Source organism: Marinobacter sediminicola (assembly GCF_031157525.1).
In the GTDB taxonomy this organism is placed as follows: domain Bacteria; phylum Pseudomonadota; class Gammaproteobacteria; order Pseudomonadales; family Oleiphilaceae; genus Marinobacter; species Marinobacter sediminicola.
Map to the genome: position 1 here is coordinate 1 of NZ_JAVIXR010000005.1, position 57671 is coordinate 57671.

General features: G+C 55.5%; 45 protein-coding genes (1 of these 45 running past the window's edge). 29 read left to right on the forward strand and 16 right to left on the reverse strand.

The annotated features are described in order from the left end of the window. Positions 1-181: 181 nt before the first annotated feature. The 9 genes from RG807_RS08830 (at position 182) to RG807_RS08870 (ending at position 11362) form a co-directional block, all read left to right on the forward strand. Complete coding sequence (locus RG807_RS08830; protein ID WP_309044766.1) at positions 182-1753, forward strand: sigma-54-dependent Fis family transcriptional regulator; 1572 nt, start codon at positions 182-184, stop codon at positions 1751-1753. Then, positions 1750-2463, forward strand: coding sequence for a type VI secretion system-associated protein VasI (gene vasI, locus RG807_RS08835; RefSeq protein ID WP_309044583.1), 714 nt, complete (start codon positions 1750-1752; stop codon positions 2461-2463). The genes RG807_RS08830 and vasI overlap by 4 nt, the downstream gene beginning before the upstream one ends. Before the next feature lie 45 nt (positions 2464-2508). Further along, positions 2509-3963 (forward strand): type VI secretion system protein TssA, encoded by a 1455-nt coding sequence (tssA, locus tag RG807_RS08840; RefSeq protein ID WP_309044584.1) that lies wholly within the window; start codon positions 2509-2511, stop codon positions 3961-3963. Positions 3964-4010: 47 nt separating this feature from the next. After that, on the forward strand, positions 4011-7601 hold the full coding sequence (gene tssM / locus RG807_RS08845; RefSeq protein WP_309044585.1) for a type VI secretion system membrane subunit TssM: 3591 nt from the start codon (positions 4011-4013) through the stop codon (positions 7599-7601). Positions 7602-7640: 39 nt separating this feature from the next. Then, positions 7641-8558 (forward strand): DNA ligase, encoded by a 918-nt coding sequence (locus RG807_RS08850; protein WP_309044586.1) that lies wholly within the window; start codon positions 7641-7643, stop codon positions 8556-8558. Positions 8559-8707: 149 nt separating this feature from the next. Then, positions 8708-9031, forward strand: a complete 324-nt coding sequence (locus tag RG807_RS08855; protein ID WP_309044587.1) for an ElaB/YgaM/YqjD family protein — start codon at positions 8708-8710, stop codon at positions 9029-9031. Then, positions 9031-9543 carry a hypothetical protein gene (locus tag RG807_RS08860; RefSeq protein WP_309044588.1) on the forward strand — a complete coding sequence of 171 codons (513 nt, stop codon included), beginning with the start codon at positions 9031-9033 and terminating at the stop codon, positions 9541-9543. The genes RG807_RS08855 and RG807_RS08860 overlap by 1 nt, the downstream gene beginning before the upstream one ends. A gap of 290 nt (positions 9544-9833) precedes the next feature. Continuing rightward, positions 9834-10412, forward strand: a complete 579-nt coding sequence (locus RG807_RS08865; protein ID WP_298452100.1) for a porin family protein — start codon at positions 9834-9836, stop codon at positions 10410-10412. A gap of 167 nt (positions 10413-10579) precedes the next feature. Then, positions 10580-11362, forward strand: coding sequence for an ATP-binding protein (locus tag RG807_RS08870; protein ID WP_309044590.1), 783 nt, complete (start codon positions 10580-10582; stop codon positions 11360-11362). A 6-nt stretch (positions 11363-11368) separates the two neighbouring features. Here the strand turns inward: RG807_RS08870 and RG807_RS08875 are convergent, their stop codons facing one another. The 3 genes from RG807_RS08875 to pdsR are packed head-to-tail and all read right to left on the reverse strand — an operon-like array spanning position 11369 to position 15465. Further along, complete coding sequence (locus RG807_RS08875; RefSeq protein ID WP_309044591.1) at positions 11369-12676, reverse strand: DUF3422 family protein; 1308 nt, start codon at positions 12674-12676, stop codon at positions 11369-11371. After that, positions 12673-14760, reverse strand: coding sequence for an ATP-binding protein (locus tag RG807_RS08880; RefSeq protein WP_309044592.1), 2088 nt, complete (start codon positions 14758-14760; stop codon positions 12673-12675). The genes RG807_RS08875 and RG807_RS08880 overlap by 4 nt, the downstream gene beginning before the upstream one ends. A 3-nt stretch (positions 14761-14763) precedes the next feature. Next, on the reverse strand, positions 14764-15465 hold the full coding sequence (gene pdsR / locus RG807_RS08885) for a proteobacterial dedicated sortase system response regulator (RefSeq protein ID WP_309044593.1): 702 nt from the start codon (positions 15463-15465) through the stop codon (positions 14764-14766). 193 nt (positions 15466-15658) lie between these two features. Between pdsR and RG807_RS08890 the strand changes: the two genes are divergently transcribed. The 5 genes from RG807_RS08890 to RG807_RS08910 are packed head-to-tail and all read left to right on the forward strand — an operon-like array spanning position 15659 to position 20024. Next, positions 15659-17929: a marine proteobacterial sortase target protein gene (locus RG807_RS08890; RefSeq protein WP_309044594.1), complete on the forward strand. Its 2271-nt coding sequence runs from the start codon at positions 15659-15661 to the stop codon at positions 17927-17929. Next, positions 17926-18570, forward strand: coding sequence for a class GN sortase (locus RG807_RS08895; RefSeq protein WP_309044595.1), 645 nt, complete (start codon positions 17926-17928; stop codon positions 18568-18570). The genes RG807_RS08890 and RG807_RS08895 overlap by 4 nt, the downstream gene beginning before the upstream one ends. A 47-nt stretch (positions 18571-18617) precedes the next feature. Next, complete coding sequence (locus tag RG807_RS08900; RefSeq protein WP_309044596.1) at positions 18618-19325, forward strand: lysophospholipid acyltransferase family protein; 708 nt, start codon at positions 18618-18620, stop codon at positions 19323-19325. 52 nt (positions 19326-19377) lie between these two features. Then, positions 19378-19620 (forward strand): GlsB/YeaQ/YmgE family stress response membrane protein, encoded by a 243-nt coding sequence (locus RG807_RS08905; protein WP_309044597.1) that lies wholly within the window; start codon positions 19378-19380, stop codon positions 19618-19620. A gap of 2 nt (positions 19621-19622) precedes the next feature. Beyond that, entirely contained in the window at positions 19623-20024 is a 402-nt protein-coding gene (locus RG807_RS08910) for an MAPEG family protein (protein ID WP_309044598.1), read from the forward strand. Positions 20025-20082: 58 nt separating this feature from the next. Here the strand turns inward: RG807_RS08910 and RG807_RS08915 are convergent, their stop codons facing one another. After that, entirely contained in the window at positions 20083-20523 is a 441-nt protein-coding gene (locus RG807_RS08915; protein ID WP_309044599.1) for an OmpA family protein, read from the reverse strand. Between the two features lie 193 nt (positions 20524-20716). Here RG807_RS08915 and RG807_RS08920 point away from each other — a divergent pair, with 193 nt between their 5' ends. After that, positions 20717-22165, forward strand: a complete 1449-nt coding sequence (locus RG807_RS08920) for a rhomboid family intramembrane serine protease (protein ID WP_309044600.1) — start codon at positions 20717-20719, stop codon at positions 22163-22165. 124 nt (positions 22166-22289) lie between these two features. Here RG807_RS08920 and RG807_RS08925 read toward each other — a convergent pair whose 3' ends face one another. The 3 genes from RG807_RS08925 to RG807_RS08935 are packed head-to-tail and all read right to left on the reverse strand — an operon-like array spanning position 22290 to position 27620. Continuing rightward, positions 22290-23744: a tetratricopeptide repeat protein gene (locus RG807_RS08925; protein WP_309044601.1), complete on the reverse strand. Its 1455-nt coding sequence runs from the start codon at positions 23742-23744 to the stop codon at positions 22290-22292. 1 nt (position 23745) lies between these two features. Beyond that, on the reverse strand, positions 23746-24732 hold the full coding sequence (locus RG807_RS08930) for a response regulator (protein WP_309044602.1): 987 nt from the start codon (positions 24730-24732) through the stop codon (positions 23746-23748). Continuing rightward, positions 24732-27620 (reverse strand): MHYT domain-containing protein, encoded by a 2889-nt coding sequence (locus RG807_RS08935; RefSeq protein ID WP_309044603.1) that lies wholly within the window; start codon positions 27618-27620, stop codon positions 24732-24734. Before RG807_RS08935 ends, RG807_RS08930 begins: the two co-directional genes overlap by 1 nt. A gap of 271 nt (positions 27621-27891) precedes the next feature. On the opposite strand from RG807_RS08935, the gene acnA reads away from it, so the two are divergent. Then, positions 27892-30660 (forward strand): aconitate hydratase AcnA, encoded by a 2769-nt coding sequence (gene acnA / locus RG807_RS08940; protein WP_309044604.1) that lies wholly within the window; start codon positions 27892-27894, stop codon positions 30658-30660. 58 nt (positions 30661-30718) lie between these two features. Here the strand turns inward: acnA and RG807_RS08945 are convergent, their stop codons facing one another. Both RG807_RS08945 and RG807_RS08950 read right to left on the reverse strand, forming a co-directional pair. Further along, positions 30719-32716 (reverse strand): ATP-binding protein, encoded by a 1998-nt coding sequence (locus RG807_RS08945; protein WP_309044605.1) that lies wholly within the window; start codon positions 32714-32716, stop codon positions 30719-30721. Next, a complete protein-coding gene (locus RG807_RS08950; protein WP_309044606.1) occupies positions 32713-34500 on the reverse strand; it encodes an ATP-binding protein in 1788 nt (595 codons plus the stop codon). Before RG807_RS08950 ends, RG807_RS08945 begins: the two co-directional genes overlap by 4 nt. A 102-nt stretch (positions 34501-34602) precedes the next feature. Between RG807_RS08950 and RG807_RS08955 the strand changes: the two genes are divergently transcribed. The 5 genes from RG807_RS08955 to RG807_RS08975 are packed head-to-tail and all read left to right on the forward strand — an operon-like array spanning position 34603 to position 39110. Then, positions 34603-36261 carry a diguanylate cyclase gene (locus RG807_RS08955; protein WP_309044607.1) on the forward strand — a complete coding sequence of 553 codons (1659 nt, stop codon included), beginning with the start codon at positions 34603-34605 and terminating at the stop codon, positions 36259-36261. Further along, positions 36258-37439, forward strand: coding sequence for a response regulator (locus RG807_RS08960; RefSeq protein WP_309044608.1), 1182 nt, complete (start codon positions 36258-36260; stop codon positions 37437-37439). The genes RG807_RS08955 and RG807_RS08960 overlap by 4 nt, the downstream gene beginning before the upstream one ends. Beyond that, complete coding sequence (locus tag RG807_RS08965; protein WP_309044609.1) at positions 37429-37827, forward strand: response regulator; 399 nt, start codon at positions 37429-37431, stop codon at positions 37825-37827. Before RG807_RS08960 ends, RG807_RS08965 begins: the two co-directional genes overlap by 11 nt. 42 nt (positions 37828-37869) lie before the next feature. Next, positions 37870-38199, forward strand: coding sequence for a DUF2288 domain-containing protein (locus RG807_RS08970; protein ID WP_309044610.1), 330 nt, complete (start codon positions 37870-37872; stop codon positions 38197-38199). Then, positions 38199-39110: a LysO family transporter gene (locus RG807_RS08975; RefSeq protein ID WP_309044611.1), complete on the forward strand. Its 912-nt coding sequence runs from the start codon at positions 38199-38201 to the stop codon at positions 39108-39110. The genes RG807_RS08970 and RG807_RS08975 overlap by 1 nt, the downstream gene beginning before the upstream one ends. A gap of 21 nt (positions 39111-39131) precedes the next feature. On the opposite strand, the gene RG807_RS08980 is transcribed toward RG807_RS08975, so the two are convergent. Beyond that, entirely contained in the window at positions 39132-40340 is a 1209-nt protein-coding gene (locus RG807_RS08980; RefSeq protein ID WP_309044612.1) for a cyclic di-GMP phosphodiesterase, read from the reverse strand. Then, positions 40337-41146 (reverse strand): TatD family hydrolase, encoded by an 810-nt coding sequence (locus tag RG807_RS08985; protein WP_309044613.1) that lies wholly within the window; start codon positions 41144-41146, stop codon positions 40337-40339. Before RG807_RS08985 ends, RG807_RS08980 begins: the two co-directional genes overlap by 4 nt. 139 nt (positions 41147-41285) lie before the next feature. Between RG807_RS08985 and RG807_RS08990 the strand changes: the two genes are divergently transcribed. Together RG807_RS08990 and RG807_RS08995 are read left to right on the forward strand one after the other, a co-directional pair. Next, a complete protein-coding gene (locus RG807_RS08990) occupies positions 41286-42578 on the forward strand; it encodes a D-amino acid dehydrogenase (RefSeq protein WP_309044614.1) in 1293 nt (430 codons plus the stop codon). Next, a complete protein-coding gene (locus RG807_RS08995; RefSeq protein WP_309044615.1) occupies positions 42575-43807 on the forward strand; it encodes a methyltransferase in 1233 nt (410 codons plus the stop codon). The genes RG807_RS08990 and RG807_RS08995 overlap by 4 nt, the downstream gene beginning before the upstream one ends. 46 nt (positions 43808-43853) lie before the next feature. On the opposite strand, the gene RG807_RS09000 is transcribed toward RG807_RS08995, so the two are convergent. Both RG807_RS09000 and RG807_RS09005 read right to left on the reverse strand, forming a co-directional pair. After that, positions 43854-45068, reverse strand: coding sequence for an OmpA family protein (locus RG807_RS09000; protein WP_309044616.1), 1215 nt, complete (start codon positions 45066-45068; stop codon positions 43854-43856). A 164-nt stretch (positions 45069-45232) separates the two neighbouring features. Further along, on the reverse strand, positions 45233-47512 hold the full coding sequence (locus RG807_RS09005; RefSeq protein ID WP_309044617.1) for an ATP-dependent helicase: 2280 nt from the start codon (positions 47510-47512) through the stop codon (positions 45233-45235). 225 nt (positions 47513-47737) lie between these two features. Here RG807_RS09005 and RG807_RS09010 point away from each other — a divergent pair, with 225 nt between their 5' ends. The 3 genes from RG807_RS09010 to RG807_RS09020 all read left to right on the forward strand — a co-directional run bounded on the left by RG807_RS09010 (position 47738) and on the right by RG807_RS09020 (position 51049). Then, on the forward strand, positions 47738-48115 hold the full coding sequence (locus RG807_RS09010; RefSeq protein ID WP_309044618.1) for a DUF2237 family protein: 378 nt from the start codon (positions 47738-47740) through the stop codon (positions 48113-48115). Further along, complete coding sequence (locus RG807_RS09015) at positions 48115-50271, forward strand: tRNA(Met) cytidine acetyltransferase TmcA (protein WP_309044619.1); 2157 nt, start codon at positions 48115-48117, stop codon at positions 50269-50271. The genes RG807_RS09010 and RG807_RS09015 overlap by 1 nt, the downstream gene beginning before the upstream one ends. Positions 50272-50341: 70 nt before the next feature. Beyond that, positions 50342-51049 carry an ankyrin repeat domain-containing protein gene (locus RG807_RS09020; protein ID WP_309044620.1) on the forward strand — a complete coding sequence of 236 codons (708 nt, stop codon included), beginning with the start codon at positions 50342-50344 and terminating at the stop codon, positions 51047-51049. A gap of 21 nt (positions 51050-51070) precedes the next feature. On the opposite strand, the gene RG807_RS09025 is transcribed toward RG807_RS09020, so the two are convergent. After that, positions 51071-52174: an enoyl-CoA hydratase/isomerase family protein gene (locus tag RG807_RS09025; protein ID WP_309044621.1), complete on the reverse strand. Its 1104-nt coding sequence runs from the start codon at positions 52172-52174 to the stop codon at positions 51071-51073. Positions 52175-52394: 220 nt separating this feature from the next. Here RG807_RS09025 and RG807_RS09030 point away from each other — a divergent pair, with 220 nt between their 5' ends. Further along, positions 52395-52730: a c-type cytochrome gene (locus tag RG807_RS09030; RefSeq protein ID WP_298452171.1), complete on the forward strand. Its 336-nt coding sequence runs from the start codon at positions 52395-52397 to the stop codon at positions 52728-52730. A 24-nt stretch (positions 52731-52754) separates the two neighbouring features. On the opposite strand, the gene ppnN is transcribed toward RG807_RS09030, so the two are convergent. Further along, positions 52755-54137 (reverse strand): nucleotide 5'-monophosphate nucleosidase PpnN, encoded by a 1383-nt coding sequence (gene ppnN / locus RG807_RS09035; protein ID WP_309044622.1) that lies wholly within the window; start codon positions 54135-54137, stop codon positions 52755-52757. A gap of 110 nt (positions 54138-54247) precedes the next feature. Between ppnN and thiI the strand changes: the two genes are divergently transcribed. Continuing rightward, positions 54248-55702, forward strand: coding sequence for a tRNA uracil 4-sulfurtransferase ThiI (gene thiI, locus RG807_RS09040; RefSeq protein WP_309044623.1), 1455 nt, complete (start codon positions 54248-54250; stop codon positions 55700-55702). A gap of 4 nt (positions 55703-55706) precedes the next feature. On the opposite strand, the gene RG807_RS09045 is transcribed toward thiI, so the two are convergent. Next, positions 55707-56720 (reverse strand): histone deacetylase family protein, encoded by a 1014-nt coding sequence (locus RG807_RS09045; protein ID WP_309044624.1) that lies wholly within the window; start codon positions 56718-56720, stop codon positions 55707-55709. Between the two features lie 224 nt (positions 56721-56944). On the opposite strand from RG807_RS09045, the gene RG807_RS09050 reads away from it, so the two are divergent. After that, positions 56945-57671, forward strand: the beginning of a protein-coding gene (locus RG807_RS09050; protein ID WP_309044625.1) for an NAD-dependent succinate-semialdehyde dehydrogenase. The gene runs 728 nt beyond the window's last position; only the first 727 of its 1455 coding nucleotides appear in the window; its start codon is at positions 56945-56947; the stop codon falls past the right edge of the window.

Sequence of the window (57671 nt, forward strand, 5' to 3'; positions counted from 1 at the left end):
TCCAAAACCCTGCGGAGCCATGGATGGCGGAGCGGAGCCTACAAGGACGTATTCACGGCGTGTTTTGGAAAGCTCAACCCCGCGGTGTGCGGGCGGTAAACCAGAGCCAAGCCTCACGCTGTGCGACCGGGCCAGAACAAAGCCGGATAACAGGAACATAAGGGAAAAGAAAATGGGACGGATGCAGATGGAACTGCACACCGGCATTGAACTGGCAGTCGCACTGACGCGACAAACCACATTGCCGGATTTGCTGAAAACCGCTACGAAACAGCTGGAAAACGCATTCGGCCTCACTCGCTGCTGGGCACTCGAACTCGACCTCAGCGGCCGCACACTCCACTGCAGCGACCTAGCTGAAACCGGCGAATTCGACTGTGGCGACTTCAGCCACCCCTTCGCCCACCTGCTGCAAACCGGCAAAGCTCGCGAACTTACAAGGGCCGCCAGTTACCGCCTCGATCACCCAGGCTTCCAAAGCCTCATCGAAGCCAGCGACCGCCCGAAATCCCTCTGGCTCGAACCCCTAAAAGGCGACGACGGCAGAACCCTGGGTATACTTGTGCTCTGTCGCGACGAAACTGACTGGAGCGGAATAAACGACCAGCCACTATACCGCGGCCTGCTGCAGCTGCTCGCTCACCAATGGATCGCCCAGCTGCAAAGCCGTGATCAGGTATGGCAACGCCGGCTGCTCAAACGCTCGCTGGACAACCTGCACGATGCAGAAACCGTGCGCAAACGCTGCGAAGCCCTGTCCCGCACCCTTGTTGGTCCCTCGGAATCCATGACAGGTCTGCGCGCGCAAATTGTTCGCGCCGCCAGTAGTCAGCTATCCGTTCTGGTGCAGGGTGAAACCGGTTGCGGCAAAGACGTCGTGGCCAGAGGCATTCATGAGCTATCAGATCGTGCCGACGGTCCCATGGTCGTGGTCAATTGCGCCGCTATTCCGGACAGTCTGCTGGAGAGCGAACTCTTCGGCCACACCAAAGGCGCCTTCTCCGGCGCTGACCAGGCTAAAGAAGGGCTTTTGGCTCAAGCCAATGGCGGCACCCTGTTTCTGGACGAAATCGGCGACATGCCCATGGCGCTGCAATCCAAACTCTTGCGAGTGCTGGAAAGTCGCCAATTTCGCCCCCTTGGTGCGCAAACGGAACAGCACTCCGACTTCCGACTGGTCGCGGCTACCCATCAGCCTCTGCGCCAGAGTATCGAAGACGGTTACTTCCGCCGGGATCTGTTCTACCGCCTGAGCCAGTTCCCGCTGCAGATCATGCCACTGCGTGAACGCCTGGACGACCTTGAAGCCCTCAGCCGCCACTTTATTCGCCTGTATACCGAGCGCGAGGGTGTTGGGCCACTGGGCATCAGTAGCCACGCACTGCGCACTCTTGCAGCCTACGACTTTCCCGGTAATGCCCGGGAGCTACGCAATATTATCGAGCTAGCCTGCCTGCAGACTCCCGCAGGAGACGACATTCAACCGGAAATACTCCGGCTCACCGATATGTTCCCAGATCTGGCAGGCCCGAAAATGCCTGACCTACTACCAAGCAGTTCCGATGAACACGTTGCCTCTGGCACGGAAGATATCCGGGACCTCAAAGCCGCCGCCCAGGCATTTGAAGCTGCGGTTATCCGTGATCGCTTGCGCCAGTACGGCGGTAACCGCGCTCAAGCAGCGGAAAGCTTGGGCCTGCCCAAGCGCACGCTCGCTCACAAATGCCTGAAATATCAGGTTGCCGAATCATGATGCACCCGACTGTTTCGGTGTACTCAAATTTGCGCCCACTCACTGTCGGTGTTGTCGCACTTGGCCTTCTCTGTTTCTGTGCACCGGGTTTTGCGGATCAGAATACGCAAGCACAGGCTGACCTTTTGGAGGAGGCCCGCGGGTGCACCGGCGAAACCCAGCGGCTGAAACGGTTGGCGTGCTTTGACGAAGTTTTTCGCACCCCACTGACGGAAGCCGAACTGGTAACCGGGCCCGATGCCAGAGTGCGCCGTTTGGTCGGCTCCCTTCGCTGGCGAGAGGCTTATGCGCAGGACAGTGCCGAACCTTCTTCTGGCAACCTTAGCTACCGCAATACCGGGCAGGCCGCCGGCCTATTGGTGACCGTGCCCGCGCTGGGAGCAAAGCCGCCTCGCCCTTTGCTTGCCCTCCAGTGCCACAACAACATTACCGAGCTGACCCTGATGTTGCCGGAGCCGCTGGATGCAGAGCGTGTAAACCTTGGGTTTGGCACCACAGAAGCCGCCGGCCAGGGTGCCTGGCGAGTGCGCGATAACGGATACATGCTCAGCATTGGGCGCGGCCTGCCAGCTATCCGGGCGGTCAAGGCGATAGAGCAAAAAACCGATATTCGTGTTTATTCGGAAAACAGCCGTATAGACGGCCTGCTATTCGATCTGACCGGTTTTGAAAACGCCATTCGCCCGCTCCGTGAAAGCTGTGGTTGGTAGCCGAGTTGTGAGTGTAAAAATGCAAGGACGCGAGGAACGAAGGTTATGCAGGTAATAGAACAGCATCCCTACATTGAGCAGGTCGCCACCCTCCTGGAAGGCGAGCTGCCTGCCGGGCAAGGGCTGGGAGAGGATGCGGCGCTCGGGTTCCTTGAAGACGAAATCATGAAAATCGGCTCCCTTGCCCATACCGATATTGATTGGGGCAAGGTTGAGAGCGAATCCCTGAAAATACTTTCTGCTCGTAGTAAAGATCTTAAAGTTCTTGGTTATCTCCTGATTGCCTTGCAGCAAGGCGCTGATGGAGAGCGCTTTGCACTTTCGCTGTATCTGCTCCAGCGCGTACTGGACAGCTGGTGGGATGAAGGCTGGCCGTATCCGGGGGATAAGGGTAAGCGGGCGCGGAAAATGATGTTCACGCAGATGCTCCAGCGGGCAGGCAAAGCTGTGGCAGGAAGCGCCTTTGATGCCAGTGTGGGCGATGGGCGACTTTTTTGCCTTGAGGTGCTGGCAAAAATTGAGGCGCAAGCGCAACAAAAAGAGCTGCCTGACGATGCGCTGCTGGATCTAAAACGAGCTGTCGAAAAGTTACCCCAAGCCCAGGAAGTTGGTGGTCCATCCGGGGCGAGCGCAGAGGCGACCTCTGAGCGCTCTAATGCGGCAAGTGATAATGCCAAATCGGGGCCAGCGCCTTCCGCTGTGACAGCCAGCCCGGCACTTGGTGCCCTGACGCTGGACCCGAGTAATGAGCGGGCCACCCGCCAGAGTTTACTGAAAGTGGCAGATTTACTGACCGGTACCGAACCCGAACGGCCCCTGGGCTACCAGATTCGCCGGTACGCTATCTGGCAGAGCATTACTGCGGTACCGCCAACCCGGGATGGCAAACGCTCTGACCTGGCTGCCGTGAGCGGGGATCGTGTTGCGGAATACCGTGAAGCCCTTGAAAAAGCCCCCGATCAGGCGCTTTGGCAGCGCATAGAACAAAGCCTGTCGGTCAGCCCCTTTTGGCTCGAGGGCCACCGGCTCAGTGCCGGTGTGGCGACGGCCTTGGGATGCGATGCCTGCGCTGAGGCCATTCGTACAGCCGTTAACGAATTCGTGGAAAGACTGCCGCAGCTGGCGGAACTGACGTTTAACGATGGCACGCCGTTTCTATCCCCCGAAGCCCAGGAGTGGCTTTGGTCTGCGCCTACCCATACTCAAGGGCAGTCTGGTGGCAGTGCCAGCCCGTGGGAGCAAGCTTATGACACAGCGCGAGAGCTGATTGCCCAGAAAGGACTGGCGCCGGCGATGCAGCTGCTTGAAGACGGGCTTGCGGGCGCCCGCGAGCCACGGGAGCAGTTCTACTGGCGCTTGGCATCGGCACGGCTGATGAAGGAAAGCGGCCTGGTGAGCCTGGCGTCACGGCAAATTCAGGACTTGCGACAACAGATAAGTGGTTTGGTTATCGAAGATTGGGAGCCTGCGCTCCTGAAGCAACTTGAACGGCTGGCCTGAGGGCGTAGTCGGAATACTGTCTAATTAATTACGAATACACAGCAGGAATGGACACCATGTGGAGAAAAGCTTTACTCATCGGGCGCTGGCTTCTGCCATACATTCGAAACGCGGCACCGGTCACCCTGGCCCTTGGCGTGATAGCACTATTGATCGCCACCTGGTGGCTGGGGCCGAAGTGGGAGGTGCGTGGTGAGTTCCCGCTGGCAGCCTGGCAAATGCGGTCGCTGGTTACCCTAGGTGTTGTGCTATTGGTTGTGCTGATCTGGGGCACGGTGCTAGCCCGTCGTCTTGGCAAGGTTAATGCCGCTAAAGCCGAGGAGGAGCAAGAGCAGGAAGATCCGATTCTGCCTATGGAACGCAGACAGCAGCGTTTGTTGGATCGCCAGCTTGCCGCCCTGAAGAACAATCTGCCGGGTCGTCGGGGTGTTTATCGCTTGCCCTGGTATTTGGTTATGGGTCTGGAAGGGGCGGGGAAAACCAGCCTCATTCAGCGTTCCGGGCAGACATACACTCTCACCAACGTTACCCGCAACAATCGGGCAGATCGCAATCCGTTCGGATTCGACTGGTGGATTGGCGATAACGGCGTACTGATCGATCCCGATGGCGAGCTGTTGAGTCAGAACCAAAACCAGAGCGCAGCTGGGGAAATACAGCAGCGGCTTTGGACACATTTTATCCAGTGGCTAGAGCGAAATCGCCCGCAACGTCCACTCAACGGCGTGATCCTTGCGGTTGATCTGGCGCAGTTGAGCACGGCCAGCGAGGGGCAGCGTGAAGCTCATGCTATTTTGCTACGCACCCGCCTGAGAGAGCTGATGGAGCAGATAGGTTCGCGCCTGCCGGTGTATGTTTCGTTTACCAAAATGGATTTGCTCTATGGTTTTGGGCCCTTTGTTCGCACGCTCGGCAAGCAGGAGAAAGAGCAGGCGCTGGGGTTCACTTTCCGGCTGGAAGGTCAGTTGGATAACGATGAGTGGCTGAATGAGTTTGCCGAGCGTTACAGCGAGATGGTCGCGGGATTGAACATGCGTTTGCCCGACGTACTAGCCAGCACCCGTGACTCTGAAGATCGCACAGCGGCATATTCGTTTACCCGTCAGCTGGCTGGCATGAAGCCCGCGCTTGAAAGCTTCCTCACCAGCCTTTTATCGGCAGATGCATTCTCCACACCCGCATTGGTGCGCGGTACCTACTTCACCTCGGTCGTGCAGGAAGGTGTTCCGGAAGATGCGTTTGTCTCAGCCGCCGCCAACCATTACCAGGTATCTGGCCCGATTCAACCAGCCCAGCGCACGGGCCAGTCTGCAAGCTTGTTCACCCAGACGCTCTTCCCGGGGATTATCTATCCTGAAGCGGGGCTTGCCGGAGATAACCGGCGGATTGTGCGTAGTCGCCAGCGCAGGGTGGCGGTTGCTGCTGTTGTTGCTGTGTGTGCCGGAGCGGGTATAACCGCAGGTTGGCAGCATTTCTTCATTAAGAATGCGGAAGCGGCTGCGTCGGTTGAAGCGCGGGTTAACGGATTCATCGATAACTGGCAACCCGTAGGCTTTGAGCCGGATACCACTGGCCGTAATCTGCTTGAACCCCTGGATCAGCTGCGCCAGGCAACACTGGCGTTTGGGGACCATCGTAAACAGTGGCCGCTCGTCAGCGAAATGGGCCTGTACCAAGGCCACAAGGTTGGCCCGGAAGTGGAAGCCTCTTACCTTGACATGCTGGCATACCAGTATTTGCCAGCGCTCATGTTCGGTGTCATGGGTGAGATGAGCCGCGCGCCAGACAACAGCCCGGAACGGCTTGAGCACCTGCGAGTGCTGCGAATGCTCTACGATGCCAGTGGCCGCCGGAGCGATATAGTCACCACCTACATGACCCAGTACTGGCAGAAAACCTTTCCGGGCCGTCGGGATGTTCAGCAGAGACTGATGGCACACCTCGACTATGCCATGACATACACCGATCTTGCTCAGCAGGCCGAGCACGGAGATGTAACGGCTGATATGGCTTTGGCGCCATTCAAAAGCAGCGTGCAGTGGTCGCAACACGAACTGGGGCGCATGCCGACGCCTGATCGTGTGTACCGGGATTTGGAAGTTGAGGCTGGCCGCGAGTTCAGCCAGCCAAACGATTTGGCCCGCACATCGGGGCCCGCGTTCAGTAATGTTTTTATGCGTGTGGACCAGTTTGGCGAGCCAGGACAACCGTCGGAAGTGACACAGGACCCCTTGAGCATTCCTGCCTTGCTGACCCGGGACGGTCTCGAAAAATGGTTCCTTAGAAAGTCTGCCACGGTAACTGACCTGGCTTTGGTTGACGCTTGGGTACTGGGCCGCAGGGACAATGTGGACTTCAGCAAAGCTGATGAGGCAGAACTATTAGCCAGCTTGCAAAACCTTTATGCGGAACACTATGCCAACGCATGGCGCACGGCCCTGAGCCGGGTCGACATTCAACAATTTGACGACCTCAACCACGGGGTGCGGATACTGGAAAGCCTTACCAGCGGCCACCAGCCCATGGCGCAGTTCCTTGGTCAGGTACGTCGGAACACGCAGCTGATCCCTCCGGCAGAGGGAGATGCCGCCGTGGCACGAGAACTGCTGGAGCAGTCGGCGCACTTCCGCATGTTGCAGAATATCGAACGCCAGTTCACTGATCTGAACCAGGTCACCCGTAAGAATGGAGATCAGCCGAGTGGGCTGGAGCAAATCATGCTTGTGGTTAACGATCTGCACGAATACATGCGCAATATCCAGGAGGCGCCAGATAAGGGCAGGGCGGCACTCAATGCGGCTCGGGCCAGAATGGGACTGCAGGGGGCAGACCCGATTTTCACGCTGCAACGAATGGCGGGGCATCAGCCAGAACCACTGAACAGGCTATTGAACCGGTTAGCCACGGAAAGCTGGCGTGTACTGCTCGACCAAGCAGTGGCGCAGCTGGAGCGGGAGTGGTATCGGGAAGTATATCAGCCCTTCCAGCAGAATCTCGCCAGGCACTACCCATTTAATGCCAGTGCCGGTCGCGATGTGGCCTTGCAGGATTTTGAGCGGTTTTTTGCGCCAGGTGGCGTGCTGGATACCTTCTACAAGGACAACCTCAAACTGTTCCTGGAGGATCATCCGGAGCAGGTAGGGGATGCGCGCCGAGCCGGGCTGGTGCGCCGGGATGTACTGGCGTCTTTAGGCAATGCGGATAAAATCCGCAGCGCCTACTTCACACGCAGCGGCACGCTGGATGTGGAGTTTGCCCTCGAGCCCTTGAATCTGTCCTCCAACAAGCGCCGCAGTGTTGTGAACCTTGATGGCCAGCTGGTGGAGTTCAGTCACGGCCCGCGCCAGAGCATTCCACTGGTTTGGCCCAACACCCTGAGAGAAGCAGTTGAAAGCAGGATTACGCTGGTGCCAGTGCAGGTTAACCGTTCACCCCGCAGCATTTCGGAGAACGGCCCTTGGGCACTGTTCCGCTTGCTGGACAAGGCCGATATCACCGGCGTCAGCAGCAGTGCTGTGGATGTGCGTTTTCAGGTAGATGACGGCGAAATGCGTTACCGCCTGCATGCGGCAAGCAATATAAATCCGTTCACACAGCAGCTTTTATCGGGGTATCGGATACCGCGCAGCTTGTACTGATTCCCGGGCGTGTTTTAACGGGCAATGGAGGTGCCTATAATGAATTTGCGGGAGAAAGCGGGCTGGCAAGGGATGCAGGCCCGCCCAAAAGGGAGTATTTGCAGGCTTTTCCTGTGTGCTTCAGTGCTGGCTCTGGTGGTGTTTGTAAGGGTCAGTGAGGCCAGTCCGCCTCCAGTGCCGCTTGCCACTACCTATCAGCAAGGGATTGTACTGGAGAATTACTGGATCAGCGAAAAGCTTGATGGTGTAAGAGCTTACTGGAATGGCCGGGAGTTCTTGTCTCGCAATGGTAACGTCTACAATGCGCCGGACTGGTTTATTGCAGGCTTCCCCAGTGTACCTCTGGACGGGGAGCTATGGATGGGGCGACAGCGCTTTGCAGAACTTTCCGGAGCCGTGCGCAAAGGTGTTCCGGTACCAGGTGAGTGGCGGGGCATCCAGTTTCATGTTTTTGACTTACCGGCCCCCGGGCCGTTTTATGAGCGATATGAACAGCTGGTAGCGCTAATCGGAAAAGCGGATACCCGTTACCTGGCGTTGGTAACGCAAACACCGGCCTCCACACATGCTGCGCTGATGGCGGACCTGGATAAGATCGTTGCGGAAGGCGGCGAGGGCTTGATGCTGAAGCGTCGCGATAGTCTTTATGAAGCAGGCCGCTCGGATGACCTCATGAAGGTAAAAACCTTCGCGGACGCCGAGGCGGTGGTGGTCGGGCATATACCCGGCAAAGGCCGTCTGCAGAACATGATGGGGGCCTTACAGGTGGAGCTACCGAGCGGTCGTCGCTTCCGCATTGGAACCGGGTTCAGCGATGAGCTGCGCACCCGGCCGCCCGCACCGGGAACGCGCATAACCTTCAAATACTACGGTTTCACTGCTACCGGCTTGCCACGTTTTGCGAGTTTTCTGCGTGTGCGTGACGATGAGCCAAAGGTCACAGGGCTTGAACCCTGACAAGTTGTCTTCTGCGAAGTCTGTGTACAGTTACGAATTCCCGACCCTGTGCTAGAGTAATTTGTGAGCAGTCTTGCGGGCTGAAGGGCAAATAGGCCTGATCCAGCCCGTTGTCGAATGAAATCATGAATCGAATCAGGAGACAGCCCATGGAAAAGCAAACAACCAAAGATGATTACGCTCGCGTGAAAGACGATCTTCAGGTACTGCGTGATGACATTGCATCCTTGACCAAAGCGTTTGCAGACAGTCAGAAGGCCAGTGCCAATAACCTGAAGGATGAAATCAGCCGTGAGGCCCAATCGGTGTTTGAAAACCTGCGGAAGCGGGGCGATGCAGCTCTTACTCGTGCAACAGAAGCGGGCTCACACACTGTAGAGAGTGTGGAGCATAAAATAGAGGAAAGGCCATTTCTCAGTATTATCCTCATGTTTCTGGCGGGTGTCATTGTGGGCAAAATGCTTGATCGCTGATGCTGCCTGATTCCGCAAGTATCCAGGGTATCCTTCGCAAAGCCGTCGCAGCTATTATCGGCATAGTGTTGACTCTGGTGTTACTCACTGCGCTGCTGGTGACCGGCTTTTACCTGCTGGTCAATGCAGCGACCCTGGCCCTGGCACCCCTGGTGGGTAAGCCGGGGGCCATGGCGATCACTGGGTTTGCATGCCTGTGCTTGCTTGCGCTGTTTTTCTATCGCATGACACGCACGCCCAAAACCCGCAGCGGGTCGGAAAGCAACCAGTCTGGCCTTAACTCAACTTCACCCATAGAGATACTGCGCTCGTTGATTGCTCGTAACCCTCTGGAGGCGGCAGCACTGGCTTTTGCCGTTGGCGTAGCCGAGCAGGGTGACCCGAGGCTGAAGAAACTGTTGCTCCAGGGCGGTATGGTTCTGATGCGTCAGTCTTCCGGTTCCGGCACCTCGGGAGCCAGTAACTCCGGAGATAGTGCCGCGCCTTCCGAAGATAACACTCCCACCGATTAATCCTCTGCGCCACGCAGAGCGTCTCGAAATTTACGTTCCTGAAAACCTTTCACCTGTGCTTTTCGGCGATGAGCATGCGTGGTTTTATATGAGGTAACGTATTGTTTTATTGAGGTTTGTGGTGAAAGTATTAAGAGAGTATGAAGAGATTTTAGTCTGGATGTAACCCAAATTGGCGATCAGGGGCGCTAGGGTAGTGTCACGTGTTTCGGGGGCGATGCATCAATCGACGCAGTCACCCGAGGAACGCTTTGACGAATGGATTTCTTAACTAGCGAGGAAAAAGCATTATGAACTCTAAAGCTCGTATTGCCTGTGCCACGATTTTGTCTGCCAGTGTATTTGCTGCTCCGGTAGCTTTCGCCCAAGGCACCTCTGATCGTGACGCCTCCGGCCCATACATCAAAGGTAGTTATGGTGGATATAAATCCCACGGTGGTGACTTTGACGACTCCAACGATCTTTACGGCGCTGGTCTCGGTTATCAGTTTAACCAGTTTTTTGCTCTGGAAGCGGCTTACATAGACTTCGGCAACTTCGGCAAAGACGATGTTGAGGGCAAACTCAAAGGTGGCTCACTGGTAGCGATTGGTCGTCTGCCTGTGACAAACAGTTTTGGTGTGTACGCCAAGGCGGGTGCTTTCGCAGCAGCACTTGATGTGGACGCGTTCGATGAAAACGAGACCTATGATGAGGTAAGCCCCGTTGTAGGTGCAGGTGTCGACTTCCGCATCACGGAGCACCTGACCACATTCCTGGAGTACAACCGTTATAACGTGGATGTGGATGAAAACGACTTCAATGGTCAGTTGAACAACGACGGCCCCGACTTTGATACCGCTCAGGTCGGCCTTAAGTTCCAGTTCTGATTATCTGTGGTATGCCCCCCAAAAAAGGTGCAGAGGCTTGGCTTCTGCACCTTTTTTCTTGTTTCCCCTTAATAGCCTGTTTGCAGTTCATACCGATATACTGATACTGCGCTTCCCGGCGTGATCCGGAATGTAAAATGGTAAATAGCGGAACAGGAAAAGTGCTTATGTCTGATAACCAACCCTTCGACTGGTCATCAATACCGGCAGCGGTGTGGCGTCGCCATCGTGCAGGCTTGCGAGCGGTGCGGCGGCTGGACCCGATTCAGTGGGGTTCTCTGACGGGCATTGATCGTCAGCAACATGCGCTTGCTCGCAATACAGAACGCTTCCTTGCCGGCGAGCCGTCCAACAATGTGCTGCTTTGGGGAGCGCGAGGTACGGGAAAGTCATCGCTGATCAAGGCGTTGCTGAACCGATACCACGAGCAAGGCTTGAGAATCATTGAAGTGGACAAAGACGATTTGGTGAACCTGCCTGAGATCGTTGATGACATCTGCGATCTTCCATACCGCTTCATCATCTTCTGTGATGACCTGTCCTTTGACGTTGGCGAAACCGGTTACAAGGCTCTGAAAAGCGTGCTCGAAGGGTCACTGGAGCTGCCGCCTGAAAACGTTCGCGTATATGCCACGTCGAATCGCCGCCACCTGATGCCGGAGTTCATGTCTGATAACCTCAAAGGCCATACTCAGGATGGTGAAATTCACCCGGCTGAAGCTATAGAGGAGCAGGTGTCTCTGGCTGATCGTTTTGGCTTGCAGTTGTCCTTTTACGCGTTTCCCCAAGAAGTATATTTGCAGGCAGTGGATGCATTGTTCCCGGAAGTTGCGGATAGAGAGCAGTTGCACCGCGAAGCCATTCGCTTCGCCACCCAAAAAGGCGTGCGCAATGGCCGCACGGCGCAGCAGTTTTACCGCCAGTTTTCGGGTGATGAACACCTTGGTTGAAGCCTGTTACTGCCGTCTTGCCATGCGAATAAAGTGGTGGTGAACAACCCGGATGGACAGATACACCAAGGCAAGCGTGGCGGGAATGGCAATTCCCAGTGCCAGTGTTTTGTTGAAGATGATCCCCGCTTCGTAAACCGAGTCCAGAGCCAGTTTTAGTAAGCCAATCAGGTAGTAGGTAATCGCAACCACGGAAAAGCCTTCAACCGTGTGCTGCATCATCAGCTGGATTTTGGAGCGCCTGTCCATGGAACTGAGCAGCTGCTGATTCTGGCTTTGGATAGCCAGCTCTACTCGAGTGCGCATCATGTCGGACGTGCGGTCTACCCGGCGGGATAGGTCCTCCAACCGCACACTAACAGCTTCACAGGTTTTGACGGCAGGGGTCAGCCGGCGAGTCATGAACTCAGAGATAGTGAGATGGCCTGACACTTCGTCTTCTCGCAGTTCTTCAAGGCGTGTCAGCACCAGCTGATGGTAGGCTTTGGTGGCGGAAAAACGGAAGGTGGAATGAGCACGAAAGGCTTCAATTCTGGCTGCAATGTGAGTCAGTTTGGCCAAAATGGTTTGCTCGTTCTGCGCTTCGTTATCAGCCAGCGCCTGAGTGATGACAGCCAGTTGCTGGTCCATATCATTGAGGACCGGTGTGATTTCGCGAGCTACAGGCAATGCCAACAAAGACATCAAACGATAGGTTTCAATTTCCATCAGCCGCTGAACGAGCCGGCCTAGCTGACTGTCAGACATGCTGTAATTGAGCACCATGAAACGGCCGAAATTGTCGGAGTGTAGCTGAAAGGTTCCCAGTACCCGCGCAGCCCCTTCCTGTGGGCTGCTGCCTACCAGACGCATACCCTCAAAATGCCGGCGCAAGAACGCAGGTTCGTTGCGGGCATGTTCCACTGACGGGCTAACGTCAATATGAAAGGCGGCGACTACTATGCCTTCTAGCTGTTCGAGCCAGCCTTGAGGCAGCGCACTGATGCCGGTTTCCTCAAACGGCTCAGCATCGGAAGGCGCCAGATTGGTAAAGGTGTAAGCGGTGAATTCCAGATGCACTTCACGGCGAATGCGCAGCTGATCAAAGGTTTGCTCGTAGCAAGTAACCTCTTCCTCTGGCCAGGGTTGCCCCAGCATCCGGTGTAGGCTTTGCAGATGTTTAAACTGGCTGTTGCGCTGCTCTGACGTGGTCAGAACGGCGATATGGCTTACCTTTGCCTGTGATGGTAATACCTGAAAAGGGCGGGAGTGCAGCTCCTGATACAGGTCAGGGCGCAGGGGGTGAAACTCCAGTGCGACGGTCTTGGCAGTCAAGAGTCTGTCCTTGGTTTATCCGTAAGCTTTGGGATGATAACGCGGAAGGATGCGCCGTCAATGCCCTTAAAGTGCTGGTTTTGGGCGTCAACCCGGCCACCAAAGAAGTCGGCAATCAAACGCACGATCAACAGCCCCTGGCCCAGATGCCCCTCGGTTTTGCCTTCACGCTGGGACACAAACGCCTCGAAAATGTCCACGCCCGAACTGGTTGGCAAGCTTGAACCTTCGTTGAACACTTCGATTTGGTAGTGGTCAGTGTGTTGGTCCAGACGTATTTCAATTCTGCCCTTTTGGGGTGTGAAGTCGCGGGCGTTGTCGACCAGTTTGTCCAGCATCTGTACCAGCAGTTCCGGGGAGCCGACAAGGTTGATGCCGGATTCCGGTCCGGTGTAGCTAAGGTGATGATGCGGATCCAGCGTTTGATAGGCCGCGCTTGCCTGGCTGACCACCTCGGCCAGATCGAAGGATTCTTTGTCTGCATGATCGAAACTCTGTTCCAGCCTCGCGGCTTCGCTCATGCCATTGAGGATTTGCCGCAAACGTTCAGTACCTGCGGTCGCACGCCCGATGTATTGCGAACGTTCATCTTCAGTTTCGGCGTGAGAGAGGTTTTCAAGGGATGAGCGCACCACGGCCACCGGGGTTTTGAGTTCATGGGAAAGCCGTTTTGAAAAGCTTTCCAGATACCGGTTGTAGCCGTGTAGCCGGTCGGCCATTTGCGCGAAATGGTTCTGCAATTGGCCCAGTTCATCCTTGGCCCCGGAGCCGGGCAGGGTACCGATAATCCGCCCATCCTGATCTATGGTGGCGTTGACTGCGCGCTGTAAGCGGGCAATGCGCCAGGATAACCAGCTGGCATAACCCAGCAAAACCAGCGTCAGGCCAATAATAATCAGCGTGCTGCGGGCAATAACGGAACCTAGCGTGGAGCCCGCCAGCGTTAATAACTGGTCCAGGGATTGCTCAAGTATCAGGGTCCGGCCCCCAAAGACGGGTTTGGTTGTCATCAGCCAAACATGGTCGTCTTCATGCCGCACCAGCCCTTCTTCGGGAATGCTACTCACATCCAGTCGGTTGGTATGAATGGAGAGGCGTGCAGGTGAGGGCTGGTAAAACTGCACCAAGGCCCGTAGGGCATTCAGGCTTATGTGCTCCACAATTTGCAGCGGGCTGAGTTCATCAAACTCCGGGGCTGCCTGCCGGGACGGTGTTGCCTGTTGGGCGATCACCCAGCCCGCCGGCTCGATCAGTCGCGCCATTTGGCCTTTGCTCATTCCGGGAATCAGTTGCCGCTCAAGTTCGGATTGGCGTTCCACCAGAACCGGCAGTGGGGCGGTAGACGTTCCGGCTTGCGCTAATCCGGAACTGTCCTGCCATTTCGCAGCAAAACCGAAATGGCTGCCTTGTGGCGGCTTGGGTAATTTCAGTTCCAGCTGCCAGCCATTGCCTACGCTGTTCCAATGCCCGCTCACCCGGTAATCGGGGTTGTTGTTACGTGCACTGTTTGTTGTATCAATTGTCGTCGCATACACCGTGCCTGGTGGTGAGGCGCGCATGAGCCAGGAGGTGGTTTGGGCATCGGGATTGAGTGCTTTGCTGCCTGCAGGTTCGAGCCATAATAAGAGCTGGTCGTGGGGCTGATTGGGTGCGCCGGGGTTGAAGAATTCGGGCTGGCGGTTGCTGAGACGTATCAGCAGGTACAGGTGGCGTTGATCGGTTGCGGCTTGCCAGTGCAGGGTGGGTTTGTCGGAGCTTTCTGTGGGTTGTTTTGAATAGGCAGAGGGCTGCCAAAGCCGGGATTGTTCGCCCTCATCGTAACCAGGCCAGTCATGGCCGTAGCCGTCGAGATTGATCGGGCTGGTGAGGCTTTCCATGTAAATGGCGGGTGTTTGGGGCTTAACAGCGGGAAGCCCCAGGCTGAGGTCGCCGGCGGTGTTTGCCAGCCGGTCAGCTTGATCTTGCAGTTGTTGCAGCGCCTGCTGCCGAAGTGCCTGATCCAGCTCCAGCACGAACTGCAAACCGGCCCAGGGGATGAGTAGCATCAGCAGGCTGGCAATAAAGAGCTGGCGTTTGAGTGTCACGGTTTATAGCTCACGGGCGTTCCAGCGATAACCCATGCCGTAGGCGGTCTGGATACTGTCAAAGGCGCTGTCGATCTGCAGGAATTTGCTGCGGATGCGTTTGATGTGGGAGGTGACGGTGTTGTCATCCAGGTGCGTGTTGGCGGCCTCCATCAGTTGATCGCGACTGCGCACGTGGCCGGGGTGCTGTACGAGTGAGTGCAGCATCCAGAATTCGGTCACGGTGAGGTCTATGGCGTTGTCATCCCAGGCTACGGTCATGCGATCCACGTTCAGGTCGAGGCGACCACGTTTCACGATTTCATCCGGTTTTTGCAGGGCTTCTGCCCAGGCGTCTGCCCGGCGCAGCAGGGCGGTCACTCTTGCCAGCAGGTGTTCTATGCTCATGTCTTTGGTGACGTAGTCGTCCGCGCCCAGGCGCAGGCCGTGTACTGAGTCTATGTCGCTGTCGCGGGCGGTGAGGAAGATGATGGGCAGGGTTGCGGATAGCGAGCGCAGGTCCTGGCACAGGGTGAAGCCGCCTTCGGGCTCATTGCCGAGGCCGACGTCGATGATGGCGAGGTCGGGGAGGCTTTGGCGCAGGACCTGCCAGGCGGAGGAACGATCACCGTATGTGGATACGCGATAGCCGCGGCGTTCGAAGGCGGCGCGGTAGTTGTCGCGGATGGCGGGTTCGTCCTCTATCAGGACCAGATGCTTTTTCATGGTTTTTGGCTGTTGTCCGTGGGTGTTGGGGTCTATTTAAACACGGGAGGCGTTTAGAACAAGGGTAGCGTGCGGTGTTGCCATAATTCATCATTTTTTGTTCGTGGAATGTTTGATTCTGCCATGGGGGTGCCTTTTTGGGTTGGTGAAATGGCTGTGTCTGATTTAGTCATGTAGCCAAAGGATTATTGCCATGATGTTTTCTTCCCTTTCATCTAAACATAGTGCCTTCCCGTTTAGTCTGAACCCGCCCTCCGGTGAGGTTGAGGCCCCCTCCAAAACACGCTGTGAATACTTCCCTGTACGCTCGGCTCCGCCATCCATGGCTCCGCACGGTTTTGGAGGGGGCCTCAACCTCACCGGAGGGCTCAGTGCTCGCCAGGGGCAGCGGGTGGTGCGTTTTATGGAGGGGGTTAGCTTGTGGATGGCTATGTTGCTGGTTTTGTTTGTGCAGCCGATTTATGCAGAAGCCAACACCGGCAATGAAGATTCCGCAGGAACGCTGCACTTTGTGGACGGTAAAGGGCAGTGGCAGGAACCCGCTTTGGTGCTGGGGAGTGACTTTGATGTTCGGGTTAGTGGGCTGATTTCAGACAGTAAACTGGTGCGGACGTTCAAGAACACGAGTGATGACTGGCGAGAAGGAGTGTTTGTTTTTCCGCTGCCGGAGAAGGCCAGTGTTTACGGGCTGACCATGAAGGTGGGGGAGCGCACGATTGTGGGGGAGGTTCAGCCCCGCGAAGAGGCGAAGAAGACTTATGAAGCGGCTCGGGATTCCGGGCGGCATGCGGCGACGGTTGAGCAGCAGCGGCCGAATTTGTTTACCACTCGGGTGGCGAATATTCCTCCGGGGGCTGAGGTGAGTGTGGAGCTCAGTTATCAGCAGTTGGTGAGTTATCGGGATGGGGTGTTTGAGTTGAGTGTGCCGACGACGCTAACACCCCGGTATATGCCGGGTGAGCCTTTGGCGGTGGCGCCGCAGCAGTGGCAGGGCGGTTGGGCAGTGCCTACTACCGAGGTGCTGGATGCGGATGCGATCAGTCCGTTTACGGTGGATGTGGCGGATGTTGCAGCGGACAGTCACAGAGCTTCAGTCAAGTTCACGATTGATGCCGGGCTGCCGTTGGCGCAGGTGTTCAGTCCCAGCCATCAGGTGGCGACTGAGCAGGATGGTCAGGTGGTGATGGTTGAGCCACAGGCGGGTGACATTGTGATGAACCGGGATTTCGTGATTCGTTGGCAGCCGTTTGCGGGGCAGGAGCCGGGCGCGGCTGTGTTCCATCAGCAGTGGGAAGGGGAAGATTATTTGTTGGCGATGCTGGTGCCGGGGCGGGCGGGTAAAACCCGTTTGCCACGGGAGCTTACGTTTGTGATTGATACCTCGGGCTCTATGGCTGGGGAATCCATTCGGCAGGCGAGAGAAGCGCTGCAACTGGGGTTGGAAACCTTGGCACCAGGTGATCGGTTCAATGTGATTCAGTTCAATTCACAGCCTCACGCCTTATTTATGCAGCCGGAAATGGCCACAGCCAATAATCTGGCCCGAGCCCGTCAGTATGTGAGTGGGTTGAAAGCTGACGGTGGAACGGAGATGGCTTCAGCGCTGACCTTGGCTTTGCAGGGGCAAGGCAAGAGCACAGGTGAGCGGCAGGAAGACGCAGTAAGAGTGCGTCAGGTTGTGTTTATGACGGACGGTGCCGTTGGCAATGAGTCGGCGCTGTTCAGCCAGATTCGTCGCCAGTTGGGTGATCACAGGCTGTTTACCGTGGCAATAGGGTCGGCGCCTAATATGCACTTTATGCGGGAGGCTGCGCGGTGGGGGCGTGGTAGCTATACCTCGGTGCAGGATCTGGCCGATATGAGCGGTCCTTTGGCCAGGTTGTTTGCAGCCATGGAAGCGCCGGTGATGACGGATATTCAGGTTACCTGGCCGGGGCAGTCTACAGCGGCAATGGAAGACAGCTTTCCGCAGCGGCCCGGTGATTTGTTTCAAGGTGAGCCCTTGTTGCAGGTCGTGCGAGGAGTGGCACCCGCCGGTGAGTTGAGCGTGTCTGGCCGATTGCCGGGTGGTGGAAGCTGGCAGCAAAGCCTGGATTTGCAGCAGGCGGCTTCAGGTACTGGGCTGAACCGTTACTGGGCGCGGGAGAAGATCGACAGCTTGCTGGACGACGCTCGGATAGAGGGACAGGAGCCGGATAAAGAGAGAATCACCAAGTTGGCGGTTGCCCACAACCTTATGTCGCCCTATACGAGCTTTGTGGCGGTGGATAAAACGCCGGTGCGGGCTGCTGAAAGCGCTTTGTTGAAAGATAATCTGCCTACGCTGCTACCTGCAGGAAGTCAGCCGGGCATGGCGCGCTACCCGCAAACCGCAACCTTTGCGCCTCTGATGATTGCCTTGGGTTTGCTTGGTTTGATGCTTTCGCTCGCAATTGCCATGCTTCAAAGACGGGTATACCCATGAGCCGTTCGCTGCTGTTGTTGATCACAAGCTCTGCCTTGTTGCTGGTATTCGGGCTTTGGGTACCGATCAAGGCTGTTGTGGCTCAGGAACTGCTGGAAATTGCCTGGGCTGAGAGCCAGGCCAGGCAAACTGAATCACGGCCCTGGCCCTGGGCAGATACCTGGCCGGTGGCAAAATTGTCGATGCCGGAGCTTGGTGATTCGATGATCGTGCTGGCAGGTGTTCATGGGGAGAGCCTGGCCTTCGGGCCGGGGCAAATGATGGGTGGCAGCGGCTCTGGGAGTGCGGTTGTTATTGCCGGCCACCGCGATACCCACTTTCGGCCTCTCAAACACCTGGAACCTGGCAATGAGCTTCGGTTGCAAGGCCGGGACGGGCGCTGGCAGGGCTACCGGGTGAGTGCAACAAGAATTGTGGATAGCCGTTCGGAATTCATCGATACTCATAAGTTACCTGCGGGCACTCTTTTGCTGGTTACCTGTTATCCCTTCGATAGCATGGATGCGGGTGGTCCCCTACGTTATGTGGTGGAGGCCCATGCAGACGATGCAGCCCGAGTAGCCGGTGTAGAAGGTGCTCATAGCCAAGTCCGGTATAGTCCGGCCGTATTGGATAAAATTGACACTGTTGCAGGCCTATAAACTTGGCGTACACTTGTGCGCCAAAATCCTGAGGCAGAGTTTTTCGTATGGGCTTTATCAGAAATTTTCTGGCTTGGCTGAGTGTTCCAGTGCTTTGCATACTCGCCCTGCCATTTTTTATTGTCCGGCCGTTCAATCCGGACAATAACCGGCTTCTGGCCATCGCATTGGCGCGAACCGGCCGCGCAATACTGGGCATGGAGCGACCGGTGGAAGGTGTGGAGAACATGCCTCAGGATCGCCCTGTGGTGGCAATTTGTAATCACCAATACAACGATGATCTTTTTGTGGTGGGAGACTTGGTGGCGCCGCGCACCGTAACGGTGGGCAAGTCATCACTGGTCTGGGTTCCATTTTTTGGCTGGGCATTTTGGCTGGGGGGGAATGTGATATTGAACCGTGCCCGTTCCCGCAAAGCTGTTGCAGTCATGCAAGCTACCAGCGAGGCAATCACCCGCGAGAATAAGAGCCTGTGGGTGTTCGTGGAAGGTACCCGCAGCAAGGGGCGTGGGCTGCAGAAGTTCAAAAAAGGTGCTTTCTATGCAGCGGTGACGGCCGGGGCGCCAATTGTTATGGTGTGTGCTGCTGAATATCGCAATAAAACGTTTGGTTGGCAGGGTAGGCGCGAGCCTGTGCCTATGCGGATTCTGCCTCCGGTAGAAACCACAGGGCTGACCACCGAGGATGTTCCAGCGCTGATTACACGTTGCCATAAAGAGATGGCAGAGGCGATTGCTGAACTGGGTCGGGCGTAATGGCTCTGATTAACGAACTCCTTAAACAACCCCCCTCAAGGAGGTGCGAACAATGAACCTGATTTTCTTTCTGATTATTGGTGGTTTAGCTGGCTGGCTTGCCGGTGTGATTATGAAAGGCCGCGGCTTTGGCGTATTGGCCAATGTGGGTATTGGTATTGTTGGCTCATTCCTTGGCGGTTTTGTGTTTCGCCTGCTTGGCCTGGCAGCCCAAGGCGCTATTGGAGAGCTGGTAACTGCGACAGTAGGTGCGGTATTACTATTGGCGATTGTCAGTCAAATAAGGAAGAGCTGAGCATGTTGTTACCAGTTACCGGAGTGTTTGCTGCTGTACTCGGTATATTGATGTTGGTGCTTTCAGGATACGTTGTGAAGTTTCGCCTGAAGTATAAAAAAGGCATAGGCGTTACTGATGACGCTGATTTTCAGGCGGCGGTTCGCGCCCACGGAAATCTGGTGGAGTACGCTCCCATCGGGCTGATTATGCTTGGTATTGCGGAAATGAACGGTGTGGCGAGCGGTCTTATTTACTGGACAGGCATGGCCTTGGTGGTAGGTCGTCTTCTTCATGCCTGGGGAATGATTAACGGCCATGGTGAGGAGCACAAAGCGCGGGCTCTTGGCATGGTTCTAACTTGGCTGTCCATGCTGGTTGCGGCAATTTTGTTGCTGTGGAACGTGTGGCAGGTACACGGCTAACTGATCCAGAGACACGGCCCGGGACTGCTCAAATTGCTGGCCCCGGGCATCTCTCTTCCTAAAGCGCTTTCGCCATCTCTCTGGTCAGATACTCAATCTCAACCCGGCGGTTAGCGGCTCTATCTTCCTGTTTTGTAAAGGGTCGGGCTGATCCCCAGCTTGCAACCAGAATGCGGGGTTCAGCAATCCCCTCCTGTACAAGAAGCTTCACAACCGCGTTTGTTCGCAGTCGGGACAGGAAGTGGTTGTAATCCTCGGCTCCAAAATTGTCAGAGTGACCATGAATCCGAACGCTCACCGACGGGTGCAGTCTCAGGTAGACAGCGTGTTGCCTGATAATTTCGGTGTCTTGGTTATCCAGTGTGTGCTTGTTGAAGCCGTAGTGAAACCTCATCCGGTGTGGGCGCTTGCCTTCGGCCATGAGGGTAGCTGCATTAAAGCCGGAAGCGACGGCAGCTTTGGCAATCAACTCTGGGTTGTCCAATACGAGTACAGTCATCTGCAGTATCCTTGGTTCAGACCTCTGGTTTTTCTTGTTATTCCCGCTCACTATTACCCGAGACAGAAATAACGGTAATTAGCGGATGGTGTAGTGTGCCATCTCGCTGAAAATCATTTAAGCGCGAAAACAAGACACTGGTATGATAGAAAACAGTTTTTCAGGGACAGATTATGATGAATTGTGACCGCCCATGTTGATTATTCCTGCTGAGAACGCCATTAACTGGAAGCGCCCGCCCTGGGTTACCCTCGGGTTGATGCTCACCTGCATGCTGGTTTTCCTGTTTTATCAGGGAGGGGACAGCCGCAAGCTTGAGCAAGCTGTGAGTGAGTATCTGGATGCAGGGCTGCACCAGCTGGAAGCACCGGCATATGAGGACTTCCTGCAGCGGGAAATTCGCTTTGAAGGCCAGGAAGACCGGGTTTTTGAGCTGCAACAGTTTCAGAAGCTGAGGGAAGAGGGCGAAGACTTCTGGCTCTCCGCCAGCCTGTTGATGGATCGCGAGTTCTATCAGTATTTGCTTCAGAATAGTGATGTGATCTGGGCCCCCGCAGAGCGAAGGCACTGGTTAGAGCAGCGCGTCCTCATTGAAGAAACCTATATTCAGCGCCTGAGTGCCCAGCAGTTAGGCCTGATTCCCGCAAAATTGTCTTTGTACACGCTGATTACCTACCAGTTCCTGCACGGCGGCTGGGGGCATATTATCGGCAACCTGCTCTTCCTGTTCCTGCTTGGATTTACCGTAGAAAAGGCCCTCGGCCCTGGCCGCTTTCTATTGGCCTATCTGGCCTGTGGCGCATTGTCGGGGGTTGTTTTTACTGCCTTCTCGCTGGGGAGCTTTGTTCCCTTGGTGGGCGCCTCCGGCTCTATTTCCGGGCTGATGGGAATGTATGTGGCCATCTACGGCCTGCAGAAAATACGCTTTTTCTATTTCCTCGGCGTGTACTTCAACTACTTCCGGGCACCTGCCATAGCCATACTGCCGGTGTGGCTGGGCAAGGAAATCTACGACTACTGGTTTGCCGGCGCAACTGGCATTGCCTACATGGCCCACGCTGGCGGGTTGCTTGCAGGTGCAGGCCTGGTATGGCTGCTGGGTAAAAGCTGGTTGCAGGTACGCGAGGAATTTTTTGAGCCGGAAGAAGATGAGCAAGACGAGCGTTTCACTACCGGGTATGCCCAAGCCATGGCCAGCCTTGGCCGCATGGATTTCGACCTGGCTCGACGCCAGTTTGAGGCCCTGCGTGAAACCTACCCCGACAGGCCCATCTTGCTAGAGCACCTTTACAACCTCGCCAAACTGCGCCCGGATTTACTCGAGTACCAGGTCCGTACCCGCGATCTGATGAACGATTCGCTGAGCCGCCGTCAGCCAGAGCAGATGATAGCTGTGTGGCAGGAGTACCTGAGTAAAGGCGAAAGCCATAATCCCCTTGCGGCGGAAGATCATAACCGGGTGTTATTCGCCAGCCTCAAACAGCACGATCTGAAAGCCGCAGAGAAAGCCTTTGAGCGGCTGCGTGGAGCGGATGATCCATTATTGACAACTGAGGCGTGCAGATTGCTCGCCGAAGAGTTTGAAAAGCTCCAAATGGCACCGAAGGCTAGGCATTATCGCCAGTTGCTGCAGGCTGGCTAAATTCGGAGGTAGCCAGGAGGGTGAGGGGAGGCCCTTCCAAAACACGCTGTGAATACCTCCCTGTACGCTCGGCTCCGCCATCCATGGCTCCGCACGGTTTTGGAAGGGCCTCCCCTCACCCTCCCTAATCTGGCACTGCGAATGACGCCTTTGGGCCTTTAAGCAGTTCTTTCTTCTCAGCTTGCTCCAGAAACACCGGAACTTGCTCATGCAACGGGTGATTCACGCAACGCTTTTGGATAAACGTCAGAAAGGCCGTTGCCTTTTCCCACTGGCCCATTCCGTTGGCAAGAGTTTGAGCAACCAGCAAATAAGCAGGAGCCAGCTCGTCGCTTTCCGGAAAACGCTTGTGGAAGTCCTGTAGCAGTTTTAGAGCCAGCTTGTATTGCCCCCGCTGATACAGGCAGCGCGCGGAGCGAACGGCCAGTTCCGGCTCATCCAGTTTGAAACCAGGCTCAGCCTCTTCAAGCAGGCTCACAACAGACGCAATACCTTCGCCGTCGTTGCGGTCTGCCAGCCAGCCAAGAATCCGTGGGTGGTATTGGTAGAGCTCAGTGGCATCATTCCGGGCGACCAATAGCTGGTATAGCTGGCCAATACGCAGAGGGTCCTCACGGTTGCGCTTCAGTGCTTCCTTCAGCATGCCCTGTACCCGGTCGTAGTTGCCGTCCTTCAGGTTCATATCAATGTCGGCGTCAAAGCGCGCACCACGATCCCGCTGGTGCATATCCACATCGGTGGAATCATCCTGAATATCTGAGGCGAAACCCAGCTCTTCCTGGTACTGGAATAACAGGTAGCCAAGCATATTGAACAGAATCAGCGTGAAGGTACTGTTCAGAAAGCCGGATAACGGCTGTGAAAACCAGAAAGGAAAATGGTTGTAGGCAAAATCCTGAGCCACACCCGAGGCCAGGGTAAGCAAAATCAGGTAACCGTAGAGCAGGAAGTAGGGGGTGCCGATACGGGAAATAAGCACCGCCAGATTCATTGGGTTTACCGCCGCGCCCACAGAGCGCTCCATGGCCAGCACCATAATGCTCGCGGGCATGGCCAATACCACGAATGCGAGCGCCAGCAACATCAGCAAGGGGCCGCCCACCATAGCGGCTGCGCCTATCAGACCGCCCATTACAATGAAAACCAGCAGCTGGAGAATAACAATATTGAACCCACTGCCAGTAAAGGCGACTGACACGCTGGGTGGATTCAGATGGCCCTCGGCTGTGTGATTGATCACCGCATAGGTGTACTTGAAGAGTGCCAAGGCCAAAACCAGCCAGATCAGTATGCCGATCAGGTTGGCGGGAGCAACAAGGGGTACCAACGTGCAGATCGCAATGACGATCAGTGGATCTGTATGAAACGGGTAGCGGAAAAACGCGCCGATTCGGTTCCAGAAAGGCACCACTTCGGTGGCGGCTCCCATATAGCGCATGGCCTTACTACAAGTTGGGCAAAGTGCACGGCGCTGGCGTGTGTCGGCATCGGGCATGCAGCGGCTGCAATAATGCATCTGGCACTCGCTGCACTGCCATTTGGCAGGGTCGCCTGGGTGATAGTGACAATCGTGTTTCATGTTAGGCATCCTGCCATTGGGCGCGAATTTTCAATATGTCGGGCAGGCACTGGAAAAATGCCTCAACCAAATCCGGGTCAAAGTGCTTACCGGCCTGCTCGCGGATTAGCCCGGTGGCTTTGTCTATGGGCCAGGCGCTTTTATACGGGCGCTCGCTGGTGAGCGCGTCGAATACGTCAGCCAGTGCAACAATCCGGGCTGATACGGGGATGTCTGTACCCTTGAGGCCTTTGGGATAACCGCTGCCATCCCATTTTTCATGGTGGTTCAATGCCACTTCCCGGGCCATATCGAGCAGGCTTGAGCCGTCATCGCCAATAATCTCGGCCCCTATTGTTGGGTGTGTCTGCATTACAGCCCACTCATCTGCGTCCAGTTTTCCCGGCTTTTGAAGAATGGCATCGGGTATACCGATTTTGCCCACATCATGCATGGGTGCCGCATTCAACAAGGTGTCAGACCAGGTTTCACCAAACCCTGCCTGCAGTGCGATCAGTCTGGAGAAGTGGCTCATGCGGATAACGTGCAGCCCCGTTTCGTTGTCTTTGTATTCAGCAGCGCGGCCCAGACGTTGCACTACGGCCAAGCGGGTCTTCACCAGTTCATCCATTCGCACCAGCGATAAGTGGGTTTTTACACGGGCCCTTACAATGGCTGCATTTACGGGTTTGGTAATGTAGTCCACAGCGCCAAGCTCAAACCCTCGGGTTTCGTCGTCAGAACCTGACAGAGCGGTGACAAAGATAATCGGGATAGTGCTGGTTCGGCTTTCGGCCTTGAGTGTTTCGCACACAGTGTAGCCGGACATACCCGGCATCATAACATCCAGAAGAATCAGGTTCGGCTTTTCACTCCGCGCTAGCTCCAGCGCGCGCTCACCGTCTTTTGCGAACAGCAAACGATACTGATCAGACAGTATGTTGCGGAGCACCTGGAGGTTTGCAGGCTCGTCGTCTACCAATAGAAGAGTCTTGGTGTCATTCAACATCAGGAGAACTCCAGGGTCTTTCGAAAGCTGATTAATATTTCCGCGGCTTTTTCCGGCTCGAACTCATCCAGCATCAGGTCCATGGCGTTCGAGCAGTCAGCTGGAAGCCCTGGCTTGAGCTTATTGATATCGTCGTCGGGCAGTTCGCCGTGGCTCAGGCGTTCGATCACATGGTTTAGCAAGCGTGTATCCAATGCAGTCACCGGTGTTTCCGTCACTATTTCAGGCGGGGCGGGCTGTTGTTTGAGCCAGACAATGGCAGCGTCAAAGCGTAACTGCACGTTTTCCCATAAGGATTCAGGTGCAGGGTTCCCGGTTTTGAGTACGGCTTCCAGCTCTGCCAACACGCTGGCGAGTTGGTTGAACCCAAGATTGCCGGCAATACCCCTGAGTTTGTGGGCGGCAGCAGCCTGATCACCTGCCTGGCTACGAAGTGCACGGGGTTGGTTGCCAGGCTCGTTCAGGAAGCGCGTAGCTGCGCTCTGATGCTTGGCAACGTCCGGCCAGAGGTGGCGCACTGTGCCTTGGTCGATGACTGCACCCATATTTTGGCTTGTGATTTGTTCGGGGCCGGCGCTATCGATGCCTAACACGATCGCTATTTCGTGGGTCAGCTGTGGCATGTTTATGGGTTTGGTTGCAAAGCCGTCCATGCCTGCTTTTGCGGCTTCCCGGCGATCAGATTCCAATACGCTGGCAGTCAGGGCAATCACCGGTGTGTAGGCTCGTTGATCAGTAGTTTCGATCTGACGAATGGCCCGGGTTGCATCATGGCCATTCATTTCGGGCATCTGCACATCCATCAAAACCAGATCAAAGGCTTCGCGGCGATAAAGATCCAGAGCCTGCTTGCCATTGTTGGCAGTGGTCACCTGGTGGTTTCGCTGGGTCAGCAGTGACGATAGAAGCTCAAGGTTTTGTGCTACGTCATCAGCCACCAGAATTCGCAACGGTGGCAGAGTCACCTCTTGCTCGGAATGTTGATCGTCATCCACCGGCTCACCTTCGGAAATAGCCAGGGTTACCTGGAAGGTGGAGCCTATGCCAGGGGTGCTGGCTACGGTAATCTCGCCGCCCATGAGTTCCGCTAATTGGCGGGCGATGGTGGTTCCCAGCCCGGTGCCCCCGAAGCGTCGGGTCATACTGGAATCGGCCTGGGTGAAAGGCTCAAAGATTTTATCAAGTCGGTCAGCAGAGATGCCGATGCCGGTATCTTCCACCAGGATGACCACTTTCTGTGGCTCCGGATGTTTGACCCGCAGGGTCACCCCTCCGGTTTGCGTGAATTTCACCGCGTTGCTTAGCAGATTCAGTATTACTTGCTGAATGCGTAGAGGGTCGCCCTTGAAATAATCCCCTGCTTCAAAATCCAGATTAAGATAAAGACCCTTGCGGTTTGCAAGGAGCGACTGGGTGGCGACGACCTGTTCACAAAGGTGCCTGAAATTGAAACTTCGGGATTCAATCTCAATGTGACCGCCATCCAGCTTGGCAGAGTCCAGAATGTCGTTAAGCAGGCTCAGTAGCGACCTGGCGGAAGCCTTTACTACGCCCAAATGCCGCGCCTGGGGCTCTTCCAGGGGCGTGTCCAGTACCAGATCGGTGAAGCCAATGATGGCGTTCATAGGCGTGCGAATCTCGTGGCTCATGTTGGCCAGAAAGGCGGTTTTAGCTGCAGCAGCTTCTTCCGCCAACTCTTTGGCCTGCCGCAGTTCGGTTTCCATCTTGTGACGTTCGGAAATGTCCGTTAAAAAGCCAACGAAGGTGCTTATGCCGCCCAGCCGGGATTCGCCAATGGCGAGGAGTACGGGAACCTGGTGGCCATTCTTGTGAAGGGCCCACACCTCCCGGTTGGAGCCGATGATCTTGGGCACACCGGTACGCAGGTAGTTTTTCAGATAGCTGTCGTGGGCATCCCTATGGGGGTTGGGCATCAGCATCATCACGTTTTTGCCGAGGACCTCTTCTGCCTGGTAACCCAAAATACGCTCGGCAGATTCGCTGAACGACAGCACAATGCCGCGGTCGGAAATCTTCACTATGCCATCTACCGCCGCATCCAGAATGGCCTGAATTTCACTCGTGGCTTCCTGGCTGCGCCTCATGAGTGCCCAGTAGCGCGCCACAGCGTTCACACTGGCGGCCAGTAAGCTGAGGCTCACCGTAATGAAAGCAATGGTGAAGGCAAGTGCAGTTTGGCGGTTGCTGCCGGGCAGGAACCCCGGCTCCGGCTCGCCGATAAAGCGAGCGGCTTCCATGGCCGTGTAGTGCATACCCGCGATGGCAAGACCCATTACGGCACCAGCCAGGAGCCGACGTTTGTATCCGCGCATGCGGGTTCTGCGCCGCAAACCGAAGCTGATCCACAGGGCTAAGGTGCCAAGTAGCACCGCAACCACAATAGAGAGCACGAACAGCAGAGGGTCGTATCTAAGCGCCGGCCCGATCTCCATCGCTGCCATACCCAGATAATGCATAGTGCCTATGCCGGCCCCAACGATCACGCCTCCACCAATCAAACGCGCAGGGTTAAGGTCATGTCGAGCAAGCAGGCTGAGGGCCACCCAGGATGCAAACAGGCTGGGAGCTGCCGATAGGGCGGTGATCCAGGGGTGATAGTGAACATGGGCAGGCATCTCGAAGGCCAACATGCCTATAAAGTGCATTGACCAGATACCGAAACCCAGGGAGGCTGAGCCACTGATTAAATGCAGACGCTGCAGGTGCACAGTTGTACTGCGCCGGGCCGCCGCTGCCAGGGTGAGCGCCAGATAGGAAGCACCTATGGCAATGGCCAGCGATAGCGCTACCAGACCAGTCTCATATTGGCCCGACACCAGCTTGTCGGCTGCCAGATTGAGCACGAAAAAGTTATCAAGCGCCAGCAAGCGGGATACCTTAAGGGGGCTAAGTGTGTAGGAAAAGCCTACCTTAACTCTCAGTGATGGGCCCGCAAATCGAATTTTGTTTAAATTTTGTAGTTTGGCAATCATCCCCCTGAATACCGAACATTCATGGGCGTGACCTTGAACTATAATTATTTGATGCAATAGTTATACAAGACTTCACATTCCCTGACTTTTGCGCCAGCCTGCTTGTCTGATGTCGCAGTGTAGCTTGTAAAAGTGCTCGGATCATGGCGAATAATGGAGGCACAGTATGTCGAACAATAGCCTTGGAAAAGATAGCCTGAACACACTCAGCAGCTTGAGTGCAGGCGGTAAAACGTTTCATTATTACAGCCTGCCCAAAGCGGCAGAATCCCTCGGTGATATCAACCGACTCCCCTTTTCATTGAAAGTGCTCCTCGAAAACCTGCTGCGCAACGAAGATGGCGTAACCGTGGATCAAAGCCACGTTGATGCCATGGTGCAGTGGCTGAAAGACAAGCGCTCAGACACCGAAATCCAGTTCCGCCCAGCGCGGGTACTGATGCAGGACTTTACCGGTGTACCCGGCGTGGTGGATTTGGCAGCCATGCGCGAGGCTGTTAAAAAGGCCGGTGGAGATCCAGCTCTGATCAATCCTCTATCCCCTGTGGACCTTGTGATCGACCACTCGGTGATGGTAGACGAGTTCGGCACGGCTAGTGCTTTCGGGCGTAACGTGGAAATCGAGATGGAGCGCAACCAGGAACGTTACGAGTTCCTGCGCTGGGGCCAGCAGGCCTTTGATAACTTCCGTGTGGTTCCGCCTGGAACCGGCATTTGCCACCAGGTAAACCTCGAGTACCTGGGCAAAACTGTCTGGCACAAGAAGCAGGGCGATAAAACCATTGCCTATCCGGATACGTTGGTAGGCACAGACTCCCACACCACCATGATTAACGGCCTGGGCATTCTTGGCTGGGGTGTTGGTGGTATCGAGGCAGAGGCTGCCATGCTTGGCCAGCCAGTCTCCATGTTGATACCGGAAGTGGTGGGCTTCAAGATTTCCGGCAAGCTGCGCGAAGGCATCACCGCAACGGATCTGGTTCTTACTGTGACCGAAATGCTGCGCAAAAAAGGCGTGGTTGGCAAGTTTGTGGAGTTCTATGGTGACGGCCTGAAAGACATGCCGGTGGCAGACCGTGCCACCATTGCCAACATGTCTCCGGAATATGGCGCCACCTGTGGCTTCTTCCCGGTGGATGAGCAAACCCTGAAGTATTTGCGCTTGACTGGTCGCGACGACCAGCAGATCGAACTGGTTGAAGCCTATGCCAAAGCCCAGGGGTTGTGGCGTGAGCCAGGCCATGAGCCGGTGTACACCGCGACGCTGGAACTCGACATGGGCGATGTCGAAGCCAGCATGGCCGGCCCTAAGCGCCCGCAAGATCGGGTAGCGCTGAAAAACATGAAAGCGGCCTTCGAATTGTTGATGGAAACATCTGAAGGTGGCCCGGATGCGCCCGATAAGCGTGAAATGGAGCTTAAATCGGAAGGCGGGCAAACCGCCGTGGGCGTTGATGACAGTTATCATCACCCCTGCAGCCGGGAGATCACTCTGAATGGGCAGGATACCCGCCTGGACCCGGGCGCAGTCGTGATTGCGGCTATCACCTCCTGTACCAACACGTCTAACCCCAGTGTGATGATGGCGGCCGGGTTGGTGGCCCGGAAAGCGGTAGAGAAGGGCTTGACCACCAAGCCTTGGGTGAAAACGTCACTGGCGCCGGGCTCCAAGGTGGTCACAGAATATCTGGCCGCAGGCGGATTTCAGGATGATCTGAACAAGCTGGGCTTTGACTTGGTAGGTTACGGCTGCACAACCTGCATCGGTAACTCTGGCCCATTGCCGGATTCGGTTGAAAAAGCCATTACGGATGGTGATATCACAGTAGCCTCTGTGCTGTCTGGTAACCGTAACTTCGAAGGCCGCATACACCCGTTGGTGAAAACCAACTGGTTGGCGTCACCTCCTTTGGTGGTTGCCTATGCGCTGGCTGGTAACGTGCGGTTGAACCTGCAGAAGGATCCTCTGGGCAAAGACCAGGATGGTAATCCGGTGTACCTGAAAGACCTGTGGCCAAGCCAGCAGGAAGTTGCTGAGGCTGTGGAGAAAGTCAAAACTGACATGTTCCGGACCGAGTACGCGGCGGTATTCGATGGCGATGCTACCTGGCAAGCCATAGATGTGCCTGAAACGAAGGTGTACAAGTGGTCAGAAGATTCTACCTACATCCAGCACCCGCCCTTCTTTGAAGGTATGGGCCCGGAGCCAGATCCGATTGAGGATATATCCAACGCAAATATTTTGGCACTGCTGGGGGATTCCGTGACAACGGATCACATCTCGCCGGCCGGCTCATTCAGCGCCGATAGCCCCGCAGGCAGATATCTGCAGGAGCGCGGTGTTGAGCCGGGCAACTTCAACTCTTATGGTTCCCGCCGGGGTAATCATGAGGTGATGATGCGGGGTACCTTTGCCAACGTACGTATCCGTAACGAAATGCTGGATGGCGTTGAGGGCGGTTTCACCAAGTTTGTGCCCACTGGGGAGCAAATGGCGGTTTATGATGCGGCCATGAAGTACCAGGAGCAGGGCACACCGTTGGTTGTGATTGCTGGTAAGGAATACGGAACCGGCTCAAGCCGCGACTGGGCAGCCAAAGGCACTCGCCTGCTTGGAGTTCGTGCGGTGGTGGCAGAATCCTATGAGCGAATCCACCGCTCCAACCTCATTGGCATGGGTGTGATGCCCCTGCAGTTCCCGGAAGGTACGGATCGAAAGAGCCTGAAACTGACTGGAGAAGAAACCATCAGTATCAGTGGGTTGTCCGGAGATATAACACCGGGCCAAACGCTGACCATGACGATCACCTACAAGGACGGCTCAACCGCGACTTGCGATCTGAAATCGCGGATTGATACTGCAAATGAAGCTGTCTACTTCCATCACGGCGGCATCTTGCACTATGTGGTGCGTGAAATGCTCAAATCTGCCTGAACTAGCTGATTAACGGGTTCAGACTTGAAACCGGCAACCCATTCGGGTTGCCGGTTTTTTATGGTTCACCAATAACTGCCACAGGCAGGCGTATCCAGAAGGTTGCGCCCTGGCCCGGCAAAGACTCAAAGCCGACATCGCCACCCATGGCATTTATCAGTTCGCGAGTTATCGCAAGCCCAAGGCCTGTGCCACCCCGGCTACGGGTGTCGGAGCTGTCGGCCTGGGCAAAGCGCTGGAAAATTGCGCTTCTAAAGGCTTCCGGAACACCGTCTCCACTGTCTTGCACGGAAATAGTGACCGTTTGAGCCCCCTCCAGGATCTGCTGTTTCGCCGACACACCAATACGCCCACTATCGGGGGAGAATTTCATGGCATTGGATATCAGGTTGTTAAGGCTTTGCAGCAGGCGCTGGCCGTCTACAAATACGTCAACGGCGGGTATGTCTGAAGCAAGGTGAATGGTAACTTCCCGCTGCGCACCATAGGCCCGGTTTTCACTCACTGCCTGCTCGAGTAACGGCAGTAGAGGCTGGTATTGCATGCTGATGGTCAGCTTTCCGGTTACCAGCTTTTCGATATCAAGAAGGTCGTCGATCAACCTGGCCAGCTGCTTGGCATTGCGCTCGGCAATGGCCATCATATCTTGTGCTTTTTGAGGTAGCGTGCCCGCCGCCCCCCCGGCCAGAAGCCCGATCGCTCCTGTAATTGAGGTGAGCGGCGTGCGGAGCTCATGGCTCACGGTCGATACAAACTGGTTCTTCATGCGCTCGATCTTTTTACGCTCCGAAATATCCTCCAGCAGAACCCAGAGCAGCTTTCGGCCAGCAGAATCGAGTATTAGCATGGCGTGAACGATGGCTGGGTAGCTGTTGCCGTAGCGGTCCACAATTTCTTGTTCGATGGGCCCGAAATAGCCTGAGTGCTGTAGCTGTTCCAGAACCTCTGCTTGCATGGATACATGGTTGGGGGAAAGCAGCTGGCGGTAACCAAGCTCCAGGAATTCTTCCTTGCGATAGCCGGTTGACTTGAGCATCGAAGCGTTCACATCGATGATTTCACCGGTGCGGTAGTCCGCCAGAATGATACCGCTGGGTGCCAGTTCAAACAGCCGCCGAAGCTGCTGCTCGCTTTCCTCGATCCCCAGAAGCGCCCGCTTTTTATCGTCTATGTCTTCCAGGTAGCCGTGCCAGATGATGCTGCCATCAGAGAGTTTTTGAGGTGTGGAGTGGCCTTCAATCCAGCGTACTTTGCCCTCTGGATGGCGAATGCGGAACTGGATAGACCATGTGCACAGGTGTTGCGATGACTCTTTGATACTGCCCACTACCGCTGGGTAATCCTCAGGATCTATCATCGTGAAAAGTGCCGCGGCATCATTCCGAGCCTGTGCCGGGGTGACGCCAAAGGTGCGCTCTATACCTTTGCTGCTGAAAGGAAAGGTCATGCGCCCATCCGGGAAGAGCCGGAACTGGTAGAGGCCGCCGGGCACCAGATCCGCAAGCTGTTTGAGCATGATCAGGGATTCATTCTGCTTTTGCAGTTCCTGTTCCCGATAGTGAATAGCCAGCTCCTGGGCGCTGATCTGCTCTTCTATGCAGTCGGCAATATCTCGTAGGCACTGGAGATCTTCTTCGTTCAGCTTTCTGGGCGCCCTGTCAATAACACACAGGGTTCCCAGGGCGTGGCCATCGGAGCTGCGCAGCGGCGTGCCGGCATAGAAACGAATGTTCGGCGCGCCGGTTACCAAAGGGTTATCGCGGAAACGTTCATCGGCACAGGCATCTTCTATCAGCAGCGGCCGATCGGTCAGAATGGCGTGTCCGCAAAAGGAAATGCATCGCGGGGTTTCGCTGACGTCCAGCCCGACAATGGATTTAAACCACTGCCGGTCACGGTCAATCAGGGAGATCAGGGCAATGGGGGCATCCAAAAGCCTGGCGGCCATGCGGGTGAGGCGGTCAAACCGGGCTTCGGGGGGAGTGTCAAGAATCCGAAGTTGATCCAGAGCGGCTTGCCGGTCGCTCTCGTTGGCAGGCACCTCGGGCTCTTTCATGATGTTGTGCCCTCTGATAAGACGTTGCTGTCCAAGGGTAGTTCAACCCAAAAGTGGGCGCCATTATTGTTGTAGTAGCCGACAGAGCCGTTCAGAAGGTCTGCAATCTGCCGATTGATCGCCAGGCCCAGTCCAGTGCCATTCGTTGCGCGGGTTGTGCCAACCTCTGCCTGGGAAAAGCGACTGAATATCTGGGATTTAAATGTCTCAGGAACGCCTTTACCCTGGTCGCTCACAGTAATTCGCAGTGTGTTCTGATCCGTTTTTTCTGCATGGAGCGTGACCAGGCCACCTTTTGGTGAAAACTTGATGGCATTGCTCACGAAGTTATCCAGAATCTGCCGCAATCTATGGCCGTCGGTGTGCAGGGGTATCTCGGGGACGTCTGGAGTGGCCAGGCTGACGCCGACCTCCCTGGCCATGGTTTCGTTCCCACAGACAGTTTCCGCCAACAGCTTTGGCAGGTCCTCAGGCTGAAAACTCACCCGCATCTTGCCGCTGGACAGCTTGTTGAAATCGAGCATGTCGCCGATGAGTAATTGCAGGCGATCGCCGTTGCGCAGTGCCAGCGACACCATTTCTTTGGCGCGCACCGGTAATTCGCCTGCGGTGCCGGATTGGAGCAGTCGCATGGCACCATTTATTGAGGTCAAGGGTGTTCGCAGCTCATGGCTGACATTGGCAACAAAGTTGTCCTTGAGTCGGTTGTTGGCATCCCGCCCATCCATAAGCTGGTTAAATGCCTGCGCCAGATCCCGAACCTCTGGAGCGCCTTGTTCTGTGAGGCGGCGGGAAGATTCCGGTTTCTGGATCATCGAGCGGATACGACGGGTCATCTGAGTGAGAGACGCGGTTGTTGAGCGAAGCGCCATGTAGGTCATCAGTAATATGCCGAAGGTGACACCGATGCTGATCATAAAGAACCGGCTGAAGGCTTGCTTTGCGGGAGCAGTCGCAAGGGACTTTGGAACCGCGCGTATAAACAGCCAGCCAAGTCGGTGCAGGTGGTTGGTTGCATAGATCAGCGTTTCGCCTGTGTTTGTTTCAACCTCGCCAAAACGGACACCTGAAAGGGCCGCATCTATCAGCAAGTTTTCCCCGGGGTCTGGAAGATCCTCAATGGCTTTACCGTTAGGGGCGCCCTCTATGAACAGGAAGTTATCAGAGTCTACCACCAGGAAAATTGCATCTTCACTGGCACTATCCCGCACGCTTCCGGGAATCAAAAGCGACTGGTGCATTCTTAAAGTGCCACTGAGGAAGCCCAGGAGCTCCCCGTTATCACCTTTAATGGGCGCAATAAATACCATTAAGGGCACACCTGTTGCCCGGCCGATCAGGGGGCGGCTGATAACGGGGCGTTGAGTGTTGATGGCCTCTTGCCAGTGGGGGCGGTCGGCGTAATGGGTGCCCAATCTGCCTGGAGAGAAGATGTTTTCAGCAATCAAGACGGCTTCTGGCGTCAAAACGCTCAGGCTGTGTGGGAACAACTCTTCCAGGTTTTTCTGTTTCTTCAGTAAATTCGTAAGCCTTTCCGGGGAAAGCAATTGGCCCTCGGTGCTTAGAATCGATGCAAATTGCGACAGCACATTGGTGCGGAACTCCAGATCCTGGCTAACCAAACTGGAGATGTGAGCTGTTTCGTTCTCCTGTTGCGCCAGCAGATTTGTTGAGAAATCTTCGAGCAGTGCACTGTAGGCGGCATATATAACAGCGCCAACGGTGGTAAGGCAGCCAGTCAGGATGATGATGGCCAGGCGGGTGCCCAGAGATAAATGATTCAATGCATGCTCCTGTCTGGCAATTTGCGTTAAAACTTGCTTTGATTGAACCGTAATTCAAACCGAATTCACAGCGTTTACGCGCGTTAATTAGCAAGAGCCCTTATGCCCGAAAGCCCTTCCTCCGAGGTGCGGAAAAAACTGGAGACTCTTCGTAATCGTTTTCAGGATAAAACGATTAGTGAAATCGAAGGTTTGGTTGCCAGCATCTTCAGCGCCTCCCAACGCCCCGAGGCCATTGGCGAGCTGGTGGCTGCCTATCAGTTGTTGCACAGACTTGCAGGATCAGCCGGCACTTTGGGTTTTACACAGCTGGGGGAGCAGGCCAGAAAACTTGAGCTGGCTATCAAGCCTTTCGCAGATCAGGTTACGGAAGGGGCTGAGAGAGAGCATGTCCGGCAGCAGTTAAGGCAGCTGCTGGCAAGCGGTTTTGAAAAGGATCTGGTGGGTCTTGGCAGCCTTTTGGGTGTGGCTGACCCGGTATCAACCGGGTGGCACAAGCCGGTGCCAGTGGAGTCTGATAACCAATTTGTATTGTTGATTCTGGATCCGGATCAACAGCATGGCGATTTGGTATCCCAGGGTTTGGCGCTCTATGGCTATGAGGTTCGTAGCCTCAGTAGCGCTGATCAGTGGCCAGACAGCATGGGTGATGTGGATCTGGTTATGATTCGGGATACCCTGTTGCAAGACGAGGGAGCCAGCTGGCTGTCCAGGCTGCACAAGCTTCCGGTGATTTGCTTCAGTGAAGCCCATGACTTTGCCACCCGCTACAGGCTGGCGCGTTTGAATGTCGATGCCTGTGTTGATGCTACTCTGGACATTCCGGCCCTTGCAGATCAGGTAGAGCAGCTTTTGGCAGAAGGTCTGGCAACGCTCAGCGGCAAGGTTATGATTGTAGACGACGATAGAGAGCTGCTTGAACACTATCGCGTTGTACTGACCAGTGGCGGCATGCAAGTGCGCGCGTTTGATGACCCCTCACGGATGTTGTCTGAGTTGGCGGAGTTCCGGCCCGATATACTGCTCATGGATGTGCAGATGGGGCAGTACGAGGGCCCTGTTTTGGCCCGAATGCTCCGGTTTCAGGCTGAGTGGCTAAGCCTGCCCATTATTTTCTTTTCGTCTGAAGCAGATCGTGATCTTCAGCTGGACGTTCTGGCTCGTGGTGGTGATGATTTTGTTACCAAGCCTGTTTCCGATGAGTACTTGCTGCGCACCGTGAGAATACGCTGTTTCCGTGCCCGGCAGCTCGACAAGCTTGTTTCGCTGGATAGCCTCACGGGCTTGTTGAAACATGCGCTGGCCAAAACAGAGCTTAATCGTGAGCATGCGCGTGCGGCGCGCAGCGGGCACAGTTCAGTTGTCGCCATGCTGGATCTGGATCACTTCAAGAGGGTGAACGATTCATACGGACATGGTGTTGGCGATATGGTGATCAAGGCTTTATCCAACTTGTTGCGCCACCGCTTGCGGGATACGGATATTATCGGTCGTTATGGTGGAGAGGAGTTTGTTGTCGTGTTGCCGGAGTGTTCCTTGGTCAAGGCGGTTGAGGTGCTGGAAGCACTGAACAAGGATTTTGCCCAACTGGCGTTTAAAGGCGGCAGCGAGGAGTTCTCAGTGACTTTCAGTGCTGGCGTTGCCGAACTTAACGCTTATGAGTCTGGTGAGCAGGCTATAGACGCCGCCGACCGGGCTCTTTATGAGCGCAAGCGAGCAGGGCGGAATGGCGTTACCGTGGCTTCAGAAAGCAACTCTTGAATCAAAGGGAAATTGAGATCGTCGCGATGGATGTATTGATACTTGAAGATGATGAACTGGTCGGCGCTCTTCTGGAAACTGTTGTGGCAGGCGCATATCCAGGAGTCGTAGTCCGGGTTCATACGCTGGTAGCAGAAGCACTTGATAGCTGGCAGAAAAAACCTGCAGATCTGGTTATTACTGATTGGAACCTGCCAGATGGCTCCGGCCTTGAGGTGATTCGTGCCGTTCGAAAACTCAGCGGCCAAGTACCCGTAGTGATGATCAGTGGTCGCGCAGATCGTGATTCCATTCTTGCGGCGGCTCATCTGGGCATTAATGCCTACATCAGTAAGCCGTTTCAGGTAGAAGCACTACACCAAAAGCTCTTGGCATTAGCGCCCCTCTCAAGTGGTCAGGGTGAGAGCGCCAACAGCACCCTGGAAGAGAAAATGGAGGCTGCCTGTAACTCGCCGATACAGTTGCCTGGCCAGATTGACACGGGTGCTATTCTGGCGTTGATCGAGAAGCATGACGAGCTGGGTGCTATCGCGCTCGCAACCGAGTGGAAGGCCGAGCCAGCCTTGAGTGCAAAGATGCTCGACGTGGCGAACAGCGCGTCTTTTCGCCGCTCAGGAACATCAGTAAAGACCGTGCGCGAGGCCGTCAGCACTATCGGTATCGCAATGGCATTGAACCAGGCGCTGGCTTTGTCTCTGGATATTGCAGGGAAACTATCCTGCCCGCGCTTGGCAGAGAGGGCGCTGATAGAGCAGGAGCAAGCGTTGCGGGTTGCCGAGGTGGCCAGCACATTGGCGCGAAAAATTGGCGATAACCCTGCGCCCTATTACACAGCTGGATTGCTGAGCCGTGCAGGGGAGCTGGCAGCTCTGAAAGTGCTGCAAAATCAGTGCGATGATAGTGGAGAGATGCCGGAGATTGAGCTGGTTGATTCTGCCATTGCCTACTGGGCAGAAAAGCTTGGCAATCGAATCAAGGTACAGTGGCGCTTGCCGCTGGATCTCAGGGAGTTGATTGGAGCTGTCTATTTTGTAAGCAGGGGCAATGTCAGTCAATCAAAGCTGGTGATGCGAGCCGCGGCCCTGCTCGCGGCTGGTCAAGCAGATGATCCTGAGTGTCTCACGCTGTTGAGACGACTGGGGATTGAGCACAAGGAGGAAAGCCACGATGCCACCTGAGAATCTGAAACGAATCCTGATGGTTGAGGATGAACCGGATATTCGAACGGTTGCGGAGCTGGCTTTGGAGGCTATCGGCGGGTTTGAGCTCACTGCCTGTGAATCCGGGCAACAAGCGCTGGACAAGATCGAGGAGTGCAGGCCCCAGTTGATTGTTCTTGATGTGATGATGCCGGGGATGGATGGCCCGGCAACCTTGAAGGCTATACGCAGCCTGACAGGTTACGCCAACACGCCGGCGGTTTTTATGACGGCCAAGGTTCAGAGTGACGAGGTGCAAGGTTACCTGGAACTGGGTGCAGCCGGTGTTATTCCCAAACCATTCGATCCGCTTACGTTGGCAGATCAGATAAGGGATATCTGGAACGAGGCCCGTGCAATCGGTTAAGCTCGTTCCGGTTTTTTACTGTCGCTACTGCAAAAGGTTGTTATGTCGTCCTCCCGAAACAACGATGAAACCAAAGCCAAGCTCAATCTGGAAACCTCCCGTATCCGCTGGCACGAGCTGCAAACCTACTACGCCCGAGGGCAGGTTGTGCGTGTTGGCAAAGCGCTGGATTTGTTGGATGTGGCCTGTGAACTCACCGCGGATAACCGCGCTCTGTTCGAGCAATGGCTGGCAACAGGCGATGTAGGGGATGTGTCGCCCGATCTGGCTCGTGTCTGGTACGACCGTAATGCAGAGCTCTGGGCTGTGGTTGTGGCACCCTGGGTGCTGGTTCAGGATCGCGCTGAGCCCTCTGACGCTGCAGTGCATTAATGCTTACGGGTGCCCTGCTGATTCTTGCGCCATTGTTTTTTGGCTTTGCCCTGTCCCTCGAAAACCGCCGCCTGATGACCGTTATTCATTACACGGTAGAAGCTCTGGTGTACTTTATTCTGGCGCTGCTGGGGCTGGGGTTGGGTCAGATGGAAGGCCTGACGAGCCAGCTCGGCGCTATGGCCAGCCAAACGTCCGTTCTGGTGGCCGTTCTGTTTATGGCGAATATGACTGGGCTTTGGCTGTTCCACCGCTGGCGGCCTATGGTGCCAGAGCATCGGGAGGAGCCTGCCGGTAGCACGGGCTATGTGAGGCTGTTTATGGCCGCTCTCAAGCCATTGATGGCGGTTATGGTGGGGTTGTTGGCAGGCTATTTTCTTTTGCCACCACTGCCGCAAGCGGAGCAACTTGCTACCTGGTCGCTGATGCTCTTGCTGTTTTTAATTGGCCTTCAGCTGCGCAATGCCGGGCTCTCCTTGCGCAAGCTCCTTATGAACACCCAGGGGCTGGGGATCGCCCTGATGCTTGTGGTTAGTTCTCTGCTGGCGGGTGTCGTGTTGATACCCGTATTGGGATTGCCATGGCACGATGTGCTGGCATTGGCCTCGGGGTTTGGCTGGTATTCGCTCTCGGGCATTGTGATTGGTGACGCGCTGGGGCCGGCCTGGGGCGGTGTGGCCTTCATGAACGATGTGCTGCGGGAAATTATTGCCCTGGCGATTATCCCACTGGTGATTGGCAGTCGGCCTGCCATGGCTATTGGCTATGGCGGAGCCACTTCGATGGATTTCACCTTGCCGGTCATCCGCAGCAACGGTGGGCTGAGCTGTGTGCCTGTGGCCATTGCCTCAGGTTTTTTGCTGTCGTTTTTGTCGCCGGTTTTTATGGGTGTTTTTCTGTCTTTTGGCTAGACGGGAAAAGGCTGTTATGGCTCAGCTGAGAAATTTCCGGACATCAATTTTGTACTGCTCAGGGTCAACGGCGCGCAGTATCCGGTCTTGATTTCCGGCTTTCGACAGGTCGATGGTGGTTACCGTAATCGGCATCCGGAACTTGGTGTGGTACATCACCCGGACCACCGGCAATCGTTGATCTTGTTCATTGATTTCGACCACAACGCCGAGCCGACCGCTGTCCAGCAGAACAAGGGATCCTACCGGGTACAAGCCAAGGCAGCGGATGAATTGTTTCACCAAAGTAGGGTCAAGATGGCTCCCGCTCCATTCCAGGAGCTTCTTCAGGCCCTGAGAGGGTGTCATTCCCTTGTGGTACACGCGGTCGGCTGTAATGGCATCATACACGTCTGCAATGGCGACCATGCGGCCGTAAACGGAAATCTCGTCGCCCTTCAGGCCTTCCGGATAACCGGAACCGTCCATGCGCTCGTGGTGCTGGGCTGCAGTGATTACCGTGAGTTGGCCGATTCCTTCCGTTGCCGACAAAATGTCACGGGAGTGCCGCGCATGAAGCTTCATGACCTCAAATTCTTGCGGCGAGAGCCGGCCCGGCTTGTGGAGTACTTCATCGGGAGTGAGGACTTTGCCAAGATCGTGGAGCAGGGCGCCCATAACAATCTGATGCATCACATCGGCGGAGAGCTTTCGGTATTGTCCGAATATGGTCATGAGTACGCTCAGATTAACTGAGTGCTCAAGCAGGTAGTTGTCTTTTTCGCGAATACGCCCCAGGCAGCCCAGTGCGTTGGCGTTTCGGGTTACAGAGTTTTGAAGTTCGCCAGCAAGCTTGTGGATTGGAGCGACATCGACAGGCGTGCCCAATTTTGCGTTTTTCATGAAGCTGTCGACCAACCCTTGGGCTTCAGTGTGAACGCCCAGAGCGTGTACCATTTCCTCAGAAAGCGGCACCCTGGGCTTTATGCCCGGTTTCTGCTCACCTGCCTTTTGCAGTGCTGCTTCATTGCGTGAATCTACTTCTGTCGCGGTTTCCGAGTCCTGGCTGTCCTTACCTTTTTGCACGTCGATATAAACAAACTGCACGCCCATCTTGCGGATTTTTTCGATGGTTTCATCGCGCTTGATAACACCCCGCCTGCGTTGCGTGTTGTGGGGAATCCAATCGTTGTTCAGATCGGTAATGTACATGCCGACCGTCAACGCGGAGACGGGGATGCGCTTTATCATGGCTTCGGGAAAAACGTTCTCAGGCTGTTCTGGTAAGTCTGGATAATCACGTCGTCCAAAGGAAGGTCTTTCACTTCTGCTATTTTCTCAGCAACGAACGGCAGATAGTAAGGTGCATTCTCACGGCCACGATAGGGCACCGGCGTGAGGAACGGCGCATCGGTTTCCAGCAGTATCTGGCTGATGGGCGTCATACGAACTATGTCCCGCACGTTTTCTGCCTTGTTGAATGTGGTGATTCCATTAAAGCCCAGATTCCAGCCCTGATCCAGCGCGTAGCGGGCAAGGCCCGGGCCGGAGGTGAAGCTGTGAATCACGCCACGCCGCTTGAGGGTCTGTTCAAACTCTTTGAGTATAGTGATTGTATCTTCGTCTGCATCACGGCTATGGATAACCACCGGGCGGCCGCTGTCACAGGCAATCTGAAGCTGGCGCCGGAACACATCGCGCTGGATGCTGCGGTCTGCATTGTCATAAAAATAATCCAGCCCAATCTCGCCAACCGCAACAATCTTGTCGTCCTGGGCGTGGGTGCGGATTTCTTTTTCTACTGCATCGTTGTAGCTTTCCGCTTCATGGGGGTGGATGCCCTGTGTGCCATAAAGCCACGGCGCTATGGTGCTGAGCTCACGTACTGTCGACAGGTTACCCGGTGCCACAGCAATGGAAATCACCTTCTCGATGTTCACCCGCCGCGTTTCCTCCAGGATTTCCTCCAGGGGGCGATCCTTGAGGTAATCCAGGTGGCAGTGGGTTTCAATAATCGGATGGTCGAATACGGGAATCTCGCGACGTTTTTTACTCATGGGCAGGTGCTAGGCTCCAATACAGGCAGTTGGTTCAACTGCTATTCTGGTGTTCGAAGCGTTCAAGTTTATCAGCTGCCCGTATATTGGCCTACATCGGCTCGTAGGGGCTTTCCTTGATGGATCTTATTGCTCGGGTTTGAAACAGGTGGAGATGCAGATGCACGTTGTTGTGATTGGTGGTGGCGTTGTGGGTGTAACCACAGCCTGGGAGCTTTGCCGTCGCGGACATCAGGTGACGGTACTTGAACGCCATGGCGTGGCTGGGGATGAGACCAGTAAGGGCAATGCGGCCCAGCGTTCTTATGGCGTGGTGTATCCCTGGGCCGACCCCAGCATGGTGTTCAAGGCGCTGCCCTGGCTTGTGAAGCAGGACGGCCCACTGAAGCTTAAGGTGCCACCGTCCTTAGCAGCTATACAGTTCATGTTTTCAACGTTGCGCTACGCTTGGTCGCCCGGGCTGTTTGGTTTGAACAAGCGCGCCATGATGCGCCTTGGAGCTCACTCCCGTGAGCGATATCAGAAACTGGAAGATGAGCTGAACCTGAAGTTTGATGGTGCGCATAAGGGTTTGCTGCATCTGGCCAGTACCCCGGAGGAGCTGGAAGTGCACCGCGGCACACATCGAATTCTGAATGAAATGGGCGTAGCGTCCCGTTTGCTGACACCGGAGCAGGTCTATGAAGCGGAGCCGGGAATGGCGAGAACCGGGCCATTGTATGGTGCGCTCAGCTACGACACCGATGGAACGGGCGATTGCCACTTGTTTACCAGGGCGCTTGCCAAGGCCTGTGAAGAAAAAGGCGTCAAGTTTCGCTACAACGTTCAGGTGGAGCAGCTAACCGCGAGCAGCCAGAATGTTGAAATGGTGGTTCTTCGTAACGAGCGTGGACAGACAGAGGCTTTGGCTGCGGATGCCTTCGTAATCAGCGCGGGTTGCTGGTCCCCTGAGCTGGTGCGACCTTTGGGCATGAAGCTGCCTATATACCCAATCAAGGGCTACAGTATTACGGTGCCCTTGAAAGACCCGGCCAAAGCGCCAGCTACCACCATCCATGATGACAACTACAAAGTTGTGTCTACACGTTTGGGGGATCGATTACGTGCAACGGGCTTCGTGGAACTGGCGGGCTTCAATCGCGACATCCCGGAAGCGCGAATAGCGACCATTCGAAAATCGGTTGAGTCCCGTTATCCCGGTTGTGCAGATCTGGACCTTGCAGAAACCTGGACAGGATTTCGCCCTATGACGCCCGATGGCCCAGCTATTATTGGTCGCGGCCCGCGCCGAAACCTGTACTTGAATACCGGGCACGGTACCTTCGGGTGGACGTTGGCAGCGGCCAGTGCGGATGTGATTGCACAGGTGATTGACGGCGAAGAACCGGCGGTTTGCCTGGATGCGTTCCGCCCGGGGCGTTATCAGGAGTGACTGCTCGACCGGCCACCGAGAGCTTTTTTTCTCGGTGGCAAACCCTCAATGATTGGTTGATAAAGCACCGCACCATTTGGCAGCCAGCCCCGTTTACGGAACTACAGCCGGCCTGGGTTGAAGAATATCCCGGGTTGGCTCAGATGATGGCTGGGTTCACCGATGACGAGTGTGCTGAGTTGGCTGAGGCACCTGAAAGGCTGGCAAAGATCGCTTCCCGGCATGTATCGGATCTGGCTCTGTATGGTCATCTGACAGATTTTCCAGACTTGGTGCCCGATCATTCGGATATTTTGGCGGCAACGCTGCCTGAAATCAGAGCAACCGATATGCCTGGGCGCAAACGGGAGCAGGCGGGTGCATTCGCCGCCGCGCTAAAGCCTCTGCAGCAACCGATTCTGGATTGGTGCTGTGGTAAGGGGCATCTTGCCCGAACCCTGGCTGCACAGAGCCAAGACGACGTTGCAGGCTTTGAATGGAACCCGAAGCTGGTAGCCGATGGTAACCGGCTTGCCAGACGTTTCGCAGATCCCGTTCAAATAGCCTGCCAGGATGTCATGGTGAAGGATGTGCCCGTTCCAACGAACGCTCACGGGGTCGCACTCCATGCCTGTGGTGACTTGCACCGGCAATTGCTGAAGGAGGGCGTTGCAGGTTCGCTTCCACGACTAAGTGTGTCACCTTGTTGCTATCACAAAACCGTTGAGGGCATTTACAGCGCTCTTTCAGAAGGCTCGGCTACCCATGAGCCAAAGCTTTTGCTGGATCGCAGTGACCTGCGCCTGGCGGTAAGAGAAACGGTAACAGCACCGGCCGGAGTCAGGGCGCAAACGAAAACGTTAAGTCAGTGGCGCTTGGGCTTTGACGGGCTACAACGGACCCTGCGCGGGGTGAATCAGTATCTTTCCGCGCCTTCATACCCACCCAGGCTCATTAAAAATGGGTTCCCTGAGTTTTGCCATTGGGCTGCCAGTAAAAAACAGCTTTGTTTGCCAAAAGACACGGATTTCGAATTCTGGCTTTCCTATGGCGTGCAACGCCACCGGGACGTTCATCGCTATGAGCTTATCCGACATCTTTTTCGCCGGCCTTTGGAGGTATGGATGGTTCTGGACTATGCGGTTTTTCTGGAGGAGCAGGGCTATCAGGTGCGGATCGGTCATTTTTGTGAGCGATCTCTGACACCCAGAAATCTGCTGCTGGATGCCGTTAAAAAAAAGGCGCCCTAGGGCGCCTTTGCTGTCTTCACTTGCCTGTGTTCAGTTTATTGCCGAATTAACGACGAACCTGAATGCGCGCTTCAACCCGGCGGTTTTCCGCACGGCCTGCAGCGGTGGCGTTTGTGGCAACAGGTTCTTCTTCACCATAGCCCTTCGCACTCACTTTGGCCGGGTCAACTCCCAGAGGGCCAGTCAAGCGGCCTGCAACGGCTTCAGCGCGGCGCTGTGACAGGAACTGGTTGTAGCTTGCCTTACCGGTGTTATCGGAGTGGCCAGCGATTTCCACGAGAGTTTCCGGATTTTCCTTCAGGAAGTTTGCAACACGACGAATCTCATCATCGTAGGCATTGCCGATCACAGAACTGTTGGTCGGGAACTGAACCTCAATGGTAAAGGTCTCGATAGTTTCGGTTACGCCTTCACACCCGGTTGCGTCCACTGTAGCGCCGGCAGACGTGTTGGGGCAGAGATCCTGGCTGTCGACCACACCGTCGTTATCGCTATCCAGTTCGCAACCGCGGCTGTCTACCATGGCACCGCGTGGGGTGTCAGGGCAGGCATCCCGTGCGTCTGCTACGCCGTCGCCATCTGCATCCGGTTCACAGCCAGTGCTGTCAACGGTTGCACCCGCTGGCGTGTTGGGGCATTGATCACGGGAATCGGGTACGCCGTCACCGTCTGAATCAGTTGTACGCTGGGGCGCGGGAGCAGGCGTACTACCAGTAGTGCGGTTAAACGCAAAGCTGACACCGAGAGAAACCTGGGTATCAAACGTGCTTTCGTCGATGCCGTGGAATTCACGCAGATCACCACGCACAGATATGGAATCTGATACGTTATAACGGAAACCAGTGCCCACGTTTACGCGGGTCTCATCATGGTCGGTGCCCGTTGTGCGATAGCTGATGGTATCACCCTTGCCAAACTCGGCGTGTCCGGCGCCCAGAGAAACGTACGGGTTCCAGGCTTCATTTTGAGGTGCGAAATAGTAGATGCCGTCGATGCGAAGCTCTTCAAAATCAGAGGATCCGGCGACATATTTACGGTCTGCATCTGCGCGTGAATAGATTGCTTCAACTGCCCAGTTTGGTCTGAACCGGTATTCCAGTCCCGCACCAAATGTACCTGTCTCGCTCAGATCACGGTCATCGTCAAAAAGTTGAAAGGCGGCAAACGGGTTGATGTAAACCGTCTCTGTGCGCTCAGCCAAGGCTGGGGCGGCAAGAGTACTGGCGATGGCCGCCATTGCGATCGGGCGCATGATGTTCATGCAGAACCTCCTGTTCGATTATTATTAAACATGCTGAGTAATCAGGATGCTCACTTAGCTAAACAATTTAGGCTAAAGAAGTACAAAAAACAAAGAATTGATGATTAAGATTACATTAGAAAACCCACGCGGGAATGTTTCGATGCACCGTGCTGTGCAGTGATTCACGCGGGTGGAGCACTAAAGTAAAGATGCGCGCTTTTTTTACTGAAGTTCATCTTTTCACCGTCGCTAAAATGAACCTCAAAAGAACTTTCGTCTTCAGCAACGACGGTGCCTGTGCCGAAAATAGTATGAGTGAGACGCGACAGGTGCCATAGGGGAGCGTTGCTGACAGTGTTTGTATTCCCTTCGCCTTCAAGGGCGATGCCTTCCTGCAGCGCATAGCGCGAGCTGACTGGCGTAAGTGTCGTTTGCAGTGTCAGTGAGCGATCGGTATCTGGCGTCCGCTCATCCAGCCAGCCTCCGAACTCCCTCGCCAGATCAAAACAGAACTCTTCTACAAACCGACTGGGCCCTTGATCGCCATCCAGATGGGGCTGCTTGCTTACTGGCCGGGTGATCAGATGCAATGATTGCCGGGTGCGAGTCATGGCGACATACAGCAGGCGTCGCTCGCTTTCGAGAATGGACCTTGCGTCGTCCTGAGGGCGTGGGCTGTGTGGCAGGTACTTCTCCTGCAGCCCGGGTATGATCACCCTTTGCCATTCCAGCCCTTTGGTGCGATGGATGGTGGAGAGTAAAACACCCCCGCCGGCCTGCTTCTCGCTGGCCTGTTGGCGCAGTGCTTTGAGGTGTGCAAGAGCACCTTTTGCGTCTTCACCCAGGCCTTTCAGATACTCGCGGAAGCCGTGAATGGTATCAATGCGTTCCTCTGCGCTGTCATGGGTCAGCGCCAGGCTTCGAACGCCCTCATACAGATCTGTGTGCTCCGCATAAACGGTAATCAACCCCGCTGCCGGGCCTGCATAGCCACGCAATTGCGCCAGAACCTCACCCAGCTTTCGTAGTTTGCGTGCTGCCATGGGCGCCAGCGCGCCAAAATCCAGCGCCAGCAAGCGCTCGTGCCAGCCTCCGGCGAAGCCCGCGAGAAAGCGCGCTAACTGCTCCAGTTCCGGTTCTTTAAGACCAACATGGGGGAAGCGCAGAAGCAGGCGAGCCAGCTCCAGCCGGTCTTCTTCCGGTAGCTTTTCCAGTGTGCCGGAAACCACTTTCAGCAATGCTGTGACGGCCTGAACTTCACGGCTGAACAGCGCCCCTTTGCCCGCATCAATGCGATAGGGAATCTGCTTTGCCAGCAACTTGAGCTCAATAGGCACGCTCTGACTCCAGACCCGGAACAGAATCGCAGTATCGGCCAGTGCGCTCTCTGCTTCTTCGCCAAGTATCTGCAGTACGGCATCCGCGTCATTCTCCACCCGGTGCAGGGCAATTTCCGTGGCTGGCGTGGAAGGGTGGGAATGGCACAGTACATCCTTGCGCCCGGTGTTGTGGCAAATCAGATGGTTGGCCAGCAGAGCCACGCGATGGCCATAGCGGAAGGTGTAGCTGAGGGTTTGTTCCAGAGGGCTTTCAAACTCGTCGCTGAAGCGCTTGAGAATGAATTCCGGCTTGGCACCGCGGAATTCGTAAATAGTCTGGTCCGGATCTCCCACCACGGTTACCCGGGCCCGATCACCTGCCACATAACGCAGCAGCAGGTGCTGAATTTCGTTGGTGTCCTGATACTCGTCCACCAGAATCAGATCCATCTTGTTGCCCACCAGTCGCTGTAAAGGCGGATTCTGGTGTATGGCCATCACCGGTTCGTACAGCATATCCGAAAAACTGATCCGGCTTTGCCCTTTGCGCCATTGTTCGAAGCTATGGAACAGGTCAATCAGGTACCGGTGCTTTTCTGAGTAGCCCAGTTCTTCAAACACTATTTCGGCGGGCGACAGGGTGGTTTTCACCATGTCGATAAATCCGGTTGCGGTTTCTACAAAGTCTTTCTTGTTGCGTCGGATCTCGTCCGCCAAATCCTCCGGTGCCAGCCTCCGTATCAACAGCCAGACCTGAAAGCTGATTTCCTGCTCGGTCAGAATTTTATCGGAGAACCCCGGCAGGTAGCCTTCCCGCACGAATCGTTTGTAAAGTCGCAGCCCCATGGCGTGATAGGTGCGTATCTCCGGCAGTGCTAACCCGCTCTGGTGGCAAATCTCCTGCAGCTTCCGTTCAAAATCCACACGGGCACTGCGGTTGAACATAAGCACCAGAATGCGCGCAGGGTCGTGCCCTTGCTGCAGCAAGTAGCGAATGCGCCAGGCCAGCGTGGAGGTTTTTCCACTGCCGGCGACAGCTGTGATTACCGAGTGCTCGTAGCCGGCGGTAATAATCGCCCGTTGTTCGTCGGTGAGAAAATCAGGCAGATCAAGGGTGGGGGATTCAAGGGTCTTTGTTGGCATAGGTGCTATTGTACTGGCCAACTGGTAGCACGGGTACCTGTGCCGTTAACATGGCTGATTAACTAAGCGAATCCACCTCATTAGTTGGAGGGCAGCGAGGCAGAACCTTCTCCAAAATCGTGCGGAGCCATGGATGGCGGAGCCGAGCGTACATGGATGTATTTACAGCGTATTTTGGAGAAGGTTCTGCCTCGCTGCTAACTCCCAAAGCCGGAGAGAGTAAACATGGAAACTGAAAAATCGATAAACGTACTTGGGGAAAAGCTGGAAACATGTAGCACTGATCCGGAAACCGGCTTTTACCGGGATGGCTGCTGCAATACAGGGCCGGATGATCACGGATCGCATACTGTATGTGTTGTGATGACCGCCGAGTTTTTGGAGTTCTCCAAGGCTCGCGGGAACGATTTGAGTACGCCGGTTCCTGCGTTCGGGTTCCCCGGCTTGAAAGCCGGAGACGGCTGGTGCCTGTGTGCGGTTCGCTGGCATGAAGCTTTTGAGGCGGGCAAGGCCCCTCGGGTGCGGTTGCGTGCAACGCATCAGGCGGCGTTAGCGCACTGTGATCTTGGTGATCTGAAGTCTCATGGAATAGACCTCAGTTAATGAGTCCGGAAACGAAAACCTTTTCGCCATACCTGGACGCATGGCGTTCTCTTCAAGCCGAACTTGCGGCTGCAGGGCAGCGGCGGCTGGTGTTGGTGGAAGGCGCCCGCGATCTTGCCATGCAGTGGTTGCAGGCATTGTTGCCTGCTTTGGAGCTGGAAGGCGGGCTTTGGGTTGGAGAGGCTGGTGATGTCCCGGACGACCGCCTGACCAGCATTCAGTCTGCCAAAGTACGCCAGTGGCTGGGGCGGGAAACGTCGGTCATTGTGTGGGATGGCTGGCGGGGCAATCCGCCGGATGGGTTTGCGGCGCTCTCGGGCACGCTGAAGGCGGGTGGTTTTTTGTTCTGGCTAATGCCGTCGCTGGAGGAGTGGGGGCAATTTGCTGATCCGGATTATTCCCGAACGGGTCTGGATCACGATCAGTTGCATCCTTTCGCTGAGCGGCTGGCGGGCATTCTGGCTGCAGATTCGTCGGTGATCCGGGTGCAGCTCGGTTCGCCGCAGGCATTGGTCCTGCCGGAGCTGCTCAGCGCAACCTCTGAATTTACTGTTACCACAACACCGGATCAGCAAGCGTTGATCGGTAAGCTGGTAGCCTTCGGGCTTGGGCGCAGGCGGCGACCAATAGTGGTGACAGCCGATCGGGGGCGAGGCAAATCTGCTGCCTTGGGAATGGCTGCGGCACAACTGCTGCAACAGGGGCGTCGGAACATTCTGGTAACCGCCCCTTCGAGAGATAATGTAAATACACTGTTTGAGCACGCTCGGGAAACCCTGGGCGCAGACGTGCTGGAAGCGGGTAACGATCTGATTGAAACCGTGACCGGCGCCCAGCTACGGTTTTTGCCGATCCGGGATTTGCTGCGGGAAAAGCCGGAGGCTGAGGTGGTTATGGTGGATGAAGCCGCCGCAATCCCCGTGCCCTTGTTAAAGCGTGTTCTTCTGGGTTGGCCGCGGGTGGCCTTTGCCTCCACCGTGCATGGCTACGAAGGCGCTGGGCGGGGATTTGCTATCCGCTTTCGCCTGATTCTTGATGAGAAGACGCCTCAGTGGCAGTCACAAGCGCTTTCTGAGCCGGTGCGCTGGGCAGATGGTGATCCATTGGAAACTCTTGTATCTGATCTTTTCTTGTTGGGCGCTGAGTACCAGCCGGTTGGGCTGCCAGACATAGCGGCGAGCGAAGTTGTGATTGAGCCCTGGCAACCAGCCCGGGCTTCAGAGGCCGAGCTGGCGGAGGCATTTGGCTTATTGGTGGACGCCCATTACCGCACAACGCCCGCAGACCTTCGGCAGTGGTTGGATGACCCTGCAGCCAGAAGTTGGCGAGCTACCGTGAACGGTAAGACACTGGGCGTGCTTTGGGGTGCTGTGGAAGGTGGTTTAAGTGATGAACTGGCAGAGTTGGTCGCCAGCGGCAAGCGCAGGGTGCGAGGGCATCTTCTGCCCCAATCTCTGGCCAGCCACAGCGGGTTCCCTGAAGCCGCCAGCCAGCGGGGTTTGCGGATTATCCGCATAGCGGTATCTGCTCAGGCCCGGCGCTTAGGGCTTGGAAACCGGCTGGTTGCTGAAGCGGCCAAGAGTGCAGAACTGGAAGGTCTGGATTTTACGGGCACCAGTTTTGGCGGCAATTCCGATCTTTACACTTTTTGGGCGTCCTGCGGGCTGGAGTTTGTGCGCCTTGGGCTCCAGCAGGAGGCGACCAGCGGAGAGTATCCGGTGCAAATGCTTCAGGCTCACAGCGCAGGAGCTGTCACTTTGGTTTCGCAGGTGAGGGCTCGGCTGGCGCGACACTGGCTGACACTTGTGCCACTAAGCTGGAAAGATTTGGAGCCGGAGCTGCTGCTCGATGTAACGGCCGGCTTGCCATCAGAGTGCAAGCCAGATGCAGCAGATATACGGGACCTGCAAAATTTTTCTGAGGGTCACCGGGGCTTCCGGCTGATGCTTCCGGTATTGCGGGAATTGAGTATGGTTTCCGGTGTTTCAAGCAGGCTTCGAAGGCATGATGAGGCGAATTTGTGGTGTCGGGCAGTGCTTCAAGGCCTGGATTGGCCGGAGCTCCAACGTGAAGGGTTATGTTCGGGGCAGCGTGACGGTGAAGATCGTTTGCGTCAGGTTACCCGTGAACTTCTGCAGAAGGGGCCAGAGTTGTGACCCGCTCGATTTAATTGTCAGGGCCACCTGCGCAAAATAGGCCACACTTTCCTGATAGAGACTGCTCGTTATGGCCAAGGGAATCGGCTTCTCCCACCGCTCGCTCCTCCTATCTGTTCTTTTACTGGCGGCAGGCCTTCTGTCTGTGACGGGATGTGCTTCCCGAGAAACGCCTGCAAATCTGGATCAACAGGCGGAAAATGCTCTGGGGTCGGATCTTTATCAAGCAGCAGCGGAAGCAGATTTCGATGCAGTGAAAAGGCTGAAGGAGTCGGGTGCGCCGCTGAATACCTTGACCGGAAACGGCACACCGCTAATGGCGGCTGTGCGAGGGAAGGCGGATCGTGTTGTATGGTACCTGCTAAGCCAGGGCGCGAATCCCGATCTTGCCGAGAGCGATCAGGTTACGCCGCTAATGGTTGCTGCGGAACAAGGTGATCGCCGGCTTACGCGCTTGTTGCTGTCTGGTGGTGCAAAGGTCAACGCGACCGACATGAAGGGCTTTACACCGGTTATACGCGCTGCGGAGACGGGGCAGCTTTCGGTCGTGAAAATTCTGCTGACAGCTGGCGCAAACGTTAATGTCAGTCAGGATGGTGAATCACTGCTGATGAAGGTGGTTGCAACTGGCGACCTGCTGACCGCAGAAATGCTTCTTGCGGCAGGTGCTGATGTAAACTTTCGGGCAGAGAACGGCGAAACAGCGCTCGATGTGGCTCGCACAAATAACCACCAGGACCTGGAAATGTTGCTGGTACAGGCCGGCGCTAACTTATAAAGACTTCAGCAATGCCAAGGATCATTCCAGGTGCATGGGGTCGGTCTGATCATCCCATACGGGCAGGAAGTGCGCATCAATAACCGCATCGGGCACGTCACGGATGCGGGAGAATGACCATTGCGGGCTTTGGTCCCGATCAATCAGCCGGGCCCGAATACCTTCTGCCAGATCGGGCCTGCGCACGCACTCCCAAGCCATGGCCAGTTCCATCCGGAATACATCTTTCAATGACATCTGCTGAGCTTTTTGAAGCTGGTTCCAGATTAGCCAAGCCGAAACCGGGCAACCGCCTTTGAGAGTTTTGACGCTGGCTTGCCACCATTCAGAATCGTTACGGACAGCCAGCAGTTGATCTACTATCTCGGGCAAACTGGAGCCCGCGCACAGCCTCGCAATATCACGTTCGTGCAACTCCAGTTGGCTGGCGGTCAGCGCCGGGTAATCCTGAGTTTCTGCCTGGCTTAACAGACGAAACAGGCGGCTGTCATCGGCAGCTCTGTTGCCACTCCAGCGCTCCGCCTGCAAGCTTGATAGCAATCCCTGATGATTGGAGTCTGGTAATGCCATGTCTGCCAGCCCAACGCGCAGGGCGTCGCTCACATTCAGGTGGGCACCGGTCAGGCCCATAAATAACCCGAGACGGCCGGGCAAGCGATTGAGAAACCAGCTGGCACCCACGCCCGGAAACAGCCCAATAGACATGGCCGGCGTGGCGAGTGCAGCGTCTGGTGTAAGCAATCGGTACCGGCAAGCAGAATACAGGCCGAGCCCACTGCCCATAATGAGCCCATGCCCGAGCGCAACGACCGGCTTGGGGAATCTGCGCAGGGCATAAATCAGTTCGTATTCGTGCCTCACTATGCTGAAAGCAGCTTCGTTGTTTTTTGATTCCGTTATCGATTGATAAAGCTCGCGCAGGTCGCTGCCAGAGCAGAATCCGGTTTTGTCAGAGCCGCGTATCAATACAACACAGATGCGTTCATCATCAGCCCAGCGCGCAAGGCAATTCCTTAGTTGGGCGATCATTGCCTCGGATAAAGCATTCAGCGTTGTAGGGGAATTCAGGGTCAGTGTGCCGATAAGGCCCTCACGACAGGGAAGCTCTTGAACCTCTACAGACATTAGTGGTGTCTCCGGGCGGTAAAACGCATTCTGGTGCGGTTTTTTGTTTGCATGGCGCCTGTAACTGGATAAACGTCAAGGAAGGCGATTCTTGAAGGTATCGCATTGATCTATGGCATTTGCGCCATGTTACGTCTGTGCTATAACTTCTGGCCAGTTCTCCATTAGGTTTAGAATACCTAGAAGCAATACTTAAAACGATGATGAGAGGTTAACCATAATGAAACTTAAACACTATGCAGTTGCAGGTCTTTTCGCCCTGAGTGCTGCCGTTCCTGCAGTATCTTCCGCGGCCGGTGATGTGGCGGCAGGTAAGGCAAAAGCAGCAGTTTGTGCAGCTTGTCATGGCCAGAACGGAATCGCCCAGATTCCAATGTATCCGAACCTGGCGGGCCAGCACGAGCAGTATCTGGTCTCGTCGCTGAAAGCATACAAGGATAAGCAGCGCAACGGCGGAATGGCAGCCATCATGCAAGGCCAGGCAGCTGCCCTCAGTGACGCAGATATTGCTAACCTGGCAGCGTACTATGCAAGCCTGCCCGCTGGCGGCAAGTAAGCGTTATGATGTCAATACAGCAGTTCACGCTGCTGTATTGACGATTCGGTAGCTTGGCCGATAAGCCGAAGACCCGGGCAGCTTCATGCGGTTATTCGCAACAAACTGTTCCAGCATAGCTTCAAGAGGCTCGATCAAAGACGGATCCCCAGTGATCTCAAAAGGCCCCTTCTCCTGCACCTTTCGTATACCCCCATCCTTTACGTTTCCGGCCACTATGCCACTGAATGCCTTTCTCAGATTGGCAGCGATCAGATGCACTGGCTGATCACGGTGTAGTTCCAAGGCCAGCATGTTTTCGTGATCTGGCTCGAATGGCAGCTGGAATACCGGATCGATCTTCAGCATCCAGTTGAAATAATATGCATCCTGCATGGCACGACGGAAAGTTTCGACGTCTTTTAGGCCCTTTTTCATGGTTTGCGCCACCCGCACGGGGTCATCGATAATAATTTCGTACTTGCTGGCGGCTTCATCTCCGAGCGCGGTGCGGATGAACTTGTCGATCATCTCGAAGTACTCAGCATTTTCCTTTCTGCCAGTAAAAATCACCGGGAAGGGCAGGTCAGCATTGTCCGGGTGCAGAAGGATACCCAGCAGGTAGAGAATTTCTTCAGCGGTACCAACGCCCCCGGGGAAAACAATAACGCCGTGGCCGCAGCGCACAAAGGCTTCCAGGCGCTTTTCGATATCCGGCATGATAATCAGTTCATTCACGATGGGGTTGGGCGCTTCTGCACCAATAATGCCTGGCTCGGTAATGCCAATATAACGACCGTTTTTAACCCGCTGTTTTGCGTGGCCAATGGTAGCCCCTTTCATGGGGCCCTTCATGGCACCCGGGCCGCATCCGGTGCATATGCTAAGCTCTCTCAGGCCAAGCTGGTGGCCCACTTCCTTGCTGTACTGGTATTCCTCATGGCTGATGGAGTGCCCGCCCCAGCATACAACCAGATCGGGCTGGCGGCCGGTTTTCAGAGCCCGGGCATTCCGCAATATATGAAAAACCATGTTGGTCAGGTCTTCAGGCCCATTACCTTTCAGAATCCCCGCAAACTTGGGTGTGGAATGGGTGTAAACAATATCTCGCAGAACCGAGAACAGGTGCTCCCGAATGGCCAGAAGCATTTCGTCATCCACAAACGCGTGCGCTGGGGCATTAATCAGCTCCAGCTTAAGGCCCCGGGGCTGTGGAATCAGTCGTATATCAAAATCCGCATAGGTCTCCATCAAGTCCAGACAGTCATCTGTAACCGCGCCCGTATTCAGCACGGCCAGAGCGCATTGTCTGAACAGCTGGTAAAGGCCGCCCACGCTTTTGTCTTTGAGCAGATTGACTTCGTGATTGGACAGTATTTCCAAGCTGCCCTCTGGGGATACGAGAGCATTGATGGTGGGTGCGGTCATGAATGGAAAAGCTCCTGAGTGTTGTGGTAATACCCGATTTTGAGGCATAACGCCAAAGCGTTACACTATGCGCTCTCCTGATCATACACCATTCGACAAAACGCCCATTTATGAAACTTCTTATCCGTCCTGCCTCTGAGATTGCTATCAAGAGCAAGCCTGTTCGTCGTCGCCAGATGCGTCAGCTGCGCCAGAACATCCGTAGAATTCTGACCCGGCTTGATGAGAGTATTTTAGTTGAAGGCAGCTGGGACCGAGTGGATGTTGATGTGCCCGATGGCCGAGGTCTGGAGGGTGTGGCTGTGGATGAGCTCATGCGCATCCCTGGTATTTCCACCATTCAGGAAATAGCCGCCTTCCCGCTTGTCAGCCTTGAGGACATTGCCGAAAAAGCAGTGGCAGCTTTTGCTGGCCGCCTCGACGGAAAAACGTTTGCGGTGCGGGCGCGCCGCCATGGAAAGCATGATTTCCGCTCAATGGATCTCCAGCGCTTTGTGGGCAGCGAGCTGTATCTTTCTGCTTCCGGTGCCAGTGTGGATTTGCGTTCACCCGAGGTGGAGGTGCGCATCGAGGTGCGGGATGACGAATTCCACATTGCCAATCGCAAGCACCGTGGCCTGGGGGGGTATCCGCTGGGCAGTGTCGAGAATGTGTTGACGCTGGTCTCGGGCGGTTACGATTCATCGGTCGCCGCGTACCTGATGTTGCGCAGGGGTATGCGCAGTCACTTTTTGTTTTTCAATCTTGGTGGCATAGCTCACGAAGTGGGTGTGCGCCAAGTGGTTCACTACGTGTGGAGCCGTTACGGAGCTTCCCATGGGGCCAAGTTTATCTCCGTGCCTTTTGATGGCGTGGTGGAAGAAATCATGAAGTCGGTTAGTCACCGGCATTGGGGCGTGGTGCTCAAGCGGCAAATGTTGAAAGCCGCGAGTGAGCTTGCGCGCAGCAATAACGCCGCTGGGCTGGTGACGGGTGATGCGGTAGCCCAGGTATCGAGCCAGACTTTGACCAACCTGAACGTTGTTGACCGGGCCAGCGACGAAGTGGTTTTGCGCCCATTGATTGCGATGGACAAGGAAGCCATCATAAAGCTTGCGCGGGAAATTGGCACTGAGGCCTACGCGCGCAACATGCCTGAGTATTGTGGTGTTATCTCCCAGAAGCCGACTACCCGGGCCCGCTTGTACCGGGTCGAGGCCGATGAGGCCGAGATGGATCCGCTGGTTCTGGCGCAAGCTATTGAAGCCCGTGAAGAAACACTGGTCAGTGATTTGCTGGATACCACCACCACACCCGAAGATGTGGAGCTGGTAAAGACGCCCGCAGTAAGCGACGTGATAATTGATGTGCGCCATCCGTCTGAGGGGGAGCAGTCTCCTTTAATGCTCACCGGCAACGAGATTATGAAGATCCCGTTTTACGAGTTGAACCGCAGGATCCCTGAGCTTCCCGTTAACCGCCAGTACCTGCTTTATTGTGACCGCGGCGCAATGAGCCGGATGCATGCGGTGCACCTGAAAGCAGAAGGGCACGAAAACGTTAAAGTTTACGCGCCCGCCTCATAGAGTTTCAGCAGCCCATACCTTTGAAGAACTGTTGTACGTTCTCGCTCAGGCTATCCAGATCATAGCCGCCTTCCTGCACGACCAGTGTAGGGAGGCCGAGCTGGTTCATATGTGTGCCAAGCCTGCAAAAGCCTTCCGACGTTACTGACACTTTGGCCTGCGGATCATCTTTATAGATGTCAAAGCCGAGCGTCAGAATCAGTGCGTCTGGCTGGAACAGCTTGATAGCCGCCGCAGCCTCCTCGACTTTTACGAAAAAATCTTCCTCTGATGAACCGTGGGGCATGGGCAGGTTGATGTTGTAACCGTAACCCTCGCCTTCGCCACGCTCATTCTCGAAACCAGATACCACCGGGTAAAAGTTAGTTGGGTCGCCGTGAATGGAGATGTAGAGCACATCATTGCGCTCGTAAAAGATTTCCTGAATGCCCTGGCCGTGGTGCATGTCGGGATCCAGAATAACCAGGCGAGGGAACCGGGATTTCATGTGCTCAGCGGCAATGGCGGCATTATTGAGGTAGCAGAAACCACCCGCGGAATCCTTGCGAGCATGGTGGCCTGGTGGGCGGCACACCGCGTAGGAGGTGCGATCTCCTGCCATGAGCGCGTCGGCTGCAGCAAGAGCGGTCTGAGCCGACCAGTAAGCCGCTTCCCAGGTGTGCTCTCCAATGGGGCTGCTGCCGTCTGCCTGATACCGTGCCGCTTCTGCCAGAATGCCTGTGAGGTGGTTCGGGGAGCGAACGAAGATGTTGGACATGACTTCCTCCCCCCAGTCGTCCATTTTCTTCCAGCGACGATGAGCAGACTCGAGAAAGCGCAGATACCCCAGGTCGTGCACCTTGGCAATCGGCCGGGCGCCCTGATCAGAAGGCTGTAATACCGGTATGCCTGCCGCTTTCAAACCCTCCAGCATTTGGTGGGTGCGATCCGGCACCTCCTGAGGCTGACGCATCTGACCCCGGGTGAAGTAGGATTGGGGGGCATGCTTGTCTTGAGCTGGATGGAAAAATGCTTTCATTATCCGACCTCCTGGTTTCCGGTGCTGCAGCGGCATGACTCAGTTGCTGTGAATGCAGACACTGTGAGTATAGGCACTTGGGAGTATAGGCACAGATTGGGATTGGTCAAAAGCCGAGCTGTCGACTTTACAGGTAGTGATTCAGCATCCAAGATGAAGGTCGGATTCAATTCATATAACCGTGCACCTTTGTGGGTGTCGTTACTGACTGAGCAGGAGCCGAAATGATCGAGTCACCACTGCTGGGAAAGATGACTGGCTACATCGGCGGTCGCTGGACTGACAATGAACAGGGCAACACCTTTGATGTATACAACCCGGCAACGGGCAAGGTGATTGCGCAGGTTGCTTCCATGCCTGAAAGTGAGGTGAAGGCGGCGATCGAAGCGGGCAAGTCTGCACTGCAACTGACCAGCCCCTACAGCATCGACACCCGCAGGAAATGGCTGGAAGAGATCCGCGATGCGCTCAGGGCGAACAAGGAAGAGGTTGGGCGGATTCTGTGCCTGGAGCACGGTAAGCCGCTGAACGAGGCCCAGGGTGAAGTAGATTACGCCGCGGGTTTTTTTGACTACTGCTCCAAAAACATTCAAGCGTTGGATGCCCACGAACTCCCGGGGAAACCCCGTGACTGCACCTGGACAGTCCATTACCGCCCTGTTGGCGTTACCGCACTCATCACGCCCTGGAACTTTCCCATTGGCATGATTGCCAAGAAGCTCTCGGCTGCCCTGGCGGCAGGTTGCCCTTCCGTGATCAAGCCGGCGAGCGAAACACCGCTGACCATGATTGCGCTGTTCGATTTGATCGACAAGCATGTGAACCTGCCTGATGGCATGGTGAACCTGGTGATGGGCAAGGCCAGTGTGATTGGCAAGGTTCTATGCGAGAGCCCGGATGTGCCCATGTTGAGCTTTACCGGGTCCACAGAAGTGGGTCGTAAGTTGGTTG

Bases quoted from the DNA above. Each gene is read 5' to 3' on its own strand.
- vasI (WP_309044583.1), top strand. From the start codon at position 1,750: ATGATGCACCCGACTGTTTCGGTGTACTCAAATTTGCGCCCACTCACT.
- RG807_RS09015 (WP_309044619.1), top strand. From the start codon at position 48,115: ATGAGTCCGGAAACGAAAACCTTTTCGCCATACCTGGACGCATGGCGT.
- RG807_RS08920 (WP_309044600.1), top strand. From the start codon at position 20,717: ATGTTGATTATTCCTGCTGAGAACGCCATTAACTGGAAGCGCCCGCCC.
- RG807_RS09045 (WP_309044624.1), bottom strand. From the start codon at position 56,720: ATGAAAGCATTTTTCCATCCAGCTCAAGACAAGCATGCCCCCCAATCC.
- tssM (WP_309044585.1), top strand. From the start codon at position 4,011: ATGGACACCATGTGGAGAAAAGCTTTACTCATCGGGCGCTGGCTTCTG.
- RG807_RS08895 (WP_309044595.1), top strand. From the start codon at position 17,926: ATGAGCCGTTCGCTGCTGTTGTTGATCACAAGCTCTGCCTTGTTGCTG.
- RG807_RS08915 (WP_309044599.1), bottom strand. From the start codon at position 20,523: ATGACTGTACTCGTATTGGACAACCCAGAGTTGATTGCCAAAGCTGCC.
- RG807_RS08855 (WP_309044587.1), top strand. From the start codon at position 8,708: ATGGAAAAGCAAACAACCAAAGATGATTACGCTCGCGTGAAAGACGAT.
- acnA (WP_309044604.1), top strand. From the start codon at position 27,892: ATGTCGAACAATAGCCTTGGAAAAGATAGCCTGAACACACTCAGCAGC.
- RG807_RS08975 (WP_309044611.1), top strand. From the start codon at position 38,199: ATGCTTACGGGTGCCCTGCTGATTCTTGCGCCATTGTTTTTTGGCTTT.
- RG807_RS09010 (WP_309044618.1), top strand. From the start codon at position 47,738: ATGGAAACTGAAAAATCGATAAACGTACTTGGGGAAAAGCTGGAAACA.
- RG807_RS08830 (WP_309044766.1), top strand. From the start codon at position 182: ATGCAGATGGAACTGCACACCGGCATTGAACTGGCAGTCGCACTGACG.
- RG807_RS09020 (WP_309044620.1), top strand. From the start codon at position 50,342: ATGGCCAAGGGAATCGGCTTCTCCCACCGCTCGCTCCTCCTATCTGTT.
- RG807_RS09000 (WP_309044616.1), bottom strand. From the start codon at position 45,068: ATGAACATCATGCGCCCGATCGCAATGGCGGCCATCGCCAGTACTCTT.
- thiI (WP_309044623.1), top strand. From the start codon at position 54,248: ATGAAACTTCTTATCCGTCCTGCCTCTGAGATTGCTATCAAGAGCAAG.
- RG807_RS09005 (WP_309044617.1), bottom strand. From the start codon at position 47,512: ATGCCAACAAAGACCCTTGAATCCCCCACCCTTGATCTGCCTGATTTT.
- RG807_RS08890 (WP_309044594.1), top strand. From the start codon at position 15,659: ATGATGTTTTCTTCCCTTTCATCTAAACATAGTGCCTTCCCGTTTAGT.
- RG807_RS08930 (WP_309044602.1), bottom strand. From the start codon at position 24,732: ATGTTGAATGACACCAAGACTCTTCTATTGGTAGACGACGAGCCTGCA.
- tssA (WP_309044584.1), top strand. From the start codon at position 2,509: ATGCAGGTAATAGAACAGCATCCCTACATTGAGCAGGTCGCCACCCTC.
- RG807_RS08955 (WP_309044607.1), top strand. From the start codon at position 34,603: ATGCCCGAAAGCCCTTCCTCCGAGGTGCGGAAAAAACTGGAGACTCTT.
- RG807_RS08985 (WP_309044613.1), bottom strand. From the start codon at position 41,146: ATGAGTAAAAAACGTCGCGAGATTCCCGTATTCGACCATCCGATTATT.
- RG807_RS08910 (WP_309044598.1), top strand. From the start codon at position 19,623: ATGTTGTTACCAGTTACCGGAGTGTTTGCTGCTGTACTCGGTATATTG.
- ppnN (WP_309044622.1), bottom strand. From the start codon at position 54,137: ATGACCGCACCCACCATCAATGCTCTCGTATCCCCAGAGGGCAGCTTG.
- RG807_RS08965 (WP_309044609.1), top strand. From the start codon at position 37,429: ATGCCACCTGAGAATCTGAAACGAATCCTGATGGTTGAGGATGAACCG.
- RG807_RS08870 (WP_309044590.1), top strand. From the start codon at position 10,580: ATGTCTGATAACCAACCCTTCGACTGGTCATCAATACCGGCAGCGGTG.
- RG807_RS08980 (WP_309044612.1), bottom strand. From the start codon at position 40,340: ATGATAAAGCGCATCCCCGTCTCCGCGTTGACGGTCGGCATGTACATT.
- RG807_RS08970 (WP_309044610.1), top strand. From the start codon at position 37,870: ATGTCGTCCTCCCGAAACAACGATGAAACCAAAGCCAAGCTCAATCTG.
- RG807_RS08850 (WP_309044586.1), top strand. From the start codon at position 7,641: ATGAATTTGCGGGAGAAAGCGGGCTGGCAAGGGATGCAGGCCCGCCCA.
- RG807_RS08860 (WP_309044588.1), top strand. From the start codon at position 9,031: ATGCTGCCTGATTCCGCAAGTATCCAGGGTATCCTTCGCAAAGCCGTC.
- RG807_RS08865 (WP_298452100.1), top strand. From the start codon at position 9,834: ATGAACTCTAAAGCTCGTATTGCCTGTGCCACGATTTTGTCTGCCAGT.
- RG807_RS08905 (WP_309044597.1), top strand. From the start codon at position 19,378: ATGAACCTGATTTTCTTTCTGATTATTGGTGGTTTAGCTGGCTGGCTT.
- RG807_RS08900 (WP_309044596.1), top strand. From the start codon at position 18,618: ATGGGCTTTATCAGAAATTTTCTGGCTTGGCTGAGTGTTCCAGTGCTT.
- RG807_RS08945 (WP_309044605.1), bottom strand. From the start codon at position 32,716: ATGAAAGAGCCCGAGGTGCCTGCCAACGAGAGCGACCGGCAAGCCGCT.
- pdsR (WP_309044593.1), bottom strand. From the start codon at position 15,465: ATGAAAAAGCATCTGGTCCTGATAGAGGACGAACCCGCCATCCGCGAC.
- RG807_RS09025 (WP_309044621.1), bottom strand. From the start codon at position 52,174: ATGTCTGTAGAGGTTCAAGAGCTTCCCTGTCGTGAGGGCCTTATCGGC.
- RG807_RS09030 (WP_298452171.1), top strand. From the start codon at position 52,395: ATGAAACTTAAACACTATGCAGTTGCAGGTCTTTTCGCCCTGAGTGCT.
- RG807_RS08925 (WP_309044601.1), bottom strand. From the start codon at position 23,744: ATGAAACACGATTGTCACTATCACCCAGGCGACCCTGCCAAATGGCAG.